Raw genomic sequence first — 44,169 nt, 5'->3', positions numbered from 1 at the left:
CCAGCCGCTGGGCGCACCGGCGATGACACACTCGTGGCGCCAGCGGCGTGTCGTCACCACCGACTCGACCAACACCATCGCTGACGGCGTCGCCGACCGACGTCCCATCCCGGCCGTCCTGGACGACCTCCTCCTGGTCGCCGACGACGCCGTCCTGGTCCAGGAGCCGTCGATCACCGCCGGTATGAGGATGCTCCTCGACCACGCCGGTCTCGTCGTCGAACCGTCGGCCGCGCTCGGCATCGCGGCGATCCTCGAAGACCGCGACCGCTTCGCCGGCCGACACGTAGTCACCATCGTGTGCGGCAGCAACGTCGACGTAGACGCCTACCACCGCTGGGTCGGCACAGCTCCCATCCACAGGTCTTGACAATTGCTCTTCAGGCTACCCAACAGGCACACCGACCAGCTCACAACGACCGTCCCGAAACCAGGCGCACGACCGCAACACAGTGAACACCGATTGCGTCTGCATGCTCCCCCGTGCATCAATAAATCGCATTCTGACGGTTTACGGCCGCCTGATAAATTTACAAGGGTGCGAGAGAAAAGCGGACCGCAATATGGGCCATCCGCTCTGAACTCATTAACATCTTCCTATGACGCGCCCAGACATAGCGGAACAGTCGGCAAGTCACCTCATTCCCGCGCAGAGTCATGCGCTGGACGTACCGAACGTGCGCAACTTCCGCGACGCCGGAATCTCCTCACTGAAGACGGGTCTTCTCTTCAGGTCAGGCTCGCTCAACCGTCTCACCGACGCTGGGGTGGAGCGTATCCGCGAATTCGGCATCCGTACCGTGATCGACCTGCGCAGCGGCGCCGAGAACAACGTCTGGCCTGGACAGAAGCACGGTCTGGAGGTCACATGGGTCGCGCTGCCCGCGCTGCCGGACCGGGCCGGTCTCGAGCGGATGGGTCTGAGCGACTTCTCGGGGTTCGAGGGCAAGGACTGGCCGGTGGATCCCGGGAGGCTCTACCCGTTCATGGCGGTCTACGCCGGGCCTGCCATTGCGCGGCTGGTCAAGGAGCTCAGCCGTCCAGACGTCGCGCCTGTGGTCGTCCAGTGCGCCGTCGGCAAGGACCGGACGGGTCTGGCCATAGCCGTGATCCAGTCACTGCTCGGCGTGGCCTGGCAGGACATCGTCGCGGACTTCGTCCAGTCCAACATTGAGCTCGCCCTCGCTGTCGGCCCCACTTCTTTCGTCGATGAGGCGGGAGTGACACGGTACTCGCACCCCGTATCCGAAGAGCTTCTCCGGTCCGCCGTGGAGACCATCACCGCTGAGCACGGCGACCTCGCCGCCTACCTCCAGACGCATGGGGTGACTCAGGAAGACCTCGCCGCGCTGCGGTCGCTGCTCCTGCCCTGACAGAGGGCCGATCGCTTTGCGGCCCGCTGCCCACAAGAGCGGCGGGCCGCAAAGCAACTGGCGACTCTGCGCCATCTTGCAGGTGACGCTCCGCGCCGAGAGGGTCACCCACAGGCCAAGCGAGAGACACGTGGAACTCGTTCTCGCTGGTCGGCCCCAGTCAAAAGAGGTCGTCTCCCGGACACGTCTCGAAATTACCGATCTTGAAAACGGCGCGCTTTCCACACCATGGTGTCGACTTCCGAGACCTTGGGCCGCCGCCGCTCCCGGCTCCGCTAGGCTCGCTCGGGTTGCAGGACGGACTCTGGATGTCCTGGCGTGAATGAGTGCTGCGCGGTGCGCGCGAGCCAACTGGCGATCAAGGTGTGGGAGCGACGGCAATGACTGATGCGTCTGGTGGTGCAGTCGCACTGACCGGTGGTCGCATGGCATCGGAAGTCCTCCGAAGGGACGACACGGTGCTTAGGCCCGCGTCGGATTCTTCGGAATTCACGGCTTCCCTTCTAAAAATCTTCGAGCAGCAGAATTTCCTTGGTGCCCCGAAATACCTGGGCCAGGTGGACGGTAAAGACATCCTCACCTATATCGAGGGCGACGTTCCGGCAAAATTCCAGCCCTGGTCCAACGACCAGGTGAGGGCAGCGGCCCATCTTCTGCGTGAGATGCATGACGCCACACGGGGAAGTGATCTGGCCGGCCGGTTCGACGTGGTGTGCCACCACGACCCGGGGCCGAACAACTACGTCTTCCAGGACGGCATCCCGGTCGCGATGATCGACTGGGCGGAAGCCGCTCCCGGAAGCCGCCTCGAAGACGTCGCGTATATGGCGTGGACGTGGTCGATTTCGTCCAAGCAGGTCATGGCGCTGGAAGACCAGGCGGCGCAGGTGCGGCTCATCGCCGACGTGTACGGGCTGGAGGACGCCGAGCGCCGCGCGCTGGTCGACTGCATCCTCGAGCGCCAGTCGCGCAACGTCCGCTTCTGGGCGGAGTTCCTGGCACACCCGGAGACTGCCCCCACTGCTCCGGAGGTCCTGGCTGACCGGATCGCCTGGAGTAAGCGGGAGCACCGCTTCGTCTACGCGCACCGTGAGGTCTTCGACCGGACGCTGGCCTGACGCCCGGGGTCAGGTGCTGTGGCCGCCGGTCTGCGCGGCGGGGCGGCTCGGCGCTGGGGGGAGCCCGAACATGGCCCCGCTGGTGCGGGCGAGCTGGGCGACGTCGACGGCCCGTCCCTCACGGCTCATGAACGGTGATACGGGCCGGTCGAGGGGCGGGTTGGCCAGGAAGAGCACGGTCAGGCGTCGCGGGAGCCGGTGGTTGCGGACCTGGTGGTAGAGCGGGGGGATAGCGTCACCGGTCATCGTGGTGAGGAGGCTGCCGGGCATCGCCAGGAGCTGGCTGTTGTGGACCGGGACGGGGCTCATCCGCCCGTCGGTTTCGATCTCCAGTCCCGGGCCGTCGGCGATGGCCAGCGTGAGCAGGTGACCGTCCTCGTGCCGGTCCTGCAGCAGGTCGCGGTCGCTGGGGTGGTACCAGTTGATCTCCAGGTAGGAGTAGTCGCGGAACGGCAGGGCCGCTTCCCGCTGTTGCCCGTAGTGGGCCGCCAGGTCGGCGAGTACGTTCTCGGTGATGGCGGCGGCCACGGCCCAGTAGTCGCTGAGCGCCTGGAGAAACGGCGCGACGGTGGGCGCTTCGCCGTGCGGGACCGTGGCTGGGTTGTCCGCCCAGTAGGTGAAGCTCTCGTTCATGTCGGGCCGGTCGGGGCTGATGGAGTACTGACGGCCGTAGGGGCGGAAGCCGAAGGTGAAGTCGTCGCTGCCGTGGCTGCGCTTGACGGCCTCATCCTGGGTGAAGAAGTCGGTGGCCGCCGTGCGCAGCGCGGTCAGGGCCTTGGCGGCGTCGGCGGGCAGATCGATGGTGGCGCGGGCGTGTGCAAGAAGCTCGGCGGTGATGGCGCTCTGCGGCATGACGTACTCCTTCGGGCGGCGCGTTCGGTGGGGTGGCCGGTCACAGGAAGTAGAGGCGGCTGAGTGCGGTGTGCTCGGCGGGCGGCGAGCTGATGGGGTTGTCGTCGAGGGTGACGCGGCCGTTGCCGGGGTCCACCCGGACGTGGCCGGTGCGGTCGTTGAGGCGCATGGTGGCCAGGCCGATGCTGCGGGTGTCGCGGACGGGCACGCGGCGGCGGCGGGTGGGCAGCTGGTCGGCGCCGCTGGCGTGGGCGGCCTGGCTGACGAAGGCGACGGACAGGTCGGCTGCGGTCTCCCCGAACGCGCCGAACTGCGGTCCTAGGACGAGGGGTTGGCAGGTCTCGGTGGAGGCGTTGGGGTCTCCGGTGACGCCGTAGGCGGGGTAGCCGGCCTTGAGGACGAGGTGTGGCTTGGCGCCGAAGTAGCGGGGGTCCCAGAGCACGATGTCGGCGAGGCGGCCGGGGGTGAGAGCGCCGATCTCGTGGGCCATGCCGTGGGCGAGGGCGGGGTTGATGGTGAGCTTGGCGAGGTAGCGCAGGATGCGCTCGTTGTCGTCGGCGGTCGGCTCGGGGTCGAGGGCTTTCATTTTGGCGGCGACGGCGAAGGTGCGGCGCACGGTCTCGCCGATGCGGCCCATGGCCTGGGAATCCGAGGACGTGATGGGGATGGTCCCGAGGTCGTGCAGGACGTCTTCGGCGCCGAGGGTGCCGGTGCGGATCCGGTCGGCGGCCAGGCGCAGGGCGTCGGGGCTGCCCGGGTCGAGCCGGTGGACGGTGGCGATCATGTGGAGGTGTTCGGCGGCGGTGTCGCGGGTGAAGGGCAGGCCGGGGTTGGTGGAGGAGCCGATGATGTTGGGGACGCCGGCCAGTTGCAGCACGTTGGGGGCGTGTCCGCCGCCGCACCCTTCGACGTGGAAGGCGTGCAGGGTGCGGCCGGCGATGACGGCGAGGGTGTCGTTGACGTAGAGGGCCTCGTTGAGGGTGTCGCTGTGCAGGGCTACTTGTACGTCGTGTTCGTCGGCGACGGTCAGGGCAGTGTCGAGGGCGCGGGCGTGGGCGCCCATGTCCTCGTGGACCTTGAAGCCGGAGGCGCCGCCTTCGGCGAGGGCCCGGACGAGTCCGGCGGGGTGGGAGCTGGAGCCTCGGGCCAGCAGGGCGATGTTCACGGGCCAGGCGTCGAAGGCCCGCAGGGCGTGGTGCAGTTCGGTGGGGGCGGTCACGCCGCAGCCCCAGGTGGGGCCGAAGTTCTGGCTCACGACGGTGGTGACGCCGGCGGCGAGGGCGGCGTCCAGGATGCGCGGGGAGACGAGGTGGACGTGGGTGTCGACGATGCCGGGGGTGGCGATGAGGCCTTCCCCGGCGATGACGGTGGTGCCGGTGCCCACGACGACGTCGACGGCGTCGAGTGTGTCCGGGTTTCCGGCGCGGCCGATCGAGTGGATGCGGCCGTCCTTGATGCCGAGGGACACCTTGCGGATGCCTGCGACGGGGTCGGCCAGGACCACGTTGGAGACGACGAGGTCGCAGGTGTCGGCGGTGAGTTCGGCTTTCATGTGCATGCCGTCGCGTGCGGTCTTGGCGTAGCCGGTCACGAACTCCTCACCGCGCAGCTGTGCGTCGTCCTCCACGCGCAGTGTCAGGCCGGTGTCGGCGAGGCGGATCCGGTCGCCGGTGGTGGGGCCGTGGAGCTCGGTGTAGCGCAGCGTGCTGCTCATGCGGGGTGGCCTTCCTGGGCGGTGGCGGAGCCGGTGTCGAGGTAGCCGTTGGTGTGGGCGCGGTGCAGGGCCTGCTCGCGTGCGCCGGGGGTGTCCAGGGGGCCGTCGACGAGTCCGGCGAAGCCGATGACGATGCGGTCGCCGCCCAGTGGGGTGAGGGTCACGGTGCGGGGTGTGTCGGGGTCGAAGATGGTGACCGAGCCGACCGGGAGGGCCAGGCGGGTGCCGTAGGCGGTGGCGCGGTCGAAGGCGAGTGCCCGGTTCGCTTCGAAGAAGTGGTAGTGGCTGCTGACGCTGACGGGCACGTCGCCGGTGTTGGTGACCGTGATCGTGACCGGGTCGGCGTAGTCGGGGGTGGGGGCGGGTGCGGCCAAGACGGCGCCGGGTGCGGTCTGCGGGTCGTCGGCGGTCGGGATGGGGTCGGTGATGACGATGAGTTTGGTTCCGTCGTCGAAGACGGCCTCGACCTGGATCTCGGTGAGCAGGTGCGGGACGCCGGGCAGGACGTCGGCGGCGGTGAGGACCTGGCGGGCCGCGGTGACCGCTTCGTCCACGCGGGCGCCGTCCCGGGCTGCCTCGCAGGCGGCGTGGGTGATGAGCGCGGTCGCCTCGGGCACGTTGAGCCGCAGACCACGGCCGCGGCGTTCCCGGGCGAGCAGGGTGGCTTGGTACAGCTGGAGCCGGTCGCTCTCGGCGGGGGTCAGGCGCATGCGGTCCTCCGTAAGGCACGGTGGGCTGGGTGGTGGCTATTCGCCGATGACGACGCCGCAGCTCTTGGCGTGGGCGCGGATCGTCGCGCGGGCTTCGGCGAGTTCCTCGAAGGACACCTCGGGCATCAGCGCGGTGGCGTAGTCGCGCATCGCCTCTTCCGGGGGGATGACGGCCTGGCCGATCCAGCGCTGGGCGATCTTGGTGAGGACCGGCTCGTCGGCGATGCCCAGGCCGAGCCGGGAGGCGGCGGCCTGCGCGGCGGCCGGGTCGGTGAGGTAGGCGTAGTCGCGGGCGCCGGGCTGCGGGGAGAGCACCTCGACGTCGACCGCGGAGAAGACGCCGTGCGCGCCGCCTTCGGAGATCAGTGCGAGGATCCGCTGCAGGTTCTCGTCCAGCAGGGCCCGGGTCATGCCGATGTGACCGATGACGAAGCCGGCCCGGATGAGAAGGCCGTGGTCGCGGGCGACGGTGATGGCCGTCGAGTTCTTCTCGTACAGCCGCTCGGCCTCGGCCAGGATGTCGCGTCGGCGGCCGCCGACGGGCTTGTTCATCGCGGCCAGCGACAGGGGCGCCCCGGCGTCCATCCCGATCATGATCTGGCGTACGCCGAGACCGGTGAGCAGCGCGGTGCGGCGGGGGTCGGCGATGCCGTCGGCGCGCCCGTAGCCAACCAGCACGGGCCGGTCGGTGTCCGGGAGGGCGGTCCACCAGCCGGGCTGGGTGTCGCTCATGGCGGTGAGGAGCTTGGCGAAGGTCAGGGGCAGTTCGTCGGCGGTCAGGTAGAGGTAGTCGTAGCCGGCCGTGACGGCGGCCTCCACGACGGCCCAGGCCTGGGCGGCGTTCAGCTGATTGCGCCAGAGCATCCCGGGGTGGATGGAGCAGAAGCTGCACGCGTCGTCATTGGCGAACTTCACGCAGCCCCGTCCGATCTCGACGGGGACGCCCGCGCTCACCTTGCGGCCGGTGAGCTCGTGCAGGCGCGGCGCGATCCGCTGCTGGAAGTGCCCGGTGTACAGGGGGGTCTGCTGGAAGGCGCGGTCCACGAGGGAGTAGTCGAATCCGGTGAACACGGGCTCGGCGCCGGGCGGGGTGAGGTGCGTGCCGTCGGCGGTGCGGTGGACGAGGCCCGGGAGGGCGCCGGCGTCGATGTCCGCGCCGGTGCGCAGGGCGGCGATCAGGCGGGTGAAGGGGCCGATGATCTCGTTGCCGACGAACCCGTAGTCCAGGCAGGGCGCGGCGGCCATGCACTCGCGCCACAGGGAGGAGAAGTGGTCGTTGCCCGCGACGGTGGTGATGTGCGGGTCGGTGTCCTTGGTGTGGCGGGCGATGAGAACGCCGGCCTCGAAGTTCGCGGTGAGCATGCCCAGGCAGACGGCCAGGATGTGCTCGGCGTGGTTGGTGATGTAGGTGAGGACGTCGTCGAGGTCGATGACCGTGCCGTCGATGTAGAGCGGGGTGAGTTGCGGGTTGTTCTCCAGGGCGGAAGTGAGGGACAGGGCGCCCAGGCACAGGAAATCGGACCAGTCGCTGTGCTCCTCGGGGCGGGTCACGGTCAGCAGGTGGCCGCTGATGACGGTGTTGGAGTTGGGCGGGACGATGACGAGGACCTGATCGCGGGACATGGCGGGTCACTTTCTGATCGTGGCGAGGACAGCGGTGCGGCGCGCTCGGCGGGTGGTCATCGCCGTGCTACTTCCGACCAGCGCTGCTCCAGGTCCTGCGCGGTGCGGGCGAGGACGGTGTGTGAGCGGGAGGAGTCGGCGGGCAGATGACCTTCCTGCCGCCACCGGTAGCGGCGCAGGGCGACCAGGACGGCCGCGTGCAGCGCGGCGTCCCGGACCAGAGCGGGGTCGAGTGCGGTGCCGCTTCCGGCGCGGTAGCCGCGCAGCAGCCGGCGGGCGCGGCGTACGGAGAACCCGCTGGAGGGGCAGCACAGTCCGATCACCGTCATGCCGACATCGACGACCGGAAGGTCCGGGGAGGCGTCCTCCCAGTCGATGAGGACGACGTCACCGCTGTTCGTGACGATGACGTTGTCGGGGAATACATCGGCGTGCACCGCTACGGGCGGCCCGCTCTGCGCCGTCACATGGGCGACTCTGCGATGGGTGGCACGGGCCCATCGGGCGAAGGGGGTGTCCGGCAGGCCCGCGAGGAGCGCCGCCTCGGGGCCGGTCAGCCGCAGGTGGGGCTCCAGCGTGCAGTCCGGCACCGTCACGGTGCGGTGGACGCGGCCCAGGAGGGTGCCGACTTCTTCGACGAGGTGCGGCGGCAGCACTTTGTGCTGTCGACCCGGCACGTAGCCGCACACGATCACGGGATGTCCGGTGTGCTCAGTGACCCAGCCGCCGTCACGTCGCCGGCGCAGGCGCGGCGCCGGGATGTCGGCCTGCTCCAGGCGGTGCAGGAAGCGTGCGTACTCCTCGGCGGCTGCCGGGCCCTTCTTGCGCAGCTCGGTGATCACGACCGGCCCGTCGGGGGTCTCGGCGCGTACGTGTGTGTTCTCCATCCCGCCGTACAGTGGCCGCACCGCCGAGGGAGTCAGTCCGTACGCGTCGAGGACCGCGGCGATGTCGGGGTGTGTGGGATGCGCACTGAGGGGGCCGTTCATGTCCTCACCCCCGGGTGACGCAAGGCGCTGGTGATGGCGGCGACGGTGGGGTGCCCGGCGGTGACGGCGGCGATGGTCTGATCGAGGTGGCCCAGTGCCATGCGGATCTGCGGCGGGGTGAACGAGCTGGCCTGGTAGGTGAGCGTGCCGCTCAAGGCCCCCGCCCGCTCCTCGAGGACCCAGCGCTGTTCGATGGTGGTGGGGGCCATCCGCGCCCCGGTCGGTTCCATGTCGATGTCCTGGCAGTCCACCCCGTCCAGGGCCAGGGTGTCGGCGCGCATCGCGTTGAGGGCGAGGGTGACCTGATACAGCGGGCCCGAGCCTTGATGCAGCTCACGCTTGAGGTCCTGGATGGGCAGGGCCTGGTGCTCGATGGCCTGGCGCACGGCCTCGTTCGCGGCCGCGGTCAGATCGGCTGCGGTCAGATCGGGGTGGAGCCGCTGCCTGATCACCGCGGTGTTCACGAAGTAGCCGATCAGGTGCTCGGTGTCCGGCCGCGCCCGGTTGGAGATCATCATGCCGATGCGGATGTCGGTGGCCGCGCTCTGGTGGTGCAGGACCAGGGCGAGCGCGGCGAGAAACGGACCGGCCAGTGGGCCGCGGGCGCCGCCACGAGCACTGGCGCGCAGCCCGCGGACCGCGGGCGCGGGAATGTGGACGCGCTGAACGTCCACCGGGCGCTGCCCGGTCTCGTGCTCGATCGGCTCGTCAGTAAAGGCCAGGGGCGGGCCGGGTAGGTCCAGGCGCTCCCGCCAGAAGGCGAGCTGCCGCTCCAGCTGCGGACCGCGGCGTTCGCCGCGCATGTCCCGGCACACGGCGGCGAAGGAGCGCGGCAGTGACGGCAGTTCGGCGACACGACCGGTGTGAGCTGCGTTGTAGAGCGCGGCGAGGTCGCGGTAGAGGACGCCGATCGACCAGCCGTCGCTGACGAAGTGGTGGATCTGCAGGAGCAGGACGCAGCGGCGCTCGCCGAGGCGGATCAGGTGGGTGCGGAAGAGCGGGTCGCTGCGCGGGTCGACGTGCTGCGGCGTGCTCTGGGCGAGCAGCACCTCCCGGCTCAGCCGGGTGTGGCTGGGCAGGCGGCTGTGGTGGACCTGGTCGGGGATGCAGTCGGCGACGAGCTGGACGGGGGTGCCGTCGGCCAGGCGGTGCAGGCGGGTGCGCAGTGCGTGCTGCCGGACGACGAGCGCGGACACGGCACTCTGCAGGGCGTGGGTGTCCAACGGGCCGTCGATGAGAACGGCGCCGGTGTCGATCGGCCGCAGCCGGGTCTGCTCCCCCGGGTTCGGCCAGGACCCGTCGGGCCGCACGAACTCGTCGCCGATCAGCCGTTCTTGTCCCGGGGAGAGCGGCGCTGTCTCCACGATCACCGGCAGGGCCGTCATGCACCCTCCCCGATCCTGTCGGTCTCGGCGGCGGGTACGCCGCCGAGCAGGGTGTGCAGCAGGACGAGGCGCTCGCCCTCGGGCAGCAGCCAGCGCACCGGGTTGAAGTCGACGCCGTGGACCGGGCACAGCCCCAGGCCGGCTTCGGCGGCCCGCTCGCACAGCAGCTGCCCCATGTACCCGGCGTTCAGAAGGGCGAGCGTCTCGGCGTCCGGTCCGTAGAGAGGTGCGGAGTCGGCGGGGTCGGTGACGAGGAACAGGGTGAAGGCGGCGCTCTCGGCCGCGGGCCGGTTGATAAGACCGAGGTGCAGGGCTGCCGGGTCGAGGCCGATACCGGTGGCGTGCTCGATGAGGTCGTGGGCGTCGGGGTGGTAGCGGTAGACGCCGCCGTCCAGGCCCTCGGTCCGGCCGGGACTCGCGTACAGGTGGAGCTGGACGCTGTAGAGACCGCCGGCCGAGGGGTACAGGAAGCCGCTGCGCCCGGTGACCGGGTCGCGGCGCAGGCTCTCCAGCAGGTGCCCGAGGGCCTCGGTTGTCACCGGGTGGTCGCTGAACAAGCGCGGGGTGAAGCGCCGGGCGCGGCGTGAGGTCGCGGACGGCGGGGCGGCGGGCAGGATCCGGTGGGCCGGAGCGGGCGGGTAGGCGGGGCGGCCGGCACGGAAGTGCTCGCGTTCTCCGGGGTCGGTGAGCATCGGGAGGGCCGTCCACGGTGACGTGTCTGCCGTGGCCGCAGTGCGGTTGTCCGTGCGGTCGCCGTCGGCATGCTGGAGCAGGGTGCTCAGGGTGGGGGTCCGGTAGAACTCGGTGAGGTCGGGTCGCACGCCGGTGTGCTGCTCGACGAGGTTGGCCATGCGGATGACGTCGATGCTGGTCAGCCCGGCGTCGAGGAGGTCGTCGTCGGGCCCGGCGGGGGCGGGCAGCAGTGCGCACAGGGCGTCCCGCAGCGGCCCGGTCGGCTCCGCTCCCCCGCTCTGCCGGGCGGAGTCGGTCGTGTCGGGCTGTGGGACGGCGCGCGCGAGTTCCGTCCGGTCGATCTTGCCGGTCGCGGTGCGCGGCAGGTCCGTCCGGCAGGTGAAGGTGGCCGGGAGCATGTGGGAGGGCAGGCGCCGGGCGAGCTCGGCGCGCAGGTCCGCCAGCGGGCGCGTGGTGACAAGGACGGCGTGCAGGCGCTGGTCGGTGCGCTCGCCGGTGACGACCACGGCGGCCTGTTCGACGCCGTCTAGCGTGCCCAGGGCGGTCTCGACCTCGCGGAGCTCGACGCGGTAGCCGCGGATCTTGACCTGGTCGTCGCGGCGGCCGAGGAACTCGATCGTGCCGTCTGGCAGGAGGCGCCCCCAGTCCCCCGTGCGGTACCAGGTCTGTCCGGTGCGGCCGTCGAAGACGAACGCGGCCTCGGTCAGCTCGGGTTCGTTCCAGTAGCCGAGCGCGGTGCCGTGGCCGGCGATGTGGATCTGTCCTGGGGTCCAGGCCGGGCAGGGCAGCAGCTGCTCGTCGAGGACCTGGACGTGCTGGCCGGTCATGGACGTGCCGTAGGGGATGCTGGCCCATCCGTCCTCGACGTCTCCGATCTCATGGAGGATCGACCAGATGGAACCCTCGGTGGCCCCGCCCAGCGAGATGACCTGGCACTCCCCCGCGCGGGCCCGCAGCCGGTCCGGGAGGGCGAGGGGAATCCAGTCGCCGCTGAGCAGCCACAGCCGCAGCGACTTCAGGGTGGTGTGGTCGGTGGCGGGCAGGGCGTCGAGCAGCAGTGAAGCCAGGGTGGGAACCGAGTTCCACACGGTGACGCCACAGCTGCGGATCAGGCGGATCCAGGCGGCCGGGTCGGTGCGCTCCTCACGGGTGGGCAGGACGAGGGTGGCCCCGGCGGCGAGTGCACCGAACAGGTCGTACACGGCCAGGTCGAAGGTGAACGGGCTCGCCCCGAGCAGCACGTCGCAGGCGGCGACCTTGTAGCGGTGGTTGATGTCGAGCGTCGTGTTCAGGGCGCCGCGGTGGGAGATCATCACGCCCTTGGGACGGCCGGTTGAGCCGGACGTGAAGATGACGTACGCGAGGTCGGTGTCCGTTCGGGGCTGCGGGCGGTGCTGCTCGCCGGCGGGGGCGGGTTGTCCGTCGTCGATGACGATGACCCGCGCGGGCAGCGGTGCCAGGCGGTCGGTCACCGTGCGGTGGGTCAGCACGAGCTTCGCTCCGGTGTGGTTCAGGAGGTCGTCGATGCGCTGCGTGGGCCAGGAGGCGTCCACGGGGACGTAGGCGTACCCGGCGAGCAGCACGCCGAGGGCCGCGATGGCCTGTTCCGCCCCGGGGTCGCAGACCAGGGCGATCAGCTCGCCGTCGGGCGGCGCGGCGCTGATCCGGGCGGCCACCTCGCGGGCGCGGTCGTGGACGTCGCCGTAGGTCAGCGTCCGGCCGCCGCACCGCACCGCGATCCGTTCAGGGTGGTCGCGGACGCGGTCCAGGAACGGCTGGTGCAGCAGGTGACCGCCGCCGAGCGGCCCGGGAAGCGCGGCTGGGGCGGGCGGCAGGACGAGGTGCGGGCGCTCGGAGGCCGCCGGGTCCTCGATCAGGGCGCGCAGCGCGGCGGTGTGGTCGTCCAGCAGGGCTTGGACGAAGCCGTCAGGCAGCGCTCCAGTGAGGGTGTCGAGGTTGATCACCAGTTGGCCGGCGGCTTCGTAGGTCTGGTAGTCGAGCAGGACCTGTGGGGTCTGTCCGATGCCGTGGACGATCCGGCCCGGGAACGGCCCCGGGTCCTCGCCGGGGACCTCCATGTCGAGGGTGCTGGTGAACACCACGGGCGCCCCGGCCGCCCCCTGGGGTGTGCCGCGCAGTTCGCGCAGCACGTCCACGCCGCTGTAGGTGCTGTGGTCGAGGTCCGCCCACAGCTGGTGCTGCAGCGTACGCAGCCGCTCGGCGAAGGTGACACCCGACAGGTCCACGCTCGTCAGAACGGTGGAGGTGAAGTCGCCGACGACCTGGTTGATCTGCGGGTGGATCGGCAGCCGGTTGTAGACGGTGACGTTGACGAGGAAGGCGCGGGTGTTGGTGAAGCGGCCGAGGCTGTCACTGAACGCGGCGAGCAGGAGCGCGGACAGCGTCGTCCCATGGGCGGCGGCCGCGGCCCGCAGCGCGCCGAATTCCGTCGGCGTCCAGCAGGTCTGCAGGCGGTGGAAGCGGGGCTGGCCCTCGTGCCCCGGTGTGGTGAGGACCGGCAGCGGCGCCGGTGCGGGAAGCTCCGGCAGGCGGCCACGCCAATAGGCGCGGTCGCGGGCGTAGCGGTCGCTGGAGGTCAGGGTGTGCTGATAGGCGACGTAGTCCGCGAACGTCATGGTGAGCGGCGGCAGTTCGGCGCCTGGGTCCTGGTAGAGGGCGCGGGCTTCGCGGTAGAGGATCTGCCAGCTCAGGGCGTCGCCGATGAGGAGGTCGAAGGACAGGAACAGCCGGGTCCCGCCGTCGGGCAGGAGGGCGGCCTCGATGGTGAAGAGCGGCCAGGCGGCGGTGTCGCGGCGCGGGTGGGACAGCCGGGTGCGCGCGGCGGCGAGGCGTTCCGCGGCGTCGGGCGCGTGCCGCAGGTCGAGGGTGTGGATCTCGTACGGGGCCACGGTGGGAAGGATCCGTTGACGGCCGTCCTCGGTGATCACGGCGCGGAGCATCGGATGCCGTTCGATCAGGGTGCGCCACACGCGGGCGAGCCGGTCGACGTCGAGAGAGGGAACATCCACCTCGGCGTACAGGTGGGAGTCGACGCCGCCGAGGTCGAAGTCGTCGCGTCGCCCGGCCCAGTAGGCCTGCTGGATGCCGGTCAGGGCGAAGGGCTCGCTGGCCTCGCCAGGACTCGCGAGCAGCGGGGGCAGCACCTCGGGCGACTCGGCGGCGGTGGTGCCCAGGACGAGCTCGCGCAGGAGCTGGGCCAGGGCCCGCGGGGTGGGGGCCGTGAGGACGGCGCTCAGGGGGAGATCGACGGCGAACGCGGCCCTCAGCCGGGTGACCAGACGCAGCGCCAGCAGGGAGTGTCCGCCGGCGGAGAGGAAGTCGGTGTCCGGGTCCGCGCGGTGGCCCAACAGTGCGGTGAAGTGGGCGGTGACGACGTTCAGGACCGGGTCCGGTCCCTGGTCCGGGGCGCCGCCGGTGCCCGCCGACTCTGGCGCGGTCTCGGGGAAGGGTGTGAGTGCGGCGGTGTGCTGGGCGAGATGGCCTGCCTGGTCCTGGGTGCCGGGCTTCAGCCGGGCGAGCAGGGCGCCCATCGCGTCCAGGGTCGCGCAGGCCTTCTCGTCGCTGATCTGCGAGCGGTCGGTGACCAGGCGCAGCCGCATTCCGGCGGTCATCTCCACGACCAGGGTCAGGGCGTGGCGGGTGCGGCCGCCGTACGACTGGATCCCTGCGGTGTCCAGGACGAGGAGCCCGCCATCCTCCTCCATGTCGGCGTGCTGCGCGGGCGTGCGCGGGTAGTTGGCGATGGCGATGACGCTGTCGTACAGGCTCTGGCCCTCGGGGATACCGGCCCCGGTGTGCAGTTCGGCGCTGGAGCATCCGCTGTGCTGGTCCGCGCGGGCCAGGTCGCCGTGGATTCGGCTGATCCACGCTCCGACGCTCTCGTGCGGGTCGGGCGGGCAGCGCAGGGGAACGGTCGAGGCCAGCGGGCCCGCGAGGTCAGCGGCGTGCGGGTAGGAGTGGGAGCGCCCGGAGACGGTGACGCCGATCGCGATGTCCGCCCGGTCGCGCTGGCGGGCGGCGATCAGGCTCCAGCAGGCCACCAGGGCCGCGGAGGTGGTGGTGCCGTGCGCCTGGGTGAAGGCGGTGAGGTCCGCGACCAGCGCGTCGGGCAGGTCGCGGATGCGCTGGCCAAAACGGTCGGCGCTCTGGGCGAGGGGCGTGCGCGGCAGCGGGGCGCAGCCCTTGTAGCCGTCGAGGTGCTTGGTCCAGTGGGCTTGCTGCTGTTCGCGGGGCTGCCCGGCCAGCCAGCGGGCGTACGGGCCGAACGGCGGCTGCGGGGCGGGGCGGGTGCGGGTGTTGTAGCGGTGCAGGAGTTCGGTGGCGAGCAGCAGGTGGGCGCGGCCGTCGAGGATCGCGTGATGGTGGCTCCACACGAGCTGGTGGCGCCGAGAGTCCAGTTGTTGGACGGCCAGGCGCAGCAGCGGGGGGCGGTGCATGTCGAAGGGGGTGTGCCGCTGGCGGTGGAGGAGGGAATCCAGGTCGGCGCGCTGCTCGGGATCGGTTTTGCCGCTGCTGTCGACATGCTCGATGGGTAACTCGGCTCCGGGGAGCACGACTTGGCGCGGGTCGCTGGTCAGGTCCCAGGCCAGGGCAGTGCGCAGGATCTCGTGGTCCGCGACCATCTCCGTAGCCGCGCCCTGCAGTCGGGCGGGGTCGAGCATCCCGGTCAGCGGGAAGACGGTCTGCTCGACGAAGACGGGGGTGCCGGGGCTGGTGAGGGTGCCCAGCAGGAAGCCCTGTTGTGCGGGCGTCGTGGGGTAGAGCGCGGTGAAGTCGGCGTCACTCATGGTGCCTCAATTCCGAAGGCGGCGGTGATCTGTGCCAGATCGTGGGAGGTGACCGTGCCGGCGCCCGGAGTCGGGAGCACCGCGGCGTGGCGGGCGAAGGCCTCGGCGAGGCGGTTCACGGTGGCCTCGGGCATCCAGGTCGGGCAGGCCCGCCAGCGGATCTGGAGCGTTCCGGGCTGGGTGAAGCAGACGACTTCCAGCGGGAACAGCGGCCCGGCCGCTCCCTTGGGCGGTAGGTCCAGCGATCCTTCCGGCAGTTCGCCCAAGTAGTTCAGGGCGATCGGCGCCAGCGGCCCGACCGGTGCGGCGGCGGCATTCTCGAGCTGGGAGTACGCCGAGTCGGCCAGGGCGGCGGGGTCGGCCAGCAGGGCACGCGCGACGTGCACGGGGCGTATTGAGGTGAGCCAGCCAACCGTGGCAGCGAGGTCGTGCCCGGCACGGTCACGCCCGTGGAGCTCTACGCACAGTGCGGCAGGCAAGTCGGGCCGAACCTCGGCGAGGGCGGATAGCAGCGCACCGGCCAGGATCGCGAGCGGCCGCCGTGGCGACTCCTTCTGTGCGGTGATCAGCGTGTCGCGGACGTCCGGGCCCAGGCGGGTGGCGGTGGTGCGCGGGCTCTCGGTGAGCCACGCTCCAGCGGGCAGCTCGGGCACGTGCTGGGCCGACTTCAGCCAGCGGACGTAGCCGTCGTCGCCCGCCGGAGGGTGCGCGGCGGGGTGGTCGTAGGCGTGCCACAGGTCGTGGGTGAGGATCTGCAGGGACACGAGGTCGGCGACCAGGTGATGGACGATCCAGGCGATACGAGACCTACCCTCTCCTCCGATCAGAACGAGGTCGACGAGCGGCCCCGTCAGGTCCAGGTGCCGCTCGCGCTCGGCCAGGCAGCGGTGCACGATCTCCTCGTGGTCCCCGGCCGGTTGGCCGCTCAGGTCCAGGAGGTGGACGCCGCGCGCGGCCAACGGAGCCAGCCGGGCCGACCAGCCTTCGCCGTCCTCGAAGGAGAAGGCGGAGCGCAGTGCCGGATGCCGACGCATGACCGTTTCGAACGCCTGCTGCAGCCGGATCGGATCGACGTCCGGGTGCGGCGCCTCGGACAGGTACCGCAAGGCCCAAGCGCCGGGGACCGGCCGTGTGGTGAGGACCGCGGTCTGCAGGGCACTGAGAGGAACGGGCCCGTCGGTAACCGGTGCACCCTTGGCAGCTTGGGCGGTGGTGAGCGCCGCGGCGATCCGGTCGAGGGTGCGGTGGTGCAGGACATCGTGGACGGTCAGCTGCAGGCCGGCCCGCTGTACGGCGTTGGCGTAGAGGACGGCCTTGAGGGAGTCTCCTCCGCTGGTGAAGAAGTTCGCCTCCCTGCTGTGCGGGGGCTCGCCGAGGATGTCGGCCCAGAGCCGGGCGAGTGCGCCCAGGACTGGATCGTTGTGGTCCGGCAAGTCTCCCCGGTCGGCGGGGACCGGGAGCTCGGCGAGGGCGCGGCGGTCGACCTTGCCGCTCGGCTGCAGGGGAAGGGTGTCCAGGGTGTGCAGGTGGTCGGGCCGTGCGTAGAAGGGCAGTCGCCGCTCACACAGGGTTCGGGCCCGCTCGATGGCGCTGCTCTTCGGGGCTGTGGCGGCGGGGACGAGGAAGGCGCTGAGGACCGGCGCGCCGGTCTCACCGGTCCGGGTGGCGACGACGGCGGCGTCGGCGATGGACGGATCACCGGTCAGGACGGCTTCGATCTCAGCGGGTTCCACGCGGTAGCCGTGGATCTTCAGCTGTTCGTCGATCCGCCCGAGCATTTCCAGGTGGCCGTCGGGTCGGATCCGGGCGAGGTCACCGGTGCGATAGGCCTGGATGCCCCGTGCGTCGGTGGAGAACCGGGCGGCGCTCTCCTGCGGCCGGTCCTGGTATCCGGCGGCCACCTGGGGACCTATCACGACGAGCTCCCCCGTGCCGCCAGGCTCGACGGGTTCGCCGGCGTCCGGGGTGCGCAGCTCCACGGTGGTGTTCCACACCGGACGGCCGATGGGCACCGGGTCCGGGACCGGCGTGCCGCAGCGGAAGGTAAACGCGGTGCAGCCGACGGTCGCCTCGGTCGGCCCGTACTCGTTGGTCACCGTGAGGCCGGGCACGTCCAGGCCCGCCAGAGCGTGAGCGGTCAGCTGCTCGCCGCCGACGACCAGATGCCGTACCGCGCGGCCCAGTTGCTCACCGGTGAGGAGCCGGGTCAGCAGCCGCAGGCCTCCGGGGGTCACCTTCAGCGGGCTCAGGCCACGTGCTTCGGTGAGCGGCCGCGCGACGTCGCCCGGGTCGTCGGACGGCACCAACTGGACGAACTGCCCGGTCATGAGCGGGAGCAGCAGGCTGGTGACGGTCAGGTCAGCGGCGATCGAGGAGTGGACCAGGGTGCCGGTGCCGCCTGGGGTGTCGTAGTGGTGGGAGGCCCAGTCCAGGTACTGCATCAGCGCGCTATGGGTGACCGGGACGCCCTTGGGCCGGCCGGTCGTTCCGGAGGTGTAGATGAGGTAGGCCGTCTCGGAGAGTCGGGCCCGCGATGTCGGCCCTGCCGTAGGGGTGGTCACCGTGTGCGGCTCGTCGGCGCGGAGCACGGCCAGCCCGGCCGGCGTCGGCAGACCGGTGGTGTCCGCGTCGGTGATCAGCAGCTGGGGTCCGGCATCGGCGAGGAGGTCGTCGATGCGGGCGGGCGGCCAGGTGGGATCGAGCGGCACGTAGTGGGCGCCGCAGCGCCATACGGCCAGCAGCGCGGTCAGCAGCGGGATGCGGCGGCTCACGCACAGGGCGACTCGGTCGCCTGGAGCGACACCGCGTTCGTGCAGGACCTCGGACAGAGCGGCGCTGAGGTTCTGAAGGGTCCGGTAGCTGGCCTGGGTGCGGTCATCGGCGGCCGCCGTGGCGTCCGGGACGCGGTCGGCCTGAGCGTCGAAGGTCTCAAGGATGGTGCGTACCGGTGCAGGGCGGGCGGTCCCGGACATGCGGCTCGCGCTCGGGGGCGCTGCGGAGGCGTGGGGGTCAGACATCGCGGGTGGTCTCCTGTCCGTGCAGGTCGGGCAGACGCCGAGTGGACTGATCCGGTGCGGGGCGGGGCGGGCGCAGCGCGGCGCGCAGGTGGTCCAGGGGCAGGCCCGGCCGGGAGCCGACCGCGTCCAGGACGAGCGGGTAGGCCTCGGCGATCCAGTCGGCACGGTCGGGCCCGTGGGCTTGGGTGTCGATGCGCAGGAGTGCACTCGCGCCCTGGGGGTGCTCCTGGAGGTCGAGCATCAGCGGGTAGGGCTGTGGCCACTGCGCAGGTTCGACAGGGGTGACCGAGCAGGCATCAAGGGTGAGGGGGTGGGACGGAGGCGGCTGCAGCGTGAACAGGTTGTCGAACAGGCCGCCGGAGGCCGAGCGGGCTTGGGTAAGCAGCCCGTAGGGCACCTCGGAATGGCGCAGTGCTCGCGTGCTGGCGTCGATCGCCGCCTCGAGATGGGGTCCAAGGCGGGCGGACCAGTCGATGCGGGCTCGGATGGGAACCAGGTTCGCGAGGAAGCCGACCGTGTCCGCGTGGGCCGGATCCTGCCGGTTGGCCACCGGACTGCCGCTGGTCACCGTCGTGGCGTCGCTCGCCGCGGCCAGGAGTAACTGGTAGGCGGCAAGGTAGAGATGGAACGGCGTGGTGGCGTGGGCCTGGGCGGCGGCGCGCACGCGTTGGGTCAGCGCCAGGTTGAGAGCGAACCGCATGTGCCGCGGCGCCGGGACCGCCTCGTGCGAGCGCGGGAATACTGGTGCCGTCGGCGGGGTCGGGAGCGGTCCGAGTGCGTGGTGGATCTCCTCGATGGCCGTGCGGAAGTCGCCGCGGTCCATGCGTTCGGCCAAGGCCCGTTGGTAGTGCGAGAACCCCAGTGGTGCCCCACCGTTGAGGGCGTCGGGGTCTGCGTAGGCGGCGCTGAGGTCTTGGTGCAGGACGTCCATCGACCAGCCGTCGCAGGCGCCGTGATGCGCGGCCGCCAGCAGAAGGTGAACCTCTGGAGCCAGGCGGATCACGGCCGCGCGCAGCATCGGACCCTGCTCCAGGTCGAATCGCGCCGCGAAGAACGCGCGCGCCGTCTGCTCGGCCTCCTCGTCGCGCCCGCCTGCCGGACCATCCGTGAGGTCCCCGAGCGCAAGGTCGAAGGTGCCGGCTGGCATCAGGCGGCAGCGGAGCCGTCCGTCACGGCCGTCCAGCGCGGTGCGCAGCGCCGGATGCCGTGCCACGACGGTCTGGAACGCCTGGCGAAGGCACCCGAGGTCGAGGGGCCCGGTGATGCGGTGAGCGGTGGGGATGATCTGGTCGTTGCCGTGCAACTGGATATTCTCGGCGGCCCAGATCCGCGCCTGCCCCAGAGACGGGAGCGACTGCTCGCCCGTGTCCGCGACAGCCGAGGGTGCTGGCTCGGCCGGGCGCGTCAGGCGGGCGCAGCCCCGCACGGTGGGCTGCTGCAGCAGGTCGCCGATGGTGAGGAGCAGGCCGGCCTCGCGTAGCCGGACGCAGATCACCGCCGCGGTGAGCGAGTCGCAGCCCAGGGCAAACAGGTCGTCCAGGACACCGATGGGCTGAACGCCGAGGGTCTCTTCCCACACGGCGGTGATCTGACGCTCGGTAGCGGTTTCCGGGGCGACGAAGACGGTGGAGAGGGCAGCTTGCTCGGCTGGCTGGGTGATGGTGGCCGCGCGATGCGAGGCGTCGAGGGACGCGGGCCAGTGCACGTGCGGGCGTCCAGGGGCGGTGGCAGCGGCCGCGTGGGAGCGGGGCGGGGACTGGCGCGGGGCCTCGATCTCCTGCCAGTCCGCGCGCGCGAGACGCGACGGGTCGAGCAGAGCGCCGGCGGGGGGCGAGGACGCGGCGAACTGCGTCTGTGCGGTGCGGACGAAGGCGTGGGCCGGCTCGTTGCGGGGCCCGGACGCGACGCGCAGTTCCACCGCGCCCAGCCCCGCGGTGGTCGCCCACTCTGCCAGGGCCTGCAGCAGGCGCCACTCCACGTTGCGTCCCAGGGCCCGGCAGCTGAGGAAGAAGTCCCTCACACGCAGGATCCCGGCATCGGCGTCGGCAAAGGCAAACCCGACCAGCCCGTAGTCACCGAACCGGTCGCGCACCCGGACGGTGAGGGCGGTGCCCGACCCGGTGAGGAGGTGGCGCACCGTGGCCGGGGTGTGGCGACGCAGGAGGAGGTTGAACTGGGTGGTACGCGCCGCCAGTTGGCAGATCCGGTCCGCGTCGGCCTCGGCTGCTGGTGCGATCTCCACCGTCAGGTCCAGCTCGCGCAGGTAGGCGGCAAGGTCGGGGGCCTGGGACGCGGCGGCACGGCGCGCCGCTTCCTGGCTGACCAGCCGGGCGCGGGCGCGGTCCTCCGCCGTGGTGCCGCCGTCGAGGTCCAGCTGCCAGGTGGCGTGCAGAGCTTTCGGGATGGCGGCCGGATCCGCCGGGAGGTCCACCACGGTCATCCCCGGATGCTGCAGGGCGACCTCGGTCCGCTCTGCGGGGCTGTCGTCGATGAACACCAGGCTCTCGGTGGCGAAGCCCAGGTCCGCGGCGATCGCGGTCACCGCGTCCGACTTGCGGCCCCAGGTGGCGTGCACGGCCACGAAGTCGTCCAGGCCCAGCGGCACATCGGGATGCGCGGCGAACACCGCGTGCAGGTCCTCAAGGTTGTTGCGCGAGCACAGGACGAGCGCGCGGCCGGCCCGGTGCTGTCGGCGTAAGAACTCCTGCACCTCCCGATAGGGGCCGCCGATGTGGACGTGTTCGGGGCCTACCTCGCCGCAGACCCCGCCCCACAGCGTGTTGTCCGCGTCCACGACCAGCGCCTTGACCACGGGGCGGTCTGGTGCCGTCATACGGCGCAGCAAGGCCTCCCCCCAAGCCAGGGGCGTACCGTCGCCGGGAGGCTGGACCCACGCCAGTCCATGTGCGGCCGCCTCGTCGCGTGCTTGTACCACGTCGCTCTCGGCGGTGTCGGGCGGAACGGTGACCACGACGGGGAGGGCGGACGATTCGGCCCAGCGGGCGGCGGTCGCGATCTGCCGTTCGATCCACGCCGACCCTGCCCGGACCCGGGCGGGATGGCGGGCGTACAGCATGCGGATCTCCGACCCGGCGAACAGCTCGTCCTGCTCCACCGCGGTGTCGAACCCGTGCGCGCGCAGCAGCGCGACCATGCGCTCCAGGCGGCCTGCGATGTCGTGGACCTCGACGACGACCTGGTCGATGAGCAACCAGTGCTCCGGGTCGATGCCGAGCAGCACGTCCTCCTCGGCGCGCTCGACGTCCACCTTCAGCAGGTTGATCCGGTCGATGTCCTGCTCCCGGATCCACTCGGACAGTCTCCGTACCGGGACGGTCAGCGTCTGCCCCAGGGCCGTGCGCCGGTGGATCGCCGGGGCGAGGGCCGCGGCAACCTGGTCCTTGAGTCCGGGGGCGATGGTGGTGCGCCCGTCGGTCTGCTGACGGGCGTAGAGCCGTACGACCTCCTCGTCGGCCACGGTGTCGGCGTACAGCCCGGACTGCATCGAGGACTGGGGGTAGTACGTGAAGTCCACCCAGCCGCTGGTGTGTCCGAGTGCCACTCGTTCCACGCGCGCGGTCAGCCCGTGGGCGCGGATGTTGGTTTCCAGGACGTCAGCCACCACGGGGACGGGCTCGAAGGCGTGTACCTGGACCTTGAATGCCTGGGAGGCGGCGAACAGCGTGAAGACGCCAATGTTCGCACCGACGTCGAGGATCACGTCGCTGTCGTGGATCTGGATACCGGCGCGCAGATACCGGGCCCGGACGACGATCTCGTCGAACAGCTCCCGCGTCTCGTTCGCGTTGAGCTCTGCGATCGGCGTCCCGTCAGGGAGCTCGCCTGTCAGTTCGCCGCTGCCGATCCCGGTCGGCCGGATCTCCCGCACGGCCGGCAGCTCGAGACCGGGGGCGATCACGGCCAGGTTCGCGCCCCAGCACTGGGGCTGAAGCACGCCGGGGCGACGCTCGGCGACACGCGCCTCTTCCCGTTCGATCCGGCGGACCTTCAGCGGAAGACCTATCGTCGTGCCCCACGCCCGCAGTGAGGCGGCGAGGTCGACGAAGCCCGCCGAGGTAATCACCCGGATGTCGAAGCTGGCGGCCCTGACGGCGCTCGCGAGATCCGTCAGGGGGAGCGTGGGGTCCTGGCAGGCCGCGGCTAGGACCGTCGTCGCCTGCTGGAGAAGACCTTCCAACCGGGCTTCGTCCGCACGCTCACGTGGAGCGGACAACGTCCAGTGCAGGCCTTCATCCGTCATGGCGGCCGCACAGCGCAACGGAAGGTCTTCCGGCAGCTCGTGCCGTTGCGAACCCTCGCCGTCACCGAAGCTGAATCCGGGGAAGGTCCCGGCGTCGATCAGCTCGCGTAATCCGTCCAGTCGCCCCACGGGCCGCGGAGCCCGCCGCGTCGACCACGAGCACGTGTGGTCCAGCAGGGTGTGCGCCGGGTCGATGCCCAGAACCCGTAACAGCGGTTGGTGCCGACCCTCGGCCGGCAGTGCGAGGACGACGGATGTGTCCGTCTCGCTGTTCAGCGCGAGCACGAACGCGTAGACCGTGCGCTGCAGCAGTTCAGCGTCCCGGTCTCGAAACGCCTTGGCCCAGGCCGACCGCGTGCAGACGACCCCCCGGGCCATGGCGTACTCAGCTCCGTGCCCCGGAACAGGTCCCGATACCGGGAGGTCCGTCGGTTCTGGAGGGCGGCGCTGTGCGGGGTCGAGAGGTGGCGTCGGCACGGTTCCCCCTATGGCCAGACCAGCATGGTGAAGCAGCGCACTTGCGAACGAGGCTGTGGAGCACCTGCGATGAGTTCAGTTGAGCAACTGTGCATCCGGGCAACGGGTTTGACCTCCCCATAGGAGAACTCCCTCCACGACGTGCCGGAAGGGCGAGAGCGTCATCTCCGGTGGCCTTGCTGTCATCCCGGTGTCATCCAGATCAGTGGCCCCCTCCCGCGCAGCCACGGTCCCGGTGACACTGGTGAACACGGCAAGCCCGGCTGTGGAGGCGATCGTTGAGAGACATTGCGGTCCTGCTCGATTACCTGGTTCAGCACCACGGAGGAACCGCTGCGTCGTTCCTGCGGCGCATTGCCGAGCGGCACAAGAACCTCGGCTACGGAGGGCTGGAGTCCCACCGGCAGAAGCTGGACCGGTGGAAGAAGGGCACAGAGCCGGACCGGTACACGCAACTGGCTCTCGCCGACCTCCTCAACGTGTCCGCGAACGATGTCATCAGGCTCGGGTGGCCCGCCTGGCTCGAACGCGCGGTCCCCGACGTGCTCCTGTCTGCACATCACGCAACGAAATCCCTGCACGACGAGCCAGAAAGGGCCGGTGACCCCGTGCAACGACGGCGCTTCCTCATCCTCTCCGCGGCCGGCGGCGCTTCTGCCGCCCTCACGATGCCCACGCCCGCCGAGAGCGCCACAGCAGGCCGACGCGTGGGAGCGAACCTCGCCTCACTTCATGAGCAGCGCCTCGACGCGTTGCGCCACCTCGACGACCGCATCGGCTCCGGACACGTCTACTCCGGCGCCGTCGGCGAGTACGACATGATCAACGACACCTTGCGCTCGGGGTCCTACACCGAGTCCGTCGAGCACCGGCTCGTGGCCGTCGCCGCGGACGCGCAGCGCGCCGCTGGCTGGACCGCATACGACAGCGGTGACCCGGATACAGCAGAGGAGCACTTCGCCACCGCTGCTGAGCTGGCCCTCAAGTCGGGTAACCCCGAGGTCATGGCGAATACCTGCGCCTTCTGGGCGATCAAGTGCTACTCGACCAACGAACCAGGAGCCGCAGCGTCCCTAGTGGAAACCGCCCACGCCTACGGACACGCCACCGGATCAGCGCGGATGACCGCCATGCTGCACGCCCGCGCCTGCCGCGCCTACGCCCGCGCCAACGACCACCGCGCCTCCGACCGCGCGGCCAACGCCGCACTGAGCGCCTACGAGAAGGCGACGCCCCTCCACGAGGATCTGTCGTCGCTGTACTGGGTCAACCAGGGCGAAATCCACCAGTTGCTGGGCAGTTCAGCACTGAACCTCGGCCGCCCCGCGCTGGCCCTACACCACTTCCAACAGGCAGCCGTGTCCAGCCGAAGCGAGACCTACGACGGGGACTCGTTCCCCCGCGGGGCCGCTATCTACGAGGCACGCGCCGCTGAGGCATACCTGGCACTGAACGACCTCGACGAGGCGGTCCGCACAGCGCGCCAGGCAGTCGACCACATGGGCGGCGTGAGCTCGGCACGCGGTAGCACCGCACTCGCCGACCTGCGGTCCAAATTCCGCGAGCACGGGCGGGTTCCTGTGATCAAGGAGTTCCTGGAGATCACCCGATAGCGACCTGCCTCACCCGCCGACGCCTCGGGACGCTGCACCCAGGGGCGTTGCCTGCAACGTACTGGCATATTCGCTTGCCCTGTTCCCCCTGGCTACAGTGGATCGGCGAACCTCTGTCGCCCTGTGTCAGGGGCCAGCACTCAGGCCGGCGACGCGGGGCCCCGGCCGGTCAGGTCACTCTCCAGCGTCGATCGCGGGCCGACGTACCTCGATCTCCGCAGCGGTCTGCTTGGACGACTCCGCCGACACCGGAACCAGCACCGCATCCCGGTGGAAGTCCCGCAGGTTCGTCGACCCGCAACTGATCATCGTTGAGATCAGCTGCGCCCGGGTCCGCTCCACGTTGTCGTACAGGCTGCCGGCGTAGGGAACGTAGCTGTCGACGCCCTCTTCGAAGACCACCTGGCCGCGCTGGCCGTAGCGGGCGGCGTGTCCTGCGGCTGCTGTTCGTCGTCGTCCCAGCGCCCGAAGGGACCCTCACATCCCGGGCCGGCGGCGCCAAGTACGACACCGCCCTTCGTACGGTGCGGCGACAGCGGGATCACGACGGTTCCGCGGCAGTCTGGCGCGTCACACCGCCCCGGGACCGGAAGGCTGCCCTGGCAGTCGCGGACATCGACCTCGACTCGCAGGACGAAGACATCAACATGGCCGTTCGCTGCGCCCGCCCGTGGCGGCGCTCAGCCCGAGCCGGACTCTACGACGAGCGGACCCCCGTGGGAGACCCCCGCAGCGATGTCCGCACAGTGTTCTGAGACCGCCTTACTGCCAGATTCGTCGGCCCCACCCTCTGGTAGCACCCCTAACGAAAACGCCCCGGCTCACCGGGGAGTTTTCGTGTGTGCGCACAGGTCAGCGCAGGCCGTCCGTATCGTCGTGCTCTTCGCCGACTGGGAGTGGCCGACGGTCGTCCCCCGGGCCCTCGTTGTAGATGACCGCGGAGACCGCGCTGTCGTAGGCATCGTTGAGGGCGTTGCCGCTTGTGCCGAGCATGTTCTCCCAGTCGATTCCCATGCCCTCGAGATTAGCTGTACCGCTTGAGGATCTCGGCGCTGCGGGCGTTGAGCTCGTCGGCCCGGGCGAAGATCGCGGCTTCCGCTTCAGGGGTGATGTGCTGGTCGTCGAGCTGGCCTCGGCATGGGATCAGGAGCAACAGCTGGGACGAAGGCGCTCTTGATTATGGTCGTCATCGTCTGAATGAGGACCGATAGGGACGAGACGTGCATCGAGGCGTACTGGTCGTTGTAACCCCACTGGTCGATGGCTGGCAGCAGACCCGGGTGGTCCTGCCAGTCCGGGCTGGGGTCCGGGCGGTCGTGGCGGTGGGCCTGGCCGGTGAGGTCGTCACGTTGGCAGCTTCCACTCCGATCCGGGATGGGCACTCACCCACGTCCGCGGACAGGAATCGGCTGCCGCCGAACGGTTCCTGCAAGCCGAGCTGATCGCCCCGCAACGGCTCCACGCCGACGCGCTGATCGGCGATTCCGTCAGCCATCTCCTCGGGAGACGGCTGCCTACCCACGTGCTGCGTGACATGGGTGAACAAGCCTGGCTCAGTCTCGGTCAGGATCCCGCGGCCGGCCAGCCGCTTGAGCTTGAGGCGGACGTTGTTGATGTGTTGGGCGAGAACGCCACGTCCATCGCCTCGCGCACCTGCCGCGTACACAGCGGATGGTCGGCCGCGGTGAACACCGCCATGATCTGCTGGTAGTCCGGATGGTCCGGCAGTTTCGTGGCCGGCGGCGCGGGCGGTTGCAGGTCGGACAGCTCCAGCAGTGTCTTGCGGGTGATCCGGACTTCTTCGGCAGCCCGGACGAGGTCGTCGAGTTGTGTGGTCAGCCACGTGATCTGTTCCCGCGTGGTCTTTGCCTGCGCGGTGATCTCGCGTTCCCGCTCCTCCAGCCGTGCCAGCACCGCGCCGAGCGTCAGTTCCCCGCCGGTCATGCGGTGCGCCAGGCGGGCACGGTCGCCAAGGTCAGCCGGCGCAGTATCACCGCGGTCATCGCCCAGTACACCCACGACTCCGCACTGCGGGGCAGATGCTCGTAGTCGCGCACCAGCCTGCGGTGCAACATCAAGATCCTATAGGCGCGCCCCCGACCCACCGCTTGACCTGGGGAAAGAACCCGGTCTGCGCGGGATTGCGCTCCACGACCTCCACCTCGATGCCCACCTTCTCCCCGTGCGCGACGACGGCGTTCTTGAAGCCCTGGCCAACCAGGGCCTTCTCCACGGCATCAGTGTCGGCGGCGACCTTGTCCAGCAGCGCGATCCCGACGGCGTTCTCGTGCGCCGACGCGGACGCTACGACCACCGCGATCACCAGCCCCAGAACGTCAACGGCCAGGCCGCGCTTGGGGCCCGGTTTTTTTGCCGCATTGCGCCCCGTCGACTCAGCGGGCCCTCCGGCCACCGCGTGCACGCTCTGGGTGTCGAGCACCACCAGGCTCGGGTCCGCGTTCCGGCGCGCCATTTCCCGCATCTGCCATCGCAGCAGGTCGTGAATGGTCTGGTCGACGCCGTCGTCACGCCAGGTGTAGAAAGTAGTACTTCACCGCGCCGGGTGGCGGAAAGTCGTGCGGGAGCAGCTCCCACTGCCGGCCCTGGTAGAGCAGCGCGTTGACGATCTCCCGAATCGCGTACCGGCCCTGATGGCCGCTGACCGAGGGTTGCGCGGCCTTCCACGCGGCGATCACCGGCTCGACCAGCGCCCACTGCTCGTCGCTCACGTCGGTCTTGTAGGGCTTGCGCTCGCTCACGGTGCCCAGCCCAACATACCCATGGCCGCCGATCGGCCGGGATGCCGCACCGCCACACGTTCAGGTGACGACAGAACTCCCACACCCCCATACCGCCCTCTCAGAACAAGCGCCGTTGCAGTACCAGGGACAACTGCGGCCCGCAGACGCGTGGTGTGCTGGACCGCGTGTCCTGGGTAGGAGGGGACGTAGTGCGGCAACGGCCGGTGTGCGGCCAGATGCCGGAAATGGGGGAGCAATGGCGCCGGTAGTGCTGGTGCATGGGATCTTCAACTACGTGCGTGGGGCGGCACCCGAACAAGTGGCGGCACACAAGGCCAGGGAGTGCCGCCTCAAGCTCGTGGAAGGCACTACTGGCGCGGGCTTGGTAGCGAACGCACCGGAGGTGGCGATGGCCTATTACGCCGATCTGCTGCGTCCGGTTCTACGGGATGAGGCGCAGTCCACCGGCGAGGGACTCAGTTTCGATGACATGACAGGGCAACAGCGTGAGCAGGCCGCGCAGTTGCTGGTGGTGGCGGGAGCTCCGTCACCTGCTGAGCTGCAGAACATTGGGTTGGCGCCGCTACGGCAGATGCTCGGCTGGCTGGTGGATGAACGCGCCGGCCGGATCGGGCAGCGGGTACGGGAGCAGACGGTGCGGCGCCTGGAGCGGGTGGTTGTGGCTCTGCTGCGGGAAATCGAGGCGTACACGACATGGTCGGGACGGCGTGAGCAGGTGCAGGAAAGGGTTGCGGAGGTGATCCGCCGTGAGCAGCCGAAGGTGTTAGTGGCGCACTCGCTGGGGACCGTTGTGGCATATGAGACTTTGCATGCTTATCCGGATCTTTCGGTGGCGCAATTGGTGACGCTCGGTTCGCCACTGCGTCTGCCTTCGCTGGTGCGACGTCTCGTGCCAGGGCTTCGAGGCGGGCGCGGTGCTCGGCCGGTGGGGGTAGGGCACTGGACGAACATCGCGGACGTCGGTGACTTGGTGGCGGTCCCTCCGAAGTTGTCCGAGGTGTATCCAGTCGATCAGGATGAGACCTGCGACAACGGACTGGGTTTTCACGGCTTTGGTGGCTATCTCGCCAACGGGCTGACTGCTTTGTCCATTGTCCCTTACATTTCCTGACAGGCGATCCGCCTGTTGGAGGGTGCCGGGCTGTTCTCGTGCCGATGCGGGGCCGCCAATGCCGGGGCAGCTCTGGCGTATTTAGGCGCGGGCGGAGCGTTCGTCCGGGTGTGATTCGACGCGGGGAGCGTGCGGGCGAACATGGCGAGCAAGGCACTGATAGCAGGTGTGGGGGACTTTCCCGACCTGGAAGAGAGTGAGGAACAGCAGGCTGACGGCGTTGTGCAGTTCGGTCCGCTGTCTTCGGTCGAGAAAGCGGTGCGCGCTGTTGCCTCGGCTCTGCATCGCACGGGCGTGCACACTGGTGGTGACCCTCTGTTGGAAGTTGACCGAGGCACGTTCCTGGATCGGTGGCGTGGCCTGAGACAGGGTCCTGTGCGTGAAGAGCCGCTGATTGTGCACTTCGCCGGACACGGAACCCGTGGCACCAATGGTGGTCTCTATCTGGCTCCGACCGGCGCTGATGCCCGGGCAGAGTTCCTAGACGACACGTGCATCAGCTTTGATCAGCTTCTGTCGGCGGCCGAGAACGGGACCCGCCCGGTACTGTTTCTTCTCGATGTATGTGGGGCCGGGCAGGCGATCGTCCAGCAGCAGTTGCAGGATTTAGCCGCCCGCCGTGCGCAGGGCATGGTGCGCACTGCCTGGATCATCGGCGCGTGCATCAACGATGCCGACACCTACGCAGCCCGCTTTTCCGCTGCCACCGCTGCCATCCTTCATCAGCTCGCTGACGGCACACTCGACTTGACTCCTGCCCTTGAGTACGTGCCTGTCGACACCTTCGCCGCCGCCATCGATCGTGAATTGGCCCGAGCTGACCGTGCAGCAGGCTTCCCTGGCCAAACGATCGTGCGTACCCCACACGTTGAAGTGTGTGCCGAGCCGCAGCCCTTCCTCCCGAACCCCGCCCACCGCCGTGCTCCCCATGCGGCCCTGCTGGATGGCATGGATCCGCGCTTGCGGGAGTTCGCCCACGCCTGTTCACCCGGCTTGGACCCGCTCCACTTCGCCACCCGCGCGGCCGGCAATCCAAACGCCGACATCATCCAATTCTCCGGACGCACGAGCGCGCTGGGCAGGATTCAAAGGTGGATCAGCGCTGACCGCGCTTCCCGGGAACCGCTGCTGGTCGTCACGGGCGGTCCGGGCAGCGGCAAGTCAGCTCTCCTGGGTGTGACTGCCTGCCTCACCCACTCGCAACTCGCCCCGCTACGCCCGCGTGTTCGCAACGCAGTCCGCGCCTTCCGCGCGGTCCCCGCTGGGCGGGTACTGGCCGTTCATGCCCGTCAGCTCACCCTCCAGCAGATCGCCGACTCCCTCCGCCATCAGCTCAACGGCCAGCCCGCCCGCCGTGGCGGCATCCCACGTTCCGAGGGCTCGCGTAGCCAGACGGGGATGGCGCAGTTGTTGGATGAACTGCGGGGTGGAGGTGAGACAGTGGTGATCCTGGACGCACTTGACGAAGCACTTGATCCTGGCGCAGTGGTGGATAGTCTCCTCCTGCCGCTGATCGAGGCATATACCCGTTCCGCGTCCGGGCCGCGGGTGATGATCGGTACCCGTCCCTGGTGGGACGTCTTTCCGGAGTTGCATGCCTACACCGTGCAGAACAGCGGCTCAGTGCTGAATCTCGACCCTGTGACCGATCACGACCGCAGCGTCCTAGCCGACGATCTCCATGCCTACCTGGATCTGATCCTCGACACCCGCTCGCCCGCACATCACATCCGGTACGTGGCCGATCGGATCGCCAATTACACCGACAGCGGAGCATTCCTTGTCGCTGCCCTCTATGCCGACCACCTTCTGACCACCGCTGCCGATGACACTGTCCCTCCCCCCTGCAGCATCACCGAAGTCTTCGACCTTCACCGCACAACCCTCGCCCGTGCTGAGCCATGGATCGAGCCCGTACTGGCTGTTCTCGGCCGCGCCCAAGGCCAAGGCATGCCCCTCGACCTCATACACACCACTGCACTCGCCCAATGCCCCCCTACTTCCAGTCAGCCCACACCGCAGCTGACGGACACTCGCCGTGCCCTCACCAAAGTCGCGTTCTACCTGCGCACCACCCCCGACTCTGAACAGCGCTTGCTGTACCGCTACTTCCACCAGGCTCTGACCGATCACACGGCCCCCCTCACCGATCCAGCGGCTCTCCACTCCGCGCTGCTGTCCACAGTTCCGACCATCGCTGGCGGCCACCGCGACTGGGAACACGCCCATCCCTACCTGCTCCGCTACGCTGCCGCACATGCCACCGTCGCTGGCAACGGGGCCTTGGACGAGCTTCTCCAGGACCCGGGGTACTTGGTCCACGCCGACCCTGACAATCTCGCCGCCCGACTCCACCACGCCGCCGCCGAACCGGCCGTCCTGTGTGCTCACATTTACCGCACCACCAGCGCTTATCATCCTGATCGCGGTCACATGGCTGTCCGCCGCAGCTTGCTTGCCCTGGACGCGAGCAGTTGGCGGCAGCCCGAGCTCGCCCGCGCACTCGCTGTAATCCCGCTTGGCAACCGGCCCGCCTCAGCAACTCCCCAGTGGGCTACTCGACTTGCAGCACACCCTGCTCGACGCCATACCCTGACCGGGGTGAGTGCCCTGACCACTGGGGTCCTGCCGGATGGCACTCCCATCGGCATCACACTGGGCGACAGCGAGAGCCCGGTCGTGTGGGATCTGACCACCGGCATCCGGCGCCACACCCTCACCGGGCACAACTACCCGGTGCGCAAGGTGACCTACGCAGTCCTGCCCGACGGAACTCACACCGCCATCACCAGCAGCAACGAGACCACCATCCTGTGGGATCTGACCACCGGCACCCGGCGCTACACCCTCACCGGCCACAAAGGCCTGATGAACTCGATCGTCACCGCCATCCTGACGGAAGGCACCCTTATCGCCGTCAGCACTAGCAACGACGGGACCGCGACCCTGTGGAACCTGACCACCGGCACCCGGCGCTACACCCTCACCGGCCACAAAGGCCAGGTGAACTCGATCGTCACCGCCACTCTGACGGAAGGCACCCTTATCGCCGTCAGCACTAGCAACGACGGGACCGCGACCCTGTGGAACCTGACCACCGGCACCGGCCACGCCCTCAGTCAGGACAAGGGTTGGAAGAACGCGTCATTCGAGGTCACCCTGCCGGGCATCCCTGTCGCAGTCTTCCCTCCCCGCCACAGAAGCCCGATCTCGGAGGGTTCAGCAATCCACGCCGGCCACCTCCCTTACGTGAGGCTCCGCGCGGCTGCCGTCCTTCCGGACGGCTCCGACATTGCCGTCACCTTCCGCAGCGAGACGAGCTTTTTCGCCTGGGACGCGATCCCCCGTACTCGCCAGCACACCCTCACCGAATATGTGGGTGCGGTGAACGCTGCCGTCACCACCATCCTGCCGGACGGCACTCGCCTCTCCATCACCGCCAGCAACGAGACCTCAATCGTGTGGAACCTGACCACCGACACCCCACACCACACCCTCACCGGACACACAGACCTGGTGACCGCAGTCGCCGCAGTCACCCAGCCCGATGGCACCCCCCTCGCCGTCACGACCGGTGCGGACGACACCGCGATCGTGTGGGACTTGACCACCGACACCCGCCACCTCCCCCTCACCGGACACAAGCGCACCGTGCGTGCTGCGGCCTGCGCTGTCCTACCGGACGGGACCCACGTCGCCGTCACTGTCGGCGATGACAAGAACTCATTCGTGTGGAACCTGGCCACTGGCGCCGCAGGCCACACCCTCAACGGACACAAAGGTGCAGTGACGGCAGTCATCACCGCCGCGCTGCCGGACGGCACCGCCATCGCGGTCACCACCAGCAACGACAAGACCGCCATCGTGTGGGACCTGGCCACCGACACTCCACGCCACACGCTCACCGGACACACACGTATGGTGCGCAGCGTGGCCTACGCCATCCTGCCGGACGGGCCCCCCGTCGCCGTCACCACCAGCAACGACAAGACCGCCATCGTGTGGGACCTGGTCTCCGGCGCACGACGCCACACCCTCACCGGGCACAAGGGCTGGGTGAACACAATCGTCACGGCCATTCTGCCGGACGGGACCCCCGTGGCCGTCACCGCCAGCAACGACAAGACGGCCATTGTGTGGGACCTGGCCACCGGCGCACGACGCCACACCTTCACCGGGCACACACGTATGGTGCGCAAGGTGGCCTACGCCGTCCTGCCGGACGGGACCCCCGTCGCCGTCACCACCAGCAACGACAAGACCACCATCGTGTGGGACCTGGTCTCCGGCGCACGACGCCACACCCTCACCGGACACATAGGCCGGGTGACCTCGATTGTCACCGCGATCCTTCCGGACCGCACTCCCATCGCCATCACCACCAGCCACAGTGGTGATCCGATCGTGTGGGACCTGACCACAGGCGCTGGCTACGCTCTTACCGGACACACGGACCAAGTGACCGCGGTGACCACCGGTACCCTGCCGGACGGCACCTTCGTAGCCATCACCACCAGCCATGACAGGAGCGCGATCGTGTGGGAGCTGGCCACCGGGCGTCAGGTGTGGTCTTGCCAACTGCCGGACGCCGGCCAGTCCCTGACGGCCACGCACGCAGGTTTCCTGATCAGCTACGGGCCGGATGTTGCGTGCTTCGTCTGGAATGAGAGGCTCTGAGAAGCTGTTGTCTTTCCGGACTTGAGGACTGCGTTTCCGCTGGTCGGGCATAGGGTCCGCGGTCCCGTGGGAGTTGTGGCCTGTCGTGCTGTCGCTGCCCGGGAGGTCGTGGATGCCGTCGGTGGTTGGGCTGTTGGAACAGCGTGAGCTGGGTGCTCGCCGTCGTGTTGACGAGCTGCGGGAGGAAGCCGACCGCGTCCAGGCCGAGTTGGCCCTGGCCGAGCGGGAATGGAAGGAGTGGGCCATCGCCTGCTCGCGGGTCGGCGAGGTGCTGGCTCCCGTGGACGAGAGCGGGCAGGACCCCGCCCGGGCCGAGGGGACCGCGCCGTCCTCGCCGGGGTGCACCGTCTCACCGAACGGAGGCTCGGTCCAGGACCCAGGTAACCCGGTTCATCCTTGTCGAGAATGCCCGCCCAGGCGTTCACGTCTCCGTATGTCGTCGTCCAGGTGTGCCAGCAGGCGACGAGGACAGCGCCGCGAGCTCAGCCGCATCTTCGAGCGGCACATGATCGACCTATAGTTGCCTCATGAGCCGTTGGGAGGAGTTGACCGGGGGGACGTCCGGACAGGACTACGCTGCACGGTTCGCGGCCCTGGCCGGTAGCGGGAAGGATGTGCACGGTGAGGCGCGGTTCTGCGCAGCACTCGTGCCTGCCGGAGCGCGGGTGCTGGACGCCGGGTGCGGTACCGGACGGGTCATGATCCGGCTTGCGGAGCTCGGCTACGACTGCGTGGGAGTGGATCTTGATGCGTCGATGCTGGCAGTGGCGCAGAAACAGGCACCGGAACTGCCTTGGTTCCAGGTCGATTTGACCGGGTTCGACCCGGACTTGCTCGGCATTTCACCCCACTTCGATCTCGTGATCGCCGCAGGCAACGTCTTCCCGTTGCTCGCCGCTGGCACCGAGGCCACGGCGGTCGAGCGCCTGGCCGCGGCCCTGCGTCCAGGCGGCCTGATCGTCGCCGGCTTCGGCCTGGACGAAGCCCACCTGCCCGTGCCACCCAGCATCACCCTGTCAGAATACGACGACTACTGCGCCGCAGCCGGCCTCACCTTCGTCGACCGCTTCGCCACCTGGGACGCCGACTCTTACGATGGCGGCGGCTATGCCGTCAGCGTCCACCGCCGGTGAGGTTCTGCGGGACATCTTGGTGGCCTTCGCGGTGCGGGGGTTCTTCGGCAAGCTCGGCCCCAAGGCCGAGCCGGACCTGGAGAGGTGGCTGGACCGCCGTCGGCTGCTCGCCGGGCGGGTCCGTCTGGTCCCCCGGTCCGGCGGTGCGGCGTGGGAGCGGTCATCGTTCACGGCCGCCGAGTCGAAGTGGGCTCCGGCCGTGCCCTCCTGCCTCCGGCTCCTTCAGGCGTACCACGCCGCCGTGACGAGTCAGCTGGAGCAGGACGACGGGCTGGGGCTTGAGATCCATCGGTGAGTCGGCAGGTCGACACCGTGGAACCGGGGGATGAGGGCGGCGTCCGCGGCAGGGGGCACTGGTGACGGGTCGGATTCCACGGTGACCGCCACGACGGCGAACCGGCGGCGTCCGGCGAGGACCTCGTTGAGTTCCGCGAGCGCGTCCAGGTGGTCGGCGCTGAACACCGGGTCGAAGTCCGCGACCACCCACGCCACGATCGCCGCTTGCGTGGCACGGCCGTAGGTCACCAGCTGGCCGAGGTGCTGGTGGTCGGCCGGGCCGAACTGGGCCTCGATGACGACGAGTCGGCCCGACTCGTCCCGGGCGGTGACGTCGGGCCGGATGCCGCCGACAAGCCGGTCCCGCCCACGCCGATCGGTGTGAGTCCACCGCTCCCCGACCGGAGTCTCCCGGCCGACGTACTCCAGCCGCTCCACCCCCACCAACGGGGCCAGCCGGTCGAGGTTGCCGATCAACCAGGGATGGAAGTCGGCCACCTCACGCGGCCACAGCACTCGGGGGTCCGCCACAGCCCGCCAGCCATCCTGAACAGGGGTCATCGCATCAGTCTCGCGGACCCCACTGACACCCCGACCCCGTCAAGATCAATCTCAGCGCCAACGGCTGTTCCGTTGTACGAACTGCCGCCAATTGCATCAGATGCGAATTCGCGACGGTATGCGAATCGGCCTGTGCAGGGGCGTCAACCGTGCTGCGATCCTGTGGAGTTGGGTGCCTGCGTTACCGGTGACGATAGCGGCCAGCAGGGCCTTGTCTCCACTCACCCAAGGGGCTGACCTGCTGGTCTTCTGGAGGATCGCATAGGATGCGGTTTTCTCGCATCTGATGCGAGTCACGGAGAGTGGTGGATCAGTGGGGTTCAACGGTTCGATACCAGGGGCGGCGAGACTGCTCCTGGTCGACGGGGTCGCGTTGTTGCGGCCGGAGGAACAGGTCTTCACAGCGATGTTGACCGGGTTCGCCAATCAGCAGCTGGCACGGAACCTGGCCCGCACGACCGTGGAAGGCCGGGAGAACGCGGTGAAGGCGTTCACCGCGTACGTGAACACCTACCCTGGACGCCGGCGATGGTCGACGAATGGCTCGGCGATCTGCGCTCACTGCGCGACCTGAAGCGCTCGACGATCCGTTCGTACTCCGAGGCCGTCCGGTCCTTCTGCCACTTCGTGACCGACCCCCTCTATGAATGGACCGCGACCTGCGAGGAACGCTTCGGCACCCACCCGGTCCAGGTGGTGCACGAGTGGAACACCGCGGTGCACGTCCAGGACAACGAGTCCGACCCGAAGAAGCGCGCGTTCACCAAGGCTGAACTGCACGCCTTCTTCGCCCACTGCGACGACGAGGTCGCTCGCATCCGCTCGCTGGGCCGCAAGGGCTGGCTGCCTGCGTTCCGGGACGCCACCGTGTTCAAGACCGCCTACGCATACGGAACCCGACGCAACGAGACACGGATGCTTGACGCGGCCGACTTCGGCCGGAACCCGCACGGGGTCGAGTTCGGCGAGTTCGGCCGGTGTCAGGTGCGGTTCGGCAAGGCCAAGAAGGGCTCGCCGCCCAAGCGCCGCGGAGTGCTGACGGTGTTCGACTGGACCCCGGACGTCCTGGACGAGTGGTTCACCGAGGTCCGGCCCCAGTTCGGGACCGACGGCAATCCGGCCGCCTGGCCGTCCGAGCGGGGCCTGCGGATCGGCTGCCAGCGGATCAACTCCCGTTTCAAGGCATACCGCGAGGCTCTCGGCCTGGATGACGGGCTGGACTTCCACTCGCTGCGAAGGTCCTATGTCACCCACCTGATCGAAGACGGCTGGGACCCGCGCTTCGTCCAGGAACAGGTCGGTCACGAGCACGCCAGCACCACCTCCATCTACACCTGCGTGTCCTCGGACTTCCGCACCCGCACCTTGCGCCGGCACCTGGACACCACCATCGCCGCGGCTCTTCAGGCCCGGAGCGGGAGGAACGCATGAAGCGCAAAGTCGGCTACACCTGGCGGCTGCGCGAGGTGATGGCCAAGCAGCAGATCTTCACGGCCACCGAGCTGGTTCCGCTGCTGCGTGAACGCGGGATCGATCTGTCCGCCTCGCAGGTCCACCGCCTGGTCTCCGGCACCCCGGAACGGCTGTCGTTGCAGGTCATGGCCGCGCTCTGCGACATCCTCTCCTGCACCCCGGCGGACCTGGTGGCCACCACCGCCGAGAACGCGGGGGTCCGCAAGACCGCCACCGGCGACCTCCCGGCTCTGTCCGCGAACGTTGCGAAGCTGCGGCCTCGTGCGGCCCGCATCCTGCCCGACGCATGAGCCGGACCTACGCCACCGACGAGCAGTACGAACGCTGGTTCGTGGCCGAGTGCTGCCGTTGCGGACGCCGCAAGCACAAGGCCGGCACCTGGCCGGACGGATACGTCTGCCGGACGTGCTCGGACCGCGCGGTGCGGACACGGGGCGCCTGCCCGGGATGCGGCCAGGACCGGGCCCTGCCCGGGCTCCGCCCCGTTGACGGCGCCGCGATCTGCACGACCTGCGCCGGTTTCTCCCAGACCTTCGACTGTTCACGCTGCGGCTTCGAAGGGAAACTCCTGGGCGGGCGGCTCTGCGAACGCTGCACGCTCGCCGACCGGCTCACCGCTCTCCTGGACGACGGCACCGGCCGCGTCCGTCCCGAACTGACCCCGCTGTTCGACCTGCTGGTTGCCATGGACAAGCCCAGCAGCGGGCTGGCCTGGCTGGCCCTGCGCCACGATCAGCCGGGAAACGCCTCTGAGCGACTGCGGCAGCTCGGTCTCGGGCAGATACCGCTGACCCACGACGCCTTCCACGAGCTCCAGCCCTGGCGGTCAGCCGCTCACCTGGAAGAACTCCTGATGACAAGCGGAGTCCTGCCCGCCGTCGACAAGTACATCTGCTCCTTCCAGCGCTGGCTGCTGGGTCATCTGGCCGGCATCGCCGACCCCGAACAGGCGAAGGCGATCAGACTCTTCGCGACCTGGCGCGTCCTGCCCCAACTGCGGGCACGAGCCGACCGGAGCCACATCACACCCAGCATCCGCCGCTTCGCCGCCGAACAGATCAAGTACGCGACCGCCTTCCTGCAATGGCTGAGTGAGCGGAATACCTCCCTCGCTTCCTGCGGCCAGATCGACGTCGACGCCTGGTGGGCCGAGAACAGCGAGCACGGCCGCAACTGTTTGAGGGCCTTCCTCAACTGGGCCATGCAGAGCCGCCATTGCCGACGCTCGCTCTCCATACCCGCGATGAAGGCCACCCGACGGGCCGCGCTGAGCGAAGACGAACGCCTGGACGCCCTCGGCCGCCTGCTGACCGACCCGGACATACCGAAGAACCTCCGCGTCGCCGGCGTCGTCGTGCTCCTCTACGCACAACCCCTCACCCGGATCGTCCGGCTCACCGTCGACGATGTGGTGCACGACGGAGAAGCAGTACTGCTCCGGCTCGGGGAACCAGCCTCGCCCATCCCCGAGCCGGCCGCTTCCCTGCTGCTGGACTACATCGCCGACCGCGACCACATGAACACCGCCACCAATCAGGCATCCCCCTGGCTGTTCCCCGGACGCCGAGCGGGCCAGCCCTTCCGCCCCGACCACCTGTCAGCACTCCTCAACAAGATCGGCGTCCCGGTGGCTGCAGCCCGCGGCGCCGCCATCCGACAACAACTCCTTGAGATGCCCGCTCCCGTCGTCGCGGACGCGCTCGGCTACCACGACAAGACCACCACCCGGCTGCTCAACGAGACCGGTGGGACATGGAGCCGATACGCCCCCGGAGATCACGGAAAGTCACTGCCACGATCAACAGCACTGACAGCACACGACAGTTGAGCGCAAGCTCCCTCTGTCATCTGCCAGTCGCGGTCCCCACGCTTCGGCTCGGACTCACTTGACGAAAACCGCCCGCGCAATCTCATCGGGGGCGGCGCTCGCCTCCGCGACCAGTTCCCCGTCGGCGGACCAGATGCCCGAACGGCCGGACGTGCGGTCGAAGCCGCCACCGGTCGGACCGGCGAAGGCCGCCGTGGCGACCCACACACCGTGGTCGGCTGCGACCCGGCGGGCTCGCTTGCCGTGGACCTCAGCCTCGTAATCGGCGTGGACAACCCCAGCCACATACCCGTCGATGCCCAGCGCAGCCGTCTTCGCGGCGTGCTCTGGGATACCGGTGTCGCGGCAGACGGCGAGCCCGAGCCGCCACCCGTCCCCTTCGATCACAGCGGGCTCCCCAGGCACAAAGTGAGCGGCCTCGCTGCCGTGCAGGCACACCTTCCCATAAGCCACCCGCGCGCCGTCTCCGTCCACAGCCAGGATGCCGATGCGCGGACCCGGCGCAGGCGCGCCGACCAGGGCAAGCGTCCCAGTCTCGGCGCACGCGGCAACGATCGGAGCCAGCCGTTCATCGTCTGGGGAGACCGGCGCCGCGTCCAGCTCGTATCCCGTCAGCGACATCTCGGGGAACACCACCACCCGCGCGTCCGCCGCCCGAACGGCCTCCGCGTGGGCCACCGCGTTGGCCGTCACGTCGTTAGCCGCGCACCTCGGCTGCGCCACCGCGATGCTCAACGACTGCTCCACCCCGAACTCCCCTCATCGGATCGCGCGATCACCCTACAGAGCGGCCACACAGCGAGCCGTTGCGCACCTGCCGCAGAAGCCTGCCGTCTTCCACCAGCACATCACCGCTTGCCCGGACGCAACCCTCCCCGACCTCGTCACCCAAAGTCACTATTCAAGGCTGCCGACGGACCAACACACGACAGTTGAATACGCGAGCCCACCAGTAAGGCCAGCTTCCGGGTCAGCGGCGGCTTACCGAGCCGTCGGCGAACCAACGGACCAGGGACACTGCCAGGTCGACGGCCATGCGCGCCTCGGCAAGGGTCTCCTCCCGGGTGGGCTGCTGACCTCCGTGGCGACTCGTCTGCCCGGTCCAGAGCAAGGAGATCATCGCGGTGACCGTGGCCTCCCCCTCGACTCCGGTCTTCCCCGGGAGGGCGACGTCCCACCGGCCGGGGTGCTGGCGCAGCTCGCGCAGCATCGTGCCAAGCGTGGCCCTGGAGTTGTTCGGCTCCAAGGTGGCGTGCGCAGCACACTCGACGGCCTTGATGGCCTCGCTGTAGGCCCGGCCTGCCTCCGGGTGCAGGGAGTACGCCACACTGTGGGCGCGCCGCAGGTGATCGCTGGCGGATCCACGGTCAGGCTGGTCCGCTGCGCCGACGGCCGTGCTCAGGAATGCGGTCATGGTGGGGTCGACGCGATGGACCAGGGCGCGGCCGTCCGCGCTGACGGTGTACGCGGACCGGCCGTCGTCGAGCAGCTGCTGCAGCGGCTGGCGGTGCTTGAGAACGTTCATGTTCGCGAGCCCGCCGGCCACAGTTTCCAGTACACCGGGCTTGTGTCCGGCCTGGGGCTGGACGAGTGCGCTGGCACCGGGAAGCAGGTGGAGAACCGCATCGACAACGTCGAGCAGCCGTTCGTCGGGCGTGTGCCAGGCGAGGAACTCGGCGTCGTCGGCGTCGGCTTCAGGGCCGTGCTCGACGTCGCGGACCAGGTCGCAGCGCAGCAGAACACGGTTGGCCAGTCGGCTGGATTCACGGACCGCTGCGTCGATCCACGGGCGCAGGGCGGCGGCCAGGGCCGGGGGCATGTCGTGCCGCAGGACGTTGTCGGCGCTCTGCCGTGTCGAGAGAGGGGTCCACATCTGGGTCACACGGCAAACGGTAGGCGTCCGGGTGCTGCACCCGCACACGAGTTGTACACAGCTGCCCCGATCCTCAGCAGCGGAAGGTCGCAGATCTCGGCCCGGGCTGGATCAGCAGAGCGTTCAGCGGGCGTGTACGGGTGGGCTGGACGACCTCCAGCCAGCCGTCCGCGCTGGTGACGCAGTACGGGATGCTCGTGTAGCCCTGCCACTTCCAGTTGACCCACCATCGGGCCTCCGACCGGTGCCCGGCCATACGCCGGGGGTGGGGAGTCTCCGGCGCGCGAGGTCGATGTCGTCGAGAACGGCGCCACGGCCGCGAAGGTAGGCCAACCCCGCGAGGGCCGCCCGCCGCAGGGGGCTGTCGGCGTTCCATCGTCCGTCGATCGCCCACCGCATCTGCGGGTCCGCGAGCAGGTCGGCCTCTGCGGGCACGTCAGGCAGTGCGACCCGGGAGAGCGTGATCAGCCCCTGGTTCTGCCACCCGACGAGCTCCGCCCGTACGGGGCGGGGGGTGTGGCGGTCCAGGCCGGCGAACGCGTCGATCATGTCGTCCCGCTCGGCGCGGCCGGCGGTCGGGTCCTCGGCGATTCCGTGCAGGACGGCGAGGGCCTGGGCGAGCGTGTCGCCCCGCCGCCACAGCGGAAGCATCACCGTGCCCTCGGCCTCAAGCTGATCACGTGCGGAGTCCTCGAACTGGAACTGCAACCCGCGGGACGTACCGGCGAGACGCGCGGCGGAGGCGGGGCAAAGGGGTTTCCACGACCGGACAGCAGGGACTGGACGACCAACTCGGTCATCCGCTCGTCGCGCTCGAACCGGACAGCGACATCGACGTCGTGTGGCTCGACCGCGCCCCGGGCGAAGCTCCCGAACAGCCACACCTGCTCAACCAGGCTCAGCGGCCAGTCGTGGTCTTCGTCGAGCCGGTGGAGCATCTGCTCGACCAGGTCGACGGCTCGTGCCCGCTTCACGTCCGGCTCCTCTTCGTTCGCGCCGGACTTCAGGGTAGAGGCGCGGACTGTTCGGCACGTCCGGCAGCAGCCACCTTCACCCAAGGAGGGAAGACCACCAGCACGGTGTCCGGTGGCGGCACAAGGCCGCGAAACGGCATCCCGTCCCGGTGGCACGGGGGAAGCCACCGGGACGGGATGACCAGCATCGTACGCCCGCGCCGCCCGCCGGGGACGGTGCCTGCTGCTATTTCTTGACCATGGTCTTGCCGCAGCAGCATGTCGGGCTCTGTTGACCGCCGCAGGTCGGCGGGGCCGCCTTCGTCACGGTCAGCTCGCACCCGCAGCCCTCATCATCGGGGCAGCGGTAGACCTCACCCTCGCGGAACGGCATGTCCCTCGCCTCCTTCATCGCGTTCCATCCCTACGTCCGCGACGGTAGAACCCGGCCCCTGGGTGAAGGTCAATACTGGAAGCAAAGAGGCTGGTGACCATGACGCTACCGGGACTGACCATCGGCAAGGCCGCCCAGGCGGCGGGACTGACCCGCAAGGCGGTACGGGTGTACGAGGCCAAGAGGCTGCTACCCGCAGCCGAGAGGACAGAAGCTGGCTACCGGCTCTACAGCGAGCGCGACGTCGAGCTGCTGACCTTCATCCGCCGGGCCCGCACCCTCGGCTTGCACCTGGACGACATCCGCGCGGTCCTCGCCGGCGGCGTCCCGCCGTGCGCCACCGTCCGCGACCTGCTGGACGCCCGGATCGCCGAGATCGACACCGTCGTGGCCGAGCTCCTCGCCCTGCGCCAGACCCTCACCGACACCCGGCAGCGGGCCGACGACTGCACCGACGGCCAGCCCGTCACCGTCTGCGCGATCATCGAGGACTCGTAGCGTGAGTGCTTGTTCCGTCGGTCCCCAAGGCACAACGGCTCGGCGCGGAAACCGATCGCGTCCAGCCCTCAACCGGTTCTGCTATCCCTTTCGGCCGTATCTCCGAACCTGGTAGAGCCGGAGCCAGACGAAGGCGTCCGGCGAGGCCGGCATGTGCGCCCGTACGGGGAGGTGAACCTCGACATGGACACCCGCCTGAACCTCGCAGCGGTCACCGTACCCAGACCTCGCGACTCAGCTGGCGCCGACGACGGCGCGGCGTCTCGCACATGATCGCGCCGTACAGTCGAAGGGGCGGTCGGAGTCAGCTGCAATGACTCCGGCCGCCCTCTGCGGACCGCTCTCAGTCCGTTAGTCCCTCTCCGCCAGGAAGTTGATCAGCCAGACGACGAACGCCCGGCTCGCCCCCGAGAGGACGCCACGCACAGCGGCAGCGATCAAGGTGAGGCGCTCGGCTCGGGTCGTGTCGTCGCGGTAAACGGTCATGTCATTGCCCTCCTCGGCCCTCCGCTCGGATGGGGGGCTTGTATCCACCATGTGGCTGGCGGAGGAGTGCCCGAGCGATCCCTGTCGTCGGTCCGCGACGACCTGACCGCGCGCTGAACAGACACCGCTGGGTGTGGACTGGCACACTGTTGGCCTGACACAACCTGACAAAGGCTGACGGAGATCCTTTGGTAGGCATTCGCATGCCGGATGAGCAGCAGCTACCTCCGGGGCCGCGGCGTGATCTAGCAATCGCCTTACACAAGCTGTACGCGCTGGCGGGAAAGCCTGCTGCTCGCACGATCAGCACCTGGATCAAAGATCGAGAAGATCTCCCTGGCACGCTCAGTCATGAGGGCGTTAGCGCGATGCTGCGTGGCTCCGGTACACCACGCTGGGCAAACCTAGAATCCCTCGTTCGCGTCCTTGTCGAGCAGCAACGTGCGGGCACGACTGCGGACGTCGACATCGTCGTGACACACGTCCATACTCTCTGGTTCATTGCCGATGGCGGTCTGTCATCAGCGAGTGAATCTTCACAGGCCCCTCCGGCCGTACGAGAGACCGAGCAACGCCAAGAGGCGACCTCGGAGACTCACACTTCCCAACCCGAGACAGCGGATCATGACCCGGGTAGTGACCAAGGTCCCCGGATGTCGCCCCAGGGCTCTCTCATCCGATGGAGACACCCACGCCTAGGCACCGTGGAATTCAGGGATCGACAAACGGCTGTTGAGATCTTCAAAGAAATGGGGGGCTTCAATGACCAGCCGTGACCTGGCATCCGCCACATGGGCTCGGTTCGAGCGGAGCGGCTCGCTCGCCGACCTAGACGCCGCGGTATCTGCCTTCCGAGAAGCGGCGGAAACTGCTCCGCACGGTCATCCTGACCGATCAGCTCTCTTGCTCAACCTGAGTGAGGCGCTGGGGGCTCGGTTCGAGCGGAGCGGCTCGCTCGCCGACCTAGACCAAGCCATCATTCTAGTGGGGAAGGCGATTACCGAAGGCCTAGCCGACAACCCACGGCACGCTGCGATCCTCAGCAACCTGAGCGCGATGTCGTCGGCGGTGGGTCGGCGGGCGGAGGCCCTCACCGCCACCGAGCAGGCCGTGGAGGTCTACCGTCGGCTGGTGGCCGACAACCCGGCCGCCTACGAACCCGACCTCGCGCGCTCGCTGTCCAACCTCGGGGCTTTCCTGTCGGCGGTGGGTCGGCGGGCAGAGGCCCTCACCGCCACCGAGCAGGTGGTGGAGGTCTACCGTCGGCTCGCGGCCGATAACCCGGCCGCCTACGAACCCGACCTCGCGCGCTCGCTGTCCAACCTCGGCGGCGATCTGTCGGCGGTGGGTCGTCGGGCCGAAGCCCTCACCGCCACCGAGCAGGCCGTGGAGATCCGGCGTCGGCTCGCGGCCGATAACCCGGCCGCCTACGAACCCGACCTCGCGCGCTCGCTGTCCAACCTCGGGGCTTTCCTGTCGGCGGTGGGTCGGCGGGCAGAGGCCCTCACCGC

37 protein-coding genes and 1 pseudogene are annotated in these 44,169 nt (G+C 69.4%); 15 read left to right on the top strand and 23 right to left on the bottom strand.

The window, feature by feature from the left end:
• From ACWD3C_RS39065 to ACWD3C_RS39055, 3 genes are all read left to right on the top strand, one after another.
• The coding region (locus ACWD3C_RS39065) for a pyridoxal-phosphate dependent enzyme (protein WP_451151820.1) at positions 1-370 on the top strand (370 nt) is incomplete at its 5' end.
• Positions 371-599: 229 nt separating this feature from the next.
• On the top strand, positions 600-1,373 hold the full coding sequence (locus tag ACWD3C_RS39060; protein WP_451151818.1) for a tyrosine-protein phosphatase: 774 nt from the start codon (positions 600-602) through the stop codon (positions 1,371-1,373).
• Positions 1,374-1,798: 425 nt separating this feature from the next.
• Positions 1,799-2,491, top strand: coding sequence for a phosphotransferase family protein (locus ACWD3C_RS39055; RefSeq protein WP_451151817.1), 693 nt, complete (start codon positions 1,799-1,801; stop codon positions 2,489-2,491).
• A gap of 9 nt (positions 2,492-2,500) precedes the next feature.
• On the opposite strand, the gene ACWD3C_RS39050 is transcribed toward ACWD3C_RS39055, so the two are convergent.
• The 9 genes from ACWD3C_RS39050 to ACWD3C_RS39010 are packed head-to-tail and all read right to left on the bottom strand — an operon-like array spanning position 2,501 to position 22,921.
• Positions 2,501-3,343 (bottom strand): hypothetical protein, encoded by an 843-nt coding sequence (locus tag ACWD3C_RS39050; protein ID WP_451151816.1) that lies wholly within the window; start codon positions 3,341-3,343, stop codon positions 2,501-2,503.
• Between the two features lie 40 nt (positions 3,344-3,383).
• A complete protein-coding gene (locus tag ACWD3C_RS39045; protein WP_451151815.1) occupies positions 3,384-5,057 on the bottom strand; it encodes an urease subunit alpha in 1,674 nt (557 codons plus the stop codon).
• Complete coding sequence (gene ureA, locus ACWD3C_RS39040) at positions 5,054-5,767, bottom strand: urease subunit gamma (RefSeq protein WP_451151814.1); 714 nt, start codon at positions 5,765-5,767, stop codon at positions 5,054-5,056. The genes ACWD3C_RS39045 and ureA overlap by 4 nt, the downstream gene beginning before the upstream one ends.
• A gap of 36 nt (positions 5,768-5,803) precedes the next feature.
• Positions 5,804-7,390, bottom strand: a complete 1,587-nt coding sequence (locus ACWD3C_RS39035; protein ID WP_451151813.1) for a hypothetical protein — start codon at positions 7,388-7,390, stop codon at positions 5,804-5,806.
• Between the two features lie 56 nt (positions 7,391-7,446).
• Positions 7,447-8,379, bottom strand: a complete 933-nt coding sequence (locus ACWD3C_RS39030) for a phosphotransferase enzyme family protein (RefSeq protein WP_451151812.1) — start codon at positions 8,377-8,379, stop codon at positions 7,447-7,449.
• The gene (locus tag ACWD3C_RS39025) at positions 8,376-9,764 is read right to left on the bottom strand and encodes a condensation domain-containing protein (protein ID WP_451151811.1); all 1,389 of its coding nucleotides are present in this window, start codon (positions 9,762-9,764) and stop codon (positions 8,376-8,378) included. Before ACWD3C_RS39025 ends, ACWD3C_RS39030 begins: the two co-directional genes overlap by 4 nt.
• A complete protein-coding gene (locus tag ACWD3C_RS39020; protein WP_451151809.1) occupies positions 9,761-15,265 on the bottom strand; it encodes an amino acid adenylation domain-containing protein in 5,505 nt (1,834 codons plus the stop codon). Before ACWD3C_RS39020 ends, ACWD3C_RS39025 begins: the two co-directional genes overlap by 4 nt.
• Entirely contained in the window at positions 15,262-18,282 is a 3,021-nt protein-coding gene (locus ACWD3C_RS39015; protein ID WP_451151807.1) for an amino acid adenylation domain-containing protein, read from the bottom strand. The genes ACWD3C_RS39020 and ACWD3C_RS39015 overlap by 4 nt, the downstream gene beginning before the upstream one ends.
• Positions 18,275-22,921 carry an FkbM family methyltransferase gene (locus ACWD3C_RS39010; protein WP_451151805.1) on the bottom strand — a complete coding sequence of 1,549 codons (4,647 nt, stop codon included), beginning with the start codon at positions 22,919-22,921 and terminating at the stop codon, positions 18,275-18,277. The genes ACWD3C_RS39015 and ACWD3C_RS39010 overlap by 8 nt, the downstream gene beginning before the upstream one ends.
• Positions 22,922-23,298: 377 nt before the next feature.
• Between ACWD3C_RS39010 and ACWD3C_RS39005 the strand changes: the two genes are divergently transcribed.
• On the top strand, positions 23,299-24,633 hold the full coding sequence (locus tag ACWD3C_RS39005) for a transcriptional regulator (RefSeq protein ID WP_451151803.1): 1,335 nt from the start codon (positions 23,299-23,301) through the stop codon (positions 24,631-24,633).
• A 174-nt stretch (positions 24,634-24,807) separates the two neighbouring features.
• Here ACWD3C_RS39005 and ACWD3C_RS39000 read toward each other — a convergent pair whose 3' ends face one another.
• The 7 genes from ACWD3C_RS39000 to ACWD3C_RS38970 form a co-directional block, all read right to left on the bottom strand.
• Complete coding sequence (locus ACWD3C_RS39000) at positions 24,808-25,095, bottom strand: IMP dehydrogenase (RefSeq protein WP_451151822.1); 288 nt, start codon at positions 25,093-25,095, stop codon at positions 24,808-24,810.
• 390 nt (positions 25,096-25,485) lie between these two features.
• A complete protein-coding gene (locus ACWD3C_RS38995) occupies positions 25,486-25,647 on the bottom strand; it encodes a hypothetical protein (RefSeq protein ID WP_451151801.1) in 162 nt (53 codons plus the stop codon).
• 10 nt (positions 25,648-25,657) lie between these two features.
• Positions 25,658-25,786 carry a hypothetical protein gene (locus tag ACWD3C_RS38990; RefSeq protein ID WP_451151799.1) on the bottom strand — a complete coding sequence of 43 codons (129 nt, stop codon included), beginning with the start codon at positions 25,784-25,786 and terminating at the stop codon, positions 25,658-25,660.
• Between the two features lie 410 nt (positions 25,787-26,196).
• A complete protein-coding gene (locus tag ACWD3C_RS38985; RefSeq protein WP_451151797.1) occupies positions 26,197-26,577 on the bottom strand; it encodes a hypothetical protein in 381 nt (126 codons plus the stop codon).
• Positions 26,574-26,708 carry a hypothetical protein gene (locus ACWD3C_RS38980; RefSeq protein ID WP_451151795.1) on the bottom strand — a complete coding sequence of 45 codons (135 nt, stop codon included), beginning with the start codon at positions 26,706-26,708 and terminating at the stop codon, positions 26,574-26,576. The genes ACWD3C_RS38985 and ACWD3C_RS38980 overlap by 4 nt, the downstream gene beginning before the upstream one ends.
• On the bottom strand, positions 26,708-27,106 hold the full coding sequence (locus ACWD3C_RS38975; RefSeq protein WP_451151793.1) for a transposase: 399 nt from the start codon (positions 27,104-27,106) through the stop codon (positions 26,708-26,710). Before ACWD3C_RS38975 ends, ACWD3C_RS38980 begins: the two co-directional genes overlap by 1 nt.
• A gap of 52 nt (positions 27,107-27,158) precedes the next feature.
• Complete coding sequence (locus ACWD3C_RS38970; RefSeq protein WP_451151791.1) at positions 27,159-27,392, bottom strand: transposase; 234 nt, start codon at positions 27,390-27,392, stop codon at positions 27,159-27,161.
• A gap of 238 nt (positions 27,393-27,630) precedes the next feature.
• Between ACWD3C_RS38970 and ACWD3C_RS38965 the strand changes: the two genes are divergently transcribed.
• The 5 genes and pseudogenes from ACWD3C_RS38965 to ACWD3C_RS38945 all read left to right on the top strand — a co-directional run bounded on the left by ACWD3C_RS38965 (position 27,631) and on the right by ACWD3C_RS38945 (position 34,611).
• Entirely contained in the window at positions 27,631-28,506 is an 876-nt protein-coding gene (locus ACWD3C_RS38965; RefSeq protein WP_451151789.1) for a hypothetical protein, read from the top strand.
• A 141-nt stretch (positions 28,507-28,647) separates the two neighbouring features.
• Positions 28,648-33,183, top strand: coding sequence for an AAA family ATPase (locus tag ACWD3C_RS38960; RefSeq protein WP_451151787.1), 4,536 nt, complete (start codon positions 28,648-28,650; stop codon positions 33,181-33,183).
• A gap of 112 nt (positions 33,184-33,295) precedes the next feature.
• A pseudogene (locus ACWD3C_RS38955) lies at positions 33,296-33,514 on the top strand (hypothetical protein); the annotation flags it as partial.
• A 196-nt stretch (positions 33,515-33,710) separates the two neighbouring features.
• Positions 33,711-34,316, top strand: coding sequence for a class I SAM-dependent methyltransferase (locus ACWD3C_RS38950; RefSeq protein WP_451151785.1), 606 nt, complete (start codon positions 33,711-33,713; stop codon positions 34,314-34,316).
• Complete coding sequence (locus tag ACWD3C_RS38945) at positions 34,291-34,611, top strand: hypothetical protein (protein WP_451151783.1); 321 nt, start codon at positions 34,291-34,293, stop codon at positions 34,609-34,611. The genes ACWD3C_RS38950 and ACWD3C_RS38945 overlap by 26 nt, the downstream gene beginning before the upstream one ends.
• On the opposite strand, the gene ACWD3C_RS38940 is transcribed toward ACWD3C_RS38945, so the two are convergent.
• Positions 34,566-35,153 (bottom strand): hypothetical protein, encoded by a 588-nt coding sequence (locus ACWD3C_RS38940; protein ID WP_451151781.1) that lies wholly within the window; start codon positions 35,151-35,153, stop codon positions 34,566-34,568. The genes ACWD3C_RS38945 and ACWD3C_RS38940 overlap by 46 nt on opposite strands.
• Positions 35,154-35,466: 313 nt before the next feature.
• On the opposite strand from ACWD3C_RS38940, the gene ACWD3C_RS38935 reads away from it, so the two are divergent.
• From ACWD3C_RS38935 to ACWD3C_RS38920, 4 genes are read left to right on the top strand one after another with little or no spacing between them, the layout of a single operon-like run.
• Complete coding sequence (locus ACWD3C_RS38935) at positions 35,467-35,727, top strand: hypothetical protein (RefSeq protein WP_451151779.1); 261 nt, start codon at positions 35,467-35,469, stop codon at positions 35,725-35,727.
• The gene (locus ACWD3C_RS38930; RefSeq protein ID WP_451151777.1) at positions 35,682-36,584 is read left to right on the top strand and encodes a tyrosine-type recombinase/integrase; all 903 of its coding nucleotides are present in this window, start codon (positions 35,682-35,684) and stop codon (positions 36,582-36,584) included. The genes ACWD3C_RS38935 and ACWD3C_RS38930 overlap by 46 nt, the downstream gene beginning before the upstream one ends.
• Positions 36,581-36,916: a helix-turn-helix domain-containing protein gene (locus tag ACWD3C_RS38925; protein ID WP_451151775.1), complete on the top strand. Its 336-nt coding sequence runs from the start codon at positions 36,581-36,583 to the stop codon at positions 36,914-36,916. Before ACWD3C_RS38930 ends, ACWD3C_RS38925 begins: the two co-directional genes overlap by 4 nt.
• Positions 36,913-38,454, top strand: coding sequence for a hypothetical protein (locus tag ACWD3C_RS38920; RefSeq protein ID WP_451151773.1), 1,542 nt, complete (start codon positions 36,913-36,915; stop codon positions 38,452-38,454). The genes ACWD3C_RS38925 and ACWD3C_RS38920 overlap by 4 nt, the downstream gene beginning before the upstream one ends.
• 54 nt (positions 38,455-38,508) lie before the next feature.
• Here ACWD3C_RS38920 and ACWD3C_RS38915 read toward each other — a convergent pair whose 3' ends face one another.
• The 5 genes from ACWD3C_RS38915 to ACWD3C_RS38895 form a co-directional block, all read right to left on the bottom strand.
• Positions 38,509-39,189: a carbon-nitrogen hydrolase family protein gene (locus ACWD3C_RS38915; RefSeq protein WP_451151771.1), complete on the bottom strand. Its 681-nt coding sequence runs from the start codon at positions 39,187-39,189 to the stop codon at positions 38,509-38,511.
• 235 nt (positions 39,190-39,424) lie between these two features.
• The gene (locus tag ACWD3C_RS38910; protein WP_451151769.1) at positions 39,425-40,336 is read right to left on the bottom strand and encodes a hypothetical protein; all 912 of its coding nucleotides are present in this window, start codon (positions 40,334-40,336) and stop codon (positions 39,425-39,427) included.
• Positions 40,337-40,450: 114 nt separating this feature from the next.
• A complete protein-coding gene (locus ACWD3C_RS38905; protein ID WP_451151767.1) occupies positions 40,451-41,035 on the bottom strand; it encodes a hypothetical protein in 585 nt (194 codons plus the stop codon).
• On the bottom strand, positions 40,978-41,301 hold the full coding sequence (locus tag ACWD3C_RS38900) for a nucleotidyltransferase family protein (protein ID WP_451151765.1): 324 nt from the start codon (positions 41,299-41,301) through the stop codon (positions 40,978-40,980). The genes ACWD3C_RS38905 and ACWD3C_RS38900 overlap by 58 nt, the downstream gene beginning before the upstream one ends.
• Positions 41,302-41,527: 226 nt before the next feature.
• Complete coding sequence (locus tag ACWD3C_RS38895; protein ID WP_451151763.1) at positions 41,528-41,674, bottom strand: hypothetical protein; 147 nt, start codon at positions 41,672-41,674, stop codon at positions 41,528-41,530.
• 99 nt (positions 41,675-41,773) lie between these two features.
• Between ACWD3C_RS38895 and ACWD3C_RS38890 the strand changes: the two genes are divergently transcribed.
• Complete coding sequence (locus ACWD3C_RS38890; RefSeq protein WP_451151761.1) at positions 41,774-42,172, top strand: MerR family transcriptional regulator; 399 nt, start codon at positions 41,774-41,776, stop codon at positions 42,170-42,172.
• A 351-nt stretch (positions 42,173-42,523) separates the two neighbouring features.
• On the opposite strand, the gene ACWD3C_RS38885 is transcribed toward ACWD3C_RS38890, so the two are convergent.
• Positions 42,524-42,658: a hypothetical protein gene (locus ACWD3C_RS38885; RefSeq protein WP_451151759.1), complete on the bottom strand. Its 135-nt coding sequence runs from the start codon at positions 42,656-42,658 to the stop codon at positions 42,524-42,526.
• Between the two features lie 762 nt (positions 42,659-43,420).
• Between ACWD3C_RS38885 and ACWD3C_RS38880 the strand changes: the two genes are divergently transcribed.
• Positions 43,421-44,169, top strand: a 749-nt coding sequence (locus ACWD3C_RS38880; RefSeq protein WP_451151757.1) for a tetratricopeptide repeat protein, incomplete at its 3' end; no start/stop codon positions are given.

This window comes from Streptomyces sp. NPDC002845 (assembly GCF_053591955.1).
Note: the sequence above shows the minus strand (reverse complement) of the source record. Positions and strands in the feature narration are given on the sequence as shown.

Coding starts and splice junctions, on each gene's coding strand:
- ACWD3C_RS38995 (WP_451151801.1), bottom strand. CDS start 25,647: ATGGGAATCGACTGGGAGAACATGCTCGGCACAAGCGGCAACGCCCTC.
- ACWD3C_RS38920 (WP_451151773.1), top strand. CDS start 36,913: ATGAGCCGGACCTACGCCACCGACGAGCAGTACGAACGCTGGTTCGTG.
- ACWD3C_RS39030 (WP_451151812.1), bottom strand. CDS start 8,379: ATGAACGGCCCCCTCAGTGCGCATCCCACACACCCCGACATCGCCGCG.
- ACWD3C_RS38895 (WP_451151763.1), bottom strand. CDS start 41,674: ATGCCGTTCCGCGAGGGTGAGGTCTACCGCTGCCCCGATGATGAGGGC.
- ACWD3C_RS39025 (WP_451151811.1), bottom strand. CDS start 9,764: ATGACGGCCCTGCCGGTGATCGTGGAGACAGCGCCGCTCTCCCCGGGA.
- ACWD3C_RS38885 (WP_451151759.1), bottom strand. CDS start 42,658: ATGACCGTTTACCGCGACGACACGACCCGAGCCGAGCGCCTCACCTTG.
- ACWD3C_RS38945 (WP_451151783.1), top strand. CDS start 34,291: ATGCCGTCAGCGTCCACCGCCGGTGAGGTTCTGCGGGACATCTTGGTG.
- ACWD3C_RS38985 (WP_451151797.1), bottom strand. CDS start 26,577: ATGACCGGCGGGGAACTGACGCTCGGCGCGGTGCTGGCACGGCTGGAG.
- ACWD3C_RS38980 (WP_451151795.1), bottom strand. CDS start 26,708: ATGTTGCACCGCAGGCTGGTGCGCGACTACGAGCATCTGCCCCGCAGT.
- ACWD3C_RS38925 (WP_451151775.1), top strand. CDS start 36,581: ATGAAGCGCAAAGTCGGCTACACCTGGCGGCTGCGCGAGGTGATGGCC.
- ACWD3C_RS39015 (WP_451151807.1), bottom strand. CDS start 18,282: ATGTCTGACCCCCACGCCTCCGCAGCGCCCCCGAGCGCGAGCCGCATG.
- ACWD3C_RS39035 (WP_451151813.1), bottom strand. CDS start 7,390: ATGTCCCGCGATCAGGTCCTCGTCATCGTCCCGCCCAACTCCAACACC.
- ACWD3C_RS38940 (WP_451151781.1), bottom strand. CDS start 35,153: ATGACCCCTGTTCAGGATGGCTGGCGGGCTGTGGCGGACCCCCGAGTG.
- ACWD3C_RS39060 (WP_451151818.1), top strand. CDS start 600: ATGACGCGCCCAGACATAGCGGAACAGTCGGCAAGTCACCTCATTCCC.
- ACWD3C_RS38890 (WP_451151761.1), top strand. CDS start 41,774: ATGACGCTACCGGGACTGACCATCGGCAAGGCCGCCCAGGCGGCGGGA.
- ACWD3C_RS39050 (WP_451151816.1), bottom strand. CDS start 3,343: ATGCCGCAGAGCGCCATCACCGCCGAGCTTCTTGCACACGCCCGCGCC.
- ACWD3C_RS39055 (WP_451151817.1), top strand. CDS start 1,799: ATGGCATCGGAAGTCCTCCGAAGGGACGACACGGTGCTTAGGCCCGCG.
- ACWD3C_RS39020 (WP_451151809.1), bottom strand. CDS start 15,265: ATGAGTGACGCCGACTTCACCGCGCTCTACCCCACGACGCCCGCACAA.
- ACWD3C_RS38960 (WP_451151787.1), top strand. CDS start 28,648: ATGGCGAGCAAGGCACTGATAGCAGGTGTGGGGGACTTTCCCGACCTG.
- ACWD3C_RS39045 (WP_451151815.1), bottom strand. CDS start 5,057: ATGAGCAGCACGCTGCGCTACACCGAGCTCCACGGCCCCACCACCGGC.
- ACWD3C_RS38930 (WP_451151777.1), top strand. CDS start 35,682: ATGGTCGACGAATGGCTCGGCGATCTGCGCTCACTGCGCGACCTGAAG.
- ureA (WP_451151814.1), bottom strand. CDS start 5,767: ATGCGCCTGACCCCCGCCGAGAGCGACCGGCTCCAGCTGTACCAAGCC.
- ACWD3C_RS38965 (WP_451151789.1), top strand. CDS start 27,631: ATGGCGCCGGTAGTGCTGGTGCATGGGATCTTCAACTACGTGCGTGGG.
- ACWD3C_RS38950 (WP_451151785.1), top strand. CDS start 33,711: ATGAGCCGTTGGGAGGAGTTGACCGGGGGGACGTCCGGACAGGACTAC.
- ACWD3C_RS38975 (WP_451151793.1), bottom strand. CDS start 27,106: ATGGCGCGCCGGAACGCGGACCCGAGCCTGGTGGTGCTCGACACCCAG.
- ACWD3C_RS39010 (WP_451151805.1), bottom strand. CDS start 22,921: ATGGCCCGGGGGGTCGTCTGCACGCGGTCGGCCTGGGCCAAGGCGTTT.